The organism is Streptomyces sp. NPDC127038 (assembly GCF_042725875.1).
GTDB lineage: Bacteria > Actinomycetota > Actinomycetes > Streptomycetales > Streptomycetaceae > Streptomyces.
Genome location: NZ_JBHXDQ010000026.1, coordinates 32,078 through 75,629 on the forward strand (window position 1 = coordinate 32,078; position 43,552 = coordinate 75,629).

General features: G+C 72.8%; 39 protein-coding genes and 1 pseudogene. 13 read left to right on the forward strand and 27 right to left on the reverse strand.

Annotation, left to right across the window (positions count from 1 at the left end):
• A partial coding sequence (locus ACFWI4_RS19670) for a tetratricopeptide repeat protein (RefSeq protein WP_387197700.1) occupies positions 1-1,135 on the forward strand: 1,135 nt, incomplete at its 5' end.
• 457 nt (positions 1,136-1,592) lie between these two features.
• A complete protein-coding gene (locus ACFWI4_RS19675; RefSeq protein ID WP_387197703.1) occupies positions 1,593-2,327 on the forward strand; it encodes an NAD-dependent deacetylase in 735 nt (244 codons plus the stop codon).
• Positions 2,328-2,357: 30 nt separating this feature from the next.
• Here ACFWI4_RS19675 and ACFWI4_RS19680 read toward each other — a convergent pair whose 3' ends face one another.
• Entirely contained in the window at positions 2,358-3,698 is a 1,341-nt protein-coding gene (locus ACFWI4_RS19680) for a VanZ family protein (RefSeq protein ID WP_387197706.1), read from the reverse strand.
• A 74-nt stretch (positions 3,699-3,772) separates the two neighbouring features.
• Complete coding sequence (locus ACFWI4_RS19685; protein ID WP_387197709.1) at positions 3,773-4,192, reverse strand: hypothetical protein; 420 nt, start codon at positions 4,190-4,192, stop codon at positions 3,773-3,775.
• A 248-nt stretch (positions 4,193-4,440) separates the two neighbouring features.
• Here ACFWI4_RS19685 and ACFWI4_RS19690 point away from each other — a divergent pair, with 248 nt between their 5' ends.
• Complete coding sequence (locus ACFWI4_RS19690; protein WP_387197712.1) at positions 4,441-5,130, forward strand: NAD-dependent deacetylase; 690 nt, start codon at positions 4,441-4,443, stop codon at positions 5,128-5,130.
• Between the two features lie 32 nt (positions 5,131-5,162).
• Here the strand turns inward: ACFWI4_RS19690 and ACFWI4_RS19695 are convergent, their stop codons facing one another.
• The 8 genes and pseudogenes from ACFWI4_RS19695 to ACFWI4_RS19730 all read right to left on the reverse strand — a co-directional run bounded on the left by ACFWI4_RS19695 (position 5,163) and on the right by ACFWI4_RS19730 (position 12,641).
• A complete protein-coding gene (locus tag ACFWI4_RS19695) occupies positions 5,163-6,401 on the reverse strand; it encodes a cytochrome P450 (RefSeq protein WP_387197715.1) in 1,239 nt (412 codons plus the stop codon).
• 30 nt (positions 6,402-6,431) lie between these two features.
• On the reverse strand, positions 6,432-7,823 hold the full coding sequence (locus ACFWI4_RS19700; protein WP_387197718.1) for an NAD(P)/FAD-dependent oxidoreductase: 1,392 nt from the start codon (positions 7,821-7,823) through the stop codon (positions 6,432-6,434).
• Complete coding sequence (locus ACFWI4_RS19705) at positions 7,813-8,055, reverse strand: ferredoxin (protein WP_385407356.1); 243 nt, start codon at positions 8,053-8,055, stop codon at positions 7,813-7,815. The genes ACFWI4_RS19700 and ACFWI4_RS19705 overlap by 11 nt, the downstream gene beginning before the upstream one ends.
• Positions 8,056-8,163: 108 nt before the next feature.
• Positions 8,164-8,796 carry a hypothetical protein gene (locus ACFWI4_RS19710; RefSeq protein ID WP_387197721.1) on the reverse strand — a complete coding sequence of 211 codons (633 nt, stop codon included), beginning with the start codon at positions 8,794-8,796 and terminating at the stop codon, positions 8,164-8,166.
• 184 nt (positions 8,797-8,980) lie between these two features.
• On the reverse strand, positions 8,981-9,466 hold the full coding sequence (locus ACFWI4_RS19715) for a methylated-DNA--[protein]-cysteine S-methyltransferase (protein ID WP_387197724.1): 486 nt from the start codon (positions 9,464-9,466) through the stop codon (positions 8,981-8,983).
• 62 nt (positions 9,467-9,528) lie between these two features.
• Positions 9,529-11,022, reverse strand: a pseudogene (locus ACFWI4_RS19720) (AlkA N-terminal domain-containing protein); the annotation flags it as partial.
• 297 nt (positions 11,023-11,319) lie between these two features.
• A complete protein-coding gene (locus ACFWI4_RS19725; RefSeq protein WP_387197727.1) occupies positions 11,320-12,249 on the reverse strand; it encodes a M48 family metalloprotease in 930 nt (309 codons plus the stop codon).
• A complete protein-coding gene (locus ACFWI4_RS19730; RefSeq protein ID WP_387197730.1) occupies positions 12,246-12,641 on the reverse strand; it encodes a BlaI/MecI/CopY family transcriptional regulator in 396 nt (131 codons plus the stop codon). Before ACFWI4_RS19730 ends, ACFWI4_RS19725 begins: the two co-directional genes overlap by 4 nt.
• A gap of 118 nt (positions 12,642-12,759) precedes the next feature.
• On the opposite strand from ACFWI4_RS19730, the gene ACFWI4_RS19735 reads away from it, so the two are divergent.
• The 4 genes from ACFWI4_RS19735 to ACFWI4_RS19750 are packed head-to-tail and all read left to right on the forward strand — an operon-like array spanning position 12,760 to position 16,195.
• Entirely contained in the window at positions 12,760-13,470 is a 711-nt protein-coding gene (locus ACFWI4_RS19735; RefSeq protein ID WP_387197732.1) for a DedA family protein, read from the forward strand.
• Entirely contained in the window at positions 13,467-14,090 is a 624-nt protein-coding gene (locus ACFWI4_RS19740) for a phosphatase PAP2 family protein (protein ID WP_387197734.1), read from the forward strand. Before ACFWI4_RS19735 ends, ACFWI4_RS19740 begins: the two co-directional genes overlap by 4 nt.
• Before the next feature lie 9 nt (positions 14,091-14,099).
• Positions 14,100-14,762: a response regulator transcription factor gene (locus tag ACFWI4_RS19745; protein WP_387197737.1), complete on the forward strand. Its 663-nt coding sequence runs from the start codon at positions 14,100-14,102 to the stop codon at positions 14,760-14,762.
• Positions 14,759-16,195 carry a sensor histidine kinase gene (locus ACFWI4_RS19750; protein WP_387197740.1) on the forward strand — a complete coding sequence of 479 codons (1,437 nt, stop codon included), beginning with the start codon at positions 14,759-14,761 and terminating at the stop codon, positions 16,193-16,195. Before ACFWI4_RS19745 ends, ACFWI4_RS19750 begins: the two co-directional genes overlap by 4 nt.
• 473 nt (positions 16,196-16,668) lie before the next feature.
• On the opposite strand, the gene ACFWI4_RS19755 is transcribed toward ACFWI4_RS19750, so the two are convergent.
• On the reverse strand, positions 16,669-17,574 hold the full coding sequence (locus ACFWI4_RS19755) for a YbhN family protein (protein ID WP_387197852.1): 906 nt from the start codon (positions 17,572-17,574) through the stop codon (positions 16,669-16,671).
• A gap of 329 nt (positions 17,575-17,903) precedes the next feature.
• Positions 17,904-19,409 carry a hypothetical protein gene (locus ACFWI4_RS19760; protein WP_387197743.1) on the reverse strand — a complete coding sequence of 502 codons (1,506 nt, stop codon included), beginning with the start codon at positions 19,407-19,409 and terminating at the stop codon, positions 17,904-17,906.
• A gap of 244 nt (positions 19,410-19,653) precedes the next feature.
• On the opposite strand from ACFWI4_RS19760, the gene ACFWI4_RS19765 reads away from it, so the two are divergent.
• The 3 genes from ACFWI4_RS19765 (at position 19,654) to ACFWI4_RS19775 (ending at position 22,117) form a co-directional block, all read left to right on the forward strand.
• Complete coding sequence (locus tag ACFWI4_RS19765; protein WP_387197745.1) at positions 19,654-20,037, forward strand: BlaI/MecI/CopY family transcriptional regulator; 384 nt, start codon at positions 19,654-19,656, stop codon at positions 20,035-20,037.
• Positions 20,034-20,933 (forward strand): M48 family metalloprotease, encoded by a 900-nt coding sequence (locus tag ACFWI4_RS19770; protein WP_387197748.1) that lies wholly within the window; start codon positions 20,034-20,036, stop codon positions 20,931-20,933. Before ACFWI4_RS19765 ends, ACFWI4_RS19770 begins: the two co-directional genes overlap by 4 nt.
• Positions 20,934-21,124: 191 nt before the next feature.
• Positions 21,125-22,117, forward strand: coding sequence for an endonuclease/exonuclease/phosphatase family protein (locus ACFWI4_RS19775; RefSeq protein WP_387197751.1), 993 nt, complete (start codon positions 21,125-21,127; stop codon positions 22,115-22,117).
• Positions 22,118-22,218: 101 nt separating this feature from the next.
• Here the strand turns inward: ACFWI4_RS19775 and ACFWI4_RS19780 are convergent, their stop codons facing one another.
• The 5 genes from ACFWI4_RS19780 to ACFWI4_RS19800 all read right to left on the reverse strand — a co-directional run bounded on the left by ACFWI4_RS19780 (position 22,219) and on the right by ACFWI4_RS19800 (position 28,048).
• Positions 22,219-22,725 (reverse strand): O-acetyl-ADP-ribose deacetylase, encoded by a 507-nt coding sequence (locus tag ACFWI4_RS19780; protein WP_387197754.1) that lies wholly within the window; start codon positions 22,723-22,725, stop codon positions 22,219-22,221.
• Complete coding sequence (locus tag ACFWI4_RS19785) at positions 22,722-24,131, reverse strand: phytoene desaturase family protein (protein WP_387197757.1); 1,410 nt, start codon at positions 24,129-24,131, stop codon at positions 22,722-22,724. Before ACFWI4_RS19785 ends, ACFWI4_RS19780 begins: the two co-directional genes overlap by 4 nt.
• 95 nt (positions 24,132-24,226) lie before the next feature.
• Positions 24,227-25,093 (reverse strand): inositol monophosphatase family protein, encoded by an 867-nt coding sequence (locus ACFWI4_RS19790; protein WP_387197760.1) that lies wholly within the window; start codon positions 25,091-25,093, stop codon positions 24,227-24,229.
• A 174-nt stretch (positions 25,094-25,267) separates the two neighbouring features.
• On the reverse strand, positions 25,268-27,088 hold the full coding sequence (locus ACFWI4_RS19795; protein WP_387197763.1) for a gamma-glutamyltransferase family protein: 1,821 nt from the start codon (positions 27,086-27,088) through the stop codon (positions 25,268-25,270).
• Positions 27,089-27,250: 162 nt separating this feature from the next.
• Complete coding sequence (locus ACFWI4_RS19800) at positions 27,251-28,048, reverse strand: DUF4232 domain-containing protein (protein WP_387197766.1); 798 nt, start codon at positions 28,046-28,048, stop codon at positions 27,251-27,253.
• 393 nt (positions 28,049-28,441) lie between these two features.
• Between ACFWI4_RS19800 and ACFWI4_RS19805 the strand changes: the two genes are divergently transcribed.
• The gene (locus tag ACFWI4_RS19805) at positions 28,442-29,110 is read left to right on the forward strand and encodes a hypothetical protein (RefSeq protein ID WP_385407307.1); all 669 of its coding nucleotides are present in this window, start codon (positions 28,442-28,444) and stop codon (positions 29,108-29,110) included.
• A 24-nt stretch (positions 29,111-29,134) separates the two neighbouring features.
• Here the strand turns inward: ACFWI4_RS19805 and ACFWI4_RS19810 are convergent, their stop codons facing one another.
• From ACFWI4_RS19810 to ACFWI4_RS19845, 8 genes are all read right to left on the reverse strand, one after another.
• On the reverse strand, positions 29,135-30,661 hold the full coding sequence (locus ACFWI4_RS19810; protein ID WP_387197769.1) for an NCS1 family nucleobase:cation symporter-1: 1,527 nt from the start codon (positions 30,659-30,661) through the stop codon (positions 29,135-29,137).
• Positions 30,662-30,786: 125 nt separating this feature from the next.
• The gene (locus tag ACFWI4_RS19815; protein ID WP_385407300.1) at positions 30,787-31,809 is read right to left on the reverse strand and encodes a TIGR03842 family LLM class F420-dependent oxidoreductase; all 1,023 of its coding nucleotides are present in this window, start codon (positions 31,807-31,809) and stop codon (positions 30,787-30,789) included.
• A gap of 18 nt (positions 31,810-31,827) precedes the next feature.
• Positions 31,828-33,228 (reverse strand): dihydropyrimidinase, encoded by a 1,401-nt coding sequence (hydA, locus tag ACFWI4_RS19820; RefSeq protein ID WP_387197774.1) that lies wholly within the window; start codon positions 33,226-33,228, stop codon positions 31,828-31,830.
• A gap of 199 nt (positions 33,229-33,427) precedes the next feature.
• Complete coding sequence (locus ACFWI4_RS19825; protein ID WP_037621540.1) at positions 33,428-34,270, reverse strand: nitrilase-related carbon-nitrogen hydrolase; 843 nt, start codon at positions 34,268-34,270, stop codon at positions 33,428-33,430.
• A gap of 145 nt (positions 34,271-34,415) precedes the next feature.
• Positions 34,416-36,005, reverse strand: a complete 1,590-nt coding sequence (locus ACFWI4_RS19830; protein WP_387197777.1) for a PucR family transcriptional regulator — start codon at positions 36,003-36,005, stop codon at positions 34,416-34,418.
• 146 nt (positions 36,006-36,151) lie between these two features.
• Positions 36,152-37,435 (reverse strand): aspartate aminotransferase family protein, encoded by a 1,284-nt coding sequence (locus ACFWI4_RS19835; RefSeq protein WP_385394923.1) that lies wholly within the window; start codon positions 37,433-37,435, stop codon positions 36,152-36,154.
• Positions 37,432-38,274 (reverse strand): nitrilase-related carbon-nitrogen hydrolase, encoded by an 843-nt coding sequence (locus tag ACFWI4_RS19840; RefSeq protein ID WP_387197780.1) that lies wholly within the window; start codon positions 38,272-38,274, stop codon positions 37,432-37,434. The genes ACFWI4_RS19835 and ACFWI4_RS19840 overlap by 4 nt, the downstream gene beginning before the upstream one ends.
• 619 nt (positions 38,275-38,893) lie before the next feature.
• Positions 38,894-39,586: a hypothetical protein gene (locus ACFWI4_RS19845; protein WP_387197783.1), complete on the reverse strand. Its 693-nt coding sequence runs from the start codon at positions 39,584-39,586 to the stop codon at positions 38,894-38,896.
• 918 nt (positions 39,587-40,504) lie between these two features.
• On the opposite strand from ACFWI4_RS19845, the gene ACFWI4_RS19850 reads away from it, so the two are divergent.
• Positions 40,505-41,011, forward strand: a complete 507-nt coding sequence (locus ACFWI4_RS19850) for a hypothetical protein (RefSeq protein ID WP_387197786.1) — start codon at positions 40,505-40,507, stop codon at positions 41,009-41,011.
• Positions 41,012-41,236: 225 nt separating this feature from the next.
• Here the strand turns inward: ACFWI4_RS19850 and ACFWI4_RS19855 are convergent, their stop codons facing one another.
• Both ACFWI4_RS19855 and ACFWI4_RS19860 read right to left on the reverse strand, forming a co-directional pair.
• Positions 41,237-42,172, reverse strand: coding sequence for an HAD family hydrolase (locus ACFWI4_RS19855; RefSeq protein ID WP_387197789.1), 936 nt, complete (start codon positions 42,170-42,172; stop codon positions 41,237-41,239).
• A 182-nt stretch (positions 42,173-42,354) separates the two neighbouring features.
• The gene (locus tag ACFWI4_RS19860; protein WP_387197792.1) at positions 42,355-42,609 is read right to left on the reverse strand and encodes a helix-turn-helix domain-containing protein; all 255 of its coding nucleotides are present in this window, start codon (positions 42,607-42,609) and stop codon (positions 42,355-42,357) included.
• Positions 42,610-42,641: 32 nt separating this feature from the next.
• Here ACFWI4_RS19860 and map point away from each other — a divergent pair, with 32 nt between their 5' ends.
• Positions 42,642-43,409, forward strand: a complete 768-nt coding sequence (map, locus tag ACFWI4_RS19865) for a type I methionyl aminopeptidase (protein WP_387197795.1) — start codon at positions 42,642-42,644, stop codon at positions 43,407-43,409.
• Positions 43,410-43,552 lie beyond the last annotated feature (143 nt).

The window sequence follows — 43,552 nt, forward strand, 5'->3', positions numbered from 1 at the left end:
GGGCAACCTCGCCAGGACGTACAGCGCTCTGGGGCGGCACGCCGATGCCCTGCCGTTGGACGAGCGGGCGCTGGCCATCACCGAAGCAACCCTGGGCTCCGACCACCCCGATACCGTCCTTCGCCTGGGCAACCTCGCCAGGACGTACAGCGCTCTGGGGCGGCACGCCGATGCCCTGCCGTTGGACGAGCGGGCGCTGGCCATCACCGAAGCAACCCTGGGCCCCGACCACCGCGACACCGCCCTCCGACTGGACAACCTCGCCGTCACGTTGAGCGCTCTGGGGCGGCACGCCGATGCCCTGCCGTTGGACGAGCGGGCGCTGGCCATCGCCGAGGCGGCCCTGGGCCCCGACCACCCCGACACCGCCCACCGACTGGACAACCTCGCCACCACGTTGAGCGCTCTGGGGCGGCACGCCGAAGCCCTGGCGTTGAAGGAGCGGGCGCTGGCCATCGCCGAGGCAGTCCTGGGCCCCGACCACCCCGACACCGCCCTCCGACTGGGCAACCTCGCCAGGACGTACAGCGCTCTGGGGCGGCACGCCGAAGCCGTGCCGTTGGAGGAGCGGGCGCTGGCCATCGCCGAGGCGGCCCTGGGCCCCGACCACCCCGACACCGCCCACCGACTGGGCAACCTCGCCGTCACGTTGAGCGCTCTGGGGCGGCACGCCGAAGCCCTGCCGTTGGAGGAGCGGGCGCTGGTCATCACCGAGGCAGTCCTGGGCCCCGAGCACCGCGACACCGCCCTCCGACTGGGCAACCTCGCCACCACGTTGAGAGCTCTGGGGCGGCACTCCGAAGCCCTGCCACTGAAGGAGCGGGCGCTGGCCATCATCGAGGCAGTTTTGGGCCCTGACCACCCCGACGCCGCCCTCTACCTGAACAACCTCGCCGTCACGTTGAGCGATCTGGGGCGGTACGCCGATGTCCTGCCGTTGGAGGAGCGGGCGCTGGCCATCGCCGAGGCAGCCCTGGGCCCTGACCACCCCGACACCGCCCTCTACCTGAACAACCTCGCCGGCGCGTTGAGCGGTCTGGGGCGGTACGCCGATGCCCTGCCGTTGGAGGAGCGGGCGCTGGCCATCGCCGAGGCAGCCCTGGACCCCGACCACCCCGACACCGCCTCCGCCTGAACAGCCTCAGGGCGATCCGTGCAACGATGGAAGACCGGGCAAGGGACGAACCCTAAGGCACCAATCTGCGCGTCAAAGGTCGGCGACGAGAGCTTAGAAGGTTGCATTCGCCGAGGTGTTGCGCGCAGCGCCAAGAGATCCCAAAAATCTTGGCTTGTGGCTGTGACCAGCTTGAGATCCGCGTTATGGACTATCAGACGCGGGAGCTTCCTGCTGGTCGGGCCGATGGATAAGGGCGTCCACTTAAGGTCAGAAATACCACCGAAGTCCGAGCTCAGATCGCGTTCATGGTTTCCTTGGACACAGGCTGGTGCACGATTGAGACGCATTGGTCGCTCTGGCAGCCCGACGTCAGTCGACCGCAAATACCTTGTGAACCGGGATTGACCCACGTCATCCTGTCCCGTCCCCAGATATCCGGTCGCTCCGAGCAGACCAGCGCCGTACCTTCATGTCCATGAACAGGCCACTCGTCGCCATCCTCAGCGGGGCAGGCGTCTCCACCGATTCCGGCATCCCTGATTACCGCGGGCCCAAGGGTCTGTGGCGTAAGGATCCCGAGGCCGAGAAGCTCGTGACGTACGAGTACTACATGGCGGACCCCGAGATCAGGCGCCGGTCCTGGCTGATGCGGCGGGAGAGCGGTGCGCTCGGGGCCGAGCCCAACACCGCGCACCGGGCCGTCGCCGAGCTGGAGCGGTCCGGCGTGCCCGTGCGGGTCCTCACCCAGAACGTCGACGGACTCCACCAGCTCGCCGGCATGCCCGACCGCAAGGTCCTCGAACTCCACGGCACCGCACGGACCGTGGAGTGCACCCGGTGCCACGCCAGGACACCCATGGACGACGCCCTCGCCCGCGTCGACGACGGCGAGGACGACCCCGCCTGCCTCACCTGCGGCGGAATCCTCAAACCGGCCACCGTCATGTTCGGCGAACACCTCGACCCCGTCGTCCTCGGCCAGGCCGCCGACATCGCCAAGGCCTGCCAGATCTTCATCGCAGTCGGCACCAGCCTCCAGGTCCACCCGGCAGCGGGCCTCGCGGGCGTGGCCGCCGACCACGGCGCACGGCTCGTCATCGTCAACGCGGAACCGACCCCGTACGACGAACGCGCCGACGAGGTCCTACGCGAACCGATCGGCACCGCCCTGCCGGAACTCCTGCGCCGACTGCACACGACGAACCCGTAGCCGCGCATGCCCCGTCGGGCCGCGACAGTTCTACCTGAGCCGTATCGCGGCGGGGCTTGCGTTGGGTCGCGGGTACAGGGACTGGGACAGCGTCGATCCCGTGCGGGCATCCACCGTGATGACGCCCTCGCGGTCGCCGCACAGGACTGCGACCCTCCAGGCGGCGATCCATTGGCTGCCGTGACGCAAGGCCAGGAGTTCACCCGGGACGGCCTTGCTGCATCGGGGGGTTGATTGCATGACGCCCATGGCCGCCTGGCGGCCACTGAGCGTGGGGGGAGGAACGGACACGTCGGGAAGGTGCCGGCTGATGAGCTGTTCGATCCGGCCCTCGCGGTCGATCTCGATGTCCAGGCGCATCGGCATCAGGACGTTGTGCACGTGGCGCCGCCAGCTGATCATCCATCCGATGTGGGGAACCGGGGTCGCGGTGGGGTGTACGCCGGGCAGAGCCCAGGGGGTGTGGGCGCGTGCGTACACGGTCGCGACGGCAATGGCCTGTTCGGGAGTCGATGCCGGGTGAAGGGCCCCGGGAACGCGATAGCCGTGGTTCTCGCCCTGGGCCGCGATCTCCAGGCTGTACTCGGCACGGGTGGCGTCCGGCCATGAGATCTGCATGCTGGAGTCGGGTCCGATGGAGGCGCTGATGTTTCCCGTATCCGATCCCGTCTGTATGAAGGTGATCAGGTCCGGGGTGTACTGGCTGCCGAAGGCGCGATGGAGTTCGGTACGCAGCGCCTGCTTCTGGGCGGCGCTGGCGATCCGCACCGGAGTCGCGGTGGTGATGGACCGTGGGGTGATTTTCGTGCCCCAGAGGGTGCCGAGGCACGCGGCAAACACAGCGACTCCTATCAGCGCGGGACGCTTCCGGAAGTGCCAGGGTTCAGCGTTGCGGGTGTCGATTCTGACGAGGGCCCAGCCGACTGCGGCTCCGAAGAGCGCGCCGCAGGAATTGGCGAGCAGGTCACCGGTATCGCACGCGCGGCCCAATGCGGGAAAGGCGCCTTGCAGAGTCTCGATCGTTCCGGTCAGCGCGAGGCCGGTCACCGCGGCAGGCAGGAACCGGCGGGTGGCCAGGACACCCAGAACTCCGGTCGGGATGAACATCGCCAGGTTGAGCAGGCCTTGCTCGGTGCCGAACGAGTCCCACAGATCGGCGTCGATGACACATTCCCCCGGACCACGTGATCCACCCGTGCTCCAGAGGGTCAGCGCCAGGACACCAGCGATCGACGCGGCCCACGCGGCGGAGACGAACGCGCGGGACGCGGGCTGGGACGATGCGCGAAGAGTCGCAGCCCCTACAGCAACCATGATCAGGATCGCTATCACGACGAACGGGCCATGACCGCGGAAAACTGCTTCGAGCACGAACGAACTCCCAAAGATGCAGCGGGGGATGAACTTGCCGAAGCGGGCCGTCCGAGGGACGACCCGCCATCATGTCAGCAGCCCGGCGCGGCGGGGGTAGTGAAGACGTCCGACCCGGAAATGAGCTCACCGGTCGTCGAAGCGCAGCTCGCCCCGACACTCCAGTCGTACTCCTGAATCTTGCTCGTCGAGAACGTCAGGGTGGGGCTGCTGTGGACAGTGTCGCTACGAACGTAGGCGAGCTTCCCCGTGACACTCGACCCACCGGTCTTGGTGTAACTGACGCTGATGCTGCTGCCGTCGCTGGTCTCGCTGAGCAGGAGTATGCCGTTGGTGAGGGTGGTGCAGACATCCCAGTCAGTGATACGCCCGCTGCTGGGGCATGAAGTGGCCTGCGGGGTAACCGTGTCCGCCGACGCAGCGGTCGAGCCGACCAAGGGGAGAGCTGCCACGCAGGCCACGAGAACGGCGCCACTGAGGTGCTTACGCATCATTCCACATCCTTCTTGTCATGATCACGACTTCTGGCAGCGGAGACGATACAAGATCAACAACGGCCGATGGCGACATCGGGTTCAGTGCGACCCGTGGCGAAGATCACAAAAATGATCAAGGTTCGACCTCGGGTTTTCACCAGGTCAGGAAGCCTTCGAAAGGCATCGGCGAGAACTCGTCTGTGCTTGGACACGGCCGACAACATCGCTGACGCTGCTGCGTCGATGGCGGCCTGTTACATCTGCCGATGCCTTGCGACTCCGGAATCCCCGACTACCGTGGCCCGAACGGCCTGTGGCGGAAGGACCCCGAGGCCGAGAAGCTCGTGACGTACGAGTACTACATGGCGGACCCCGAGATCAGGCGCCGGTCCTGGCTGATGCGGCGGGAGAGCGGTGCGGCCGGGGCCGAGCCCAACACCGCGCACCGTGCCGTCGCCGAGCTGGAGCGGTCCGGGGTGCCCGTGCGGGTCCTGACCCAGAACGTCGACGGACTCCACCAGCTCGCCGGCATGCCCGACCGCAAGGTCCTCGAACTCCACGGCACCGCACGGACCGTGGAGTGCACCCGGTGCCACGCCAGGACACCCATGGACGACGCCCTCGCCCGCGTCGACGACGGCGAGGACGACCCCGCCTGCCTCACCTGCGGCGGAATCCTCAAGCCCGCGACCGTCATGTTCGGCGAACACCTCGACCCCGTCGTCCTCGGCCAGGCCGCCGACATCGCCAAGGCCTGCCAGATCTTCATCGCAGTCGGCACCAGCCTCCAGGTCCACCCGGCGGCGGGCCTCGCGGGCGTGGCCGCCGACCACGGCGCACGGCTCGTCATCGTCAACGCCGAGCCGACCCCGTACGACGAACGCGCCGACGAGGTCGTACGCGAACCGATCGGCACCGCCCTGCCGGAACTCCTGCGGCGGCTCGGCGAGGGGTGACGGCGGCCCGGTGCCCCGGTCCGGAGCGGCCGCTAGGGCCGGATTCCGTCGCAGGTCAGGTGGAGGTGGCGGGGGCCTCGGAGTACGGCGTTGCGGCGGTAGGGGGGCGGGTCGTCCAGGAGGCGGGGGTTCTCCAGTCTGCGGGCCAGTTCCGCGAGGGCGAACTGGGCCTCCAGGCGGGCCAGGGGCGCGCCGAAGCAGCTGTGGATGCCGCTGCCCAGGCCGAGATGCTGGATGTCCCTGCGGTCCGGGTCGAAGCGGTCCGGGTTCTCGAAGCGCTGGGGGTCGCGGTTGCCCGACGCCAGGACCAGCCAGACGGTGGCGCCCTTGGGGATGGTGACCCCGCGGACCTCGATGTCGGCGAGGGTGGTGCGCTGCGGCACCAGCTGCACCGGCGGTTCGTAGCGCAGCAGTTCCTCGACGACGGGCACGGCCAGCCGCGGATCGGCGCGCAGCCGCTGGAGGACGTCGGGATGGCGCAGCAGGGTGAGCATTCCGTTGGTGATCAGGTTGACGGTGGTCTCGTGTCCCGCGATCAGCAGCAGGGCCGCGGTGCTGAGCAGCTCCATCGTGGTCATCGGGCCGTCCTGGCCCTCGGCCGTGGCCAGTCGGGAGAGCATGTCGTCGCCCGGGTTCTTGCGGCGTTCCTCGATCAGGCCGGCCAGGTACATGCCCAGCTGCATACGGGCGTCCTGCGCGCCCTTGCCGTGCTCGGCGGGATCGGCGTCCGGGTCGGGGTCCAGACTCGCGGCGATGGCGTCCGCCCAGGTGTGGAAGCGTGCCTCGTCCTCGCGCGGCACCCCGAGCAGCCGGCAGATCACGGTCACCGGAAAGGGATACGAGAACTGTTCCACCAGGTCGATCCGGTCCGGGTCGCCGATGCCGTCGATGAGGCCGGTGACGATGTCGTGGAGTTCCCCGCGCATCCCGTCGACCCGGTGCGGGGAGTGCGGCGGCCCGAAGGGACGGTTGGTCATGCGCCGCAGCCGGTCGTGTTCCGGCGGGTCGAGCCGCAGGAAGCTCGGCGGCAGCGTGCTCTCCTCCGCGGGCGCCCCGGAGGCCAGCGGATCGGCCGCGTTCGAGGCCAGGTTGCGGGCGTCGGAGCTGATCCGGGGATCGTGCAGCAGACTGCGGATCTCGTAGTACGTGCTGATCACGTACGGTCCGCCGTCCTCGTGGTGGACCGGCGTCCCGCGCAGCTCCTTGTAGATCGGGTACGGGTCGGCCCGGTTGGCGTAGTCCAGGATCTGGTGCAGCAGGGATTGCGTCATGGCGAGTCCTAGCGTCCTCGGGGCCTTCGGTCAGCGCGCGGGGGTGAACGTCATCCGGCGGTCGGCCGGCGCGTACCCGCTGAGGGTGACGGTCGGGCCGTGGGTGGGGACCGAGGGGTCCGGGAAGTCCGCGTCCAGCGGCCGCCGTCCTTCCGGACGCCGGTCGACCGTGGCGAACGGCGGCGGGAACGGCGCGGTGGTCTCGATCAGCTGCTGGTAGAACGGCAGCCAGCGTCCCTGGTCGAAGGCGACGGCGCCGATGACGCGCCCCTGGTACCCGTATACCCCGAGGAAGCGGTGGTCCGCGAGCGAGCCCTGGGAGATGAGGATCTCCGTCCCCATCGACGGGATCCCGACGGACTTGATGTTGACCCCGAACTGCGAGGACCAGAACGCGGGGACCTCCATGTGCGGCAGGCGGTCGGTGCTCTCGCTGAGCATGTTGTGCGCCGCGATCCGTGCCTGCGAGACGGCGTTGCCCCAGTGTTCCAGGGAGAGGAACTGGTAGCCGAACAGGGCGTTGGGGCAGCGGGCGACGTCGCCGGCTGCGTAGATGTCGTCGGTGACGATCCCCCTGATGTCGAAGGCGCGGCATCCGGCGTCGCAGGCGATGCCGCGGGGGCCGGCGCCGAGTCCGGACCCGGCGAGCCATTCGGTGTTGCGCTGGGCACCCAGCGAGACGATCACCACGTCGGTCTCCACGGTGGAGCCGTCGGAGAGCTGGGCGGCGCGCACCCGTCCCGCAGCGTCGCCCTCCAGGGCGGTCACCATCACGCCGGTCCTCAGGTCCACCCCGTTCTCGCGCTGCATCTCGGCGGCGACCGCGCCGACCACCCCGCCGAGCGCGCCGACCAGCGGTGCGGCGCCGCGTTCGGCGACGGTGACGGGCAGGCCGCGTTCGCGGCACGCGGAGGCGATCTCCGAGCCGGTGAACCCGGCCCCGATGACCAGGACCCGCTTGGGACCCGCGTCGAGCCGGCGCGCGAGCGCCGCGCTGTCCTCGCGGGTGCGCAGCACGAACACGCCGTCGAGTTCGGCCTCGGCCTCGTTCGGCCAGGGACGCGCCCGTACGCCGGTGGCGATCAGGAGCCGGTCGTACGGCACCTCCTCGCCGTCGGCCAGCCGCACCCGCCGGGCGGCCATGTCCAGACCGGTGGCCGGGGTGCCGAGGCGCCAGGTCGCGACGAGCGAGCGGAGCCTGGGCAGCGCGGTGCGCTCGGCGCTCGCCCTGCCCAGGAGCACCTGCTTGGACAGCGGCGGGCGGTCGTACGGTTCACCGGGCTCGTCGCCGATCATGGTCAGCGACCCCGCGAAGCCCTTCTCCCGCAGGGTCTCGGCGCCCCGCAGACCGGCCAGTGAGGCACCGACGACCACGATCCGGCCCTCGCGTTTGAACCGCTCCAGGGATCCGTCACCGAGCACGGGACACCGCCTCGGCCGACGCGTCCGCCGTGCCGGGTGCCACGGCGTCCACGATGACGGCGCCGACCGGACAGGCCGCCGCGGCCCGCTCCAGTTTTTCGCGGTGGGCCTCGTCGGCGTCCGGGTCGTACAGCAGCGCCTCCTCGCCGTGCATGGCGAAGATCTCGGGGGCGAGGAACGCGCACTGGGCGTAGCCCTGGCAGCGGTTCAGATCGACGGCAATCCGTACCACGGGATCGGTCCTCTCCAAGGGCCCGGTCAACCCTCCTGCGACCACCTTCGACGGGCCCGGCGGGTGGCGCGACGAGAGGAGCACCGTTCGAGTGAGCGGCGGGGTGGATCAGGCCGGGGCCGCCGGCGGTGCCGGGTCGGGACGCCGGCCGGCCAGGATGTTCACGCTGAGGACGAGTGCCCAGGCGGGGAAGACGAGTTCGGACCAGGGCACGGACGATCCGGCCACGAGCAGGGTCAGACCCGCCAGGTAGCCGATGACGACGAGCGGGCGCGGGAGGACGCCGAGGCGGCGGCCGATGGTCGAGGTCGCGATGACGAACACCGCCGCCATCCGCATGGCGTACGTGGTGAGCAGCGCGTAGGCGAAGCGGCTGCCGAAGGACGGGCCCCCTCCGCCCTGGGCGAGCACGGTCCCGGCCGCCGCCGCCGCGCCGAACAGCGTGGCGACGAAGACCAGACCGCTGCCGAGGAACACGGTGGCGACGAACCGGTCCTCGGCCCGGCCCGCCTGCTCGCGCAGGGCGCCCATGAACCAGAGGAACGCGATCCCGGCGAACGGCACCAGCTCCAGCGCCGTCCGGACGCCTTTGCGCTGTCCGGCGTCGAGGGTCACACCGTCGCCGCCGCCGGGCAGGGCGATACGCACCAGCACGATCGCCGCGGCCGTCAGGACGGCGAACGCCACCCCGGCGGCCCCGGCGGCCCGGGGTGTCGCGAGGTGCTTGTACTTCCGCTCCATGGTCTCCCGCTCTCTGCCCGCTCCCCCTTCGTACAGGGACCGGTGAATCGCGGGAGCGCGCCACCGGGGTCACTCGGGAGAAGAGCGCGGTGCGCCATACGGGTCATGGCGCTGGTCCGGCCGTGTCGCGGGAGCGGGAGCGGAGGGAGGGAGGGAGGGAGGGAGAGCGGGAGCGGGAGGGCGGTCAGAAGAGTGCCGACCCGCTCTCGAAGTCCAGAAGCTGCCGCTTGCGGTCGAGGCCGCCGCCGTAGCCGGTGAGTCCGCCGCTCGCGCCGATCACGCGGTGACACGGCACGATGATCCCGATCGGGTTCTTGCCGTTGGCCAGGCCGACGGCCCGGGAGGCGCCCAAGTTGCCAAGGGCATCGGCGAGTTCGCCGTACGAGCGGGTCTCGCCGTAGGGAATCCGCTGCAGCTGGTCCCAGACGCTGCGCTGGAACGGCGTTCCGATCAGGCGGAGTTCGACGGTGAACTCCTTCAACTCGCCTTCGAAGTAGGCGTTCAGCTGCTCCGTGACCTCGTCGAAGAGGGTGTCGTCGCGCTCGCCGAAGCTCTCCTCGGGCGGGCGGTGGCGCTGTCCGACCATGTGGAGTCCGCACAGGACGCCGTCGTCGTCGGCGACCAGGGTGAGGGGGTCGTAGGGGCTGTCGATGACGGTGTGCCGTTTCACTGGGCGTCCTTGCCGCGCGAGGTGGTGGGGGTGTCCGAGGGGTTCGGGGCGCCGGTCGGTGCCGGCAGGAAGTTGATCGGATGGCTGTCGGTGGCCCACAGGTACTGGACCGCGTAGGCCCTCCAGGGGCGCCAGGCCGCGGCCCGGGCCGTCAGGGCGGCCGGGGTGGGGGGAAGCCCCAACTCCCGTGCGGCGCGCCGGATCCCGAGGTCGGTGGGCAGGAAGGCGTCGGGGTCCCCGAGGGCGCGCATCGCGATCACGTCGGCGGTCCAGGGGCCGAAGCCGGGAAGCGCGAGAAGCCTGTCCCTGGCCTCGGCCCAGTCGCTCTCCACTCCCAGATTGAGTGTTCCCGAGGCGAGTTGGCCGACCAGCGTGGTGAAGGTCGTCCGCCGGGTGCGGGGCATCGCGAGGGTCTCGGGGTCGAGTGCGGCGAGCGACTCAGGCGAGGGGAAGAGATGGGTGAGGCCGCCCTCGGGGTCGTCCACCGGATCGCCGTGCGCGGTGACCAGTCGCGCGGCGTGGGTACGGGCGGCGGCCGTGGACACCTGCTGCCCGAGCACGGCCCGTACGGCGAACTCGGCCTCGTCGACCGTGCGCGGCACCCGGCGGCCGGGGGCCTTGTCGACGAGCGGCGCCAGCAGCGGATCCGTGCGCAGCTGGTCGTCGACCGCCACCGGGTCGGCGTCGAGGTCCAGCAGACGGCGGCAGCGGCTGATCGCGACGGACAGGTCGCGCAGGTCGCTGAGGGTCAGCCGGCACGCGATGTGGTCGGGCATCGGTGTCAGGGCGGCGACGCCGTGCCCGTACGGCAGCCGCAGGGTCCGCCGGTACGCGCCGTCGCGCCATTCCTCCACTCCGGGTACGGCGGTCGCCGCGAGGTGTCCGAAGAGGTTGTCGGGGTTGAGCGGGGCGCGGAAGGGGAGCCGGAGGTTCAGCACGCCCGGCAGGCCCGGGACGGCGGCCGTGGCTCCGGCCCGGTTCCGTGGCAGGCGGGCGCGCAGCTCGCTGGGGGACAGCGCGAAGACCTCGCGGACCGTGTCGTTGAAGGTGCGGATGGAGGAGAAGCCTGCGGCGAAGGCGATCTCGGCCATGGGGAGGGGGCTCGTCTCGATCAGCAGCCGGGCCGTCTGGGCGCGCTGGGCCCGGGCGAGCGCCAGGGGTCCGGCGCCCAGCTCGGCCAGGAGCTGCCGTTCGATCTGGCGGGTGCTGTAGCCGAGGCGGGCGGCCAGGCCCGGTACGCCGTCGCGGTCGACGACCCCGTCGCCGATCAGCCGCATCGCGCGGGCCACCAGGTCGGCGCGGTGGTTCCATTCGGGTGAACCGGGGCTGGTGTCAGGGCGGCACCGCTTGCAGGCGCGGAATCCGGCCTGCTGGCAGGCGGCGGCGCTCGGGTAGAAGGTCATGTTCCGGGGCTTCGGCGGCACGACCGGGCAGCTGGGCCGGCAGTAGATCCTCGTCGTGGTCACCGCGGTGAAGAACCATCCGTCGAAACGCGCGTCCTTCGACTGGACGGCACGTACGCAGCGCTCCGTGTCCGTGTGCATCCCGTTCTGCATCCCTCAAGCATCGGGCACCCCGGAGACCGGGGCTGGCGAGAATCCGACATCAACCTCGCGGACCGACGCCTCGCGCGGAACCACCGGCGACAGGGCCCCGCGCCCCCGCGCAGGGCGACCGACGGCACCACGGCCTGACGGCTCCGACAGCCGTACGGACCCGCCGACCACGCAGGACGACCGCTCGCCGTACGGACCCGGCAACCACCGCAGGACGACGACCACTCGTCGTACGCACCCGGCGACCGCGCGCGCCGACCACCCGCGCGCGTCGCACCGGACGGAAGCCCGGCCCCGTCAGCGGTTCTCCTCGCCCTGTGCCACCTCCACCTGGTGGTGGAAGGCCATGACGCCCGCCCCGGACGCGCCCGCCGAGACGGCGGCGCAGGCGGCGAGCAGGACGGCGATCCAGACGGCGGCGCGGGGGCGGTGCCGGGGGGCGGAGAGGAGGGCCGCGACCCGCTGGGGTACGGGCCCGGCGGTGGCCGCGGGCGCGAAGTCGGGGCGTTCGGAGCGGGCCTCGCCGGTGGCCAGGGCGGCGCGGGCGATGGCGCGGGCGATCAGCCTGCGGTCCCCCACGGTGACGGCCGCGGCCTCGTCCGCGGCCCGCTCCGCGGCGAGCGCGACGGTCGCGCGGACGCTGCGCAGCCCCGGGTGGCAGTGGGCCGCGAGTTCCGCCACGACCAGGAAGTGGTGGTGGCCGCCCGCGTTGTGGGCCCGCTCATGGGCGAAGAGGGCCTCGCGCTCGTCGGCGCAGAGGCTGCGCAGCATCGCGGTGGTGACGACGATGCGGTGCGGGCGGCCCGGGAGCGCGTACGCGTCGGGGTGCGGTGACTCGATGACGCACAGGTCGCCCGCGGCGGGCCTGCGGTCCGCCTGGCTGCGGGCGGAGCGGAAGGCGCGCAGCTGGCGCAGGGCCGAGCGGACGACGGTCCAGACGCCGACGGTGAGGACCCCGGTCGCGGCGGCGGCGGTGGGCAGCACGACGAGGTCGGAGGCCGTGCGCAGCGGGTGGACGAGGTTGCCGAGGCCGGCGAGCAGCGGCACCTTGAGCAGGCCCGTCAGGACGAGCGCGCCGAGCGAGGCCACGGAGGCCCCGGCCAGCACGACGAGCGCGAGGGTCACGGACCACAGCGCGGCCACCGGGGTGAGCCGGTCCAGGCAGCGGCGGGCCAGCGGTCCCAGCGCGAAGGGGACCAGCAGCGGCACCAGCAGGAGAAGGATCATCCCTCACCCGGTTCCGGGCGCGCGCCGAGATCCGGCTCCAGCAGGTCCCGCAGGAGCCGCTCGTCGTCGGGGCTGAGCTGGGCCACGAAGCGGGCCAGCGCGGTCTCGCGGTCGTCGTCCCGGTCGAGCTCGGTGTGCATGCGGCGCGCGGTGAGACCGTGCATGTCCTGGACGGGGAAGTACGCGTAGCCGCGGCCGAGCCTCTCGCGGCCGACGATTCCCTTCTCGTGCAAACGGGAAAGGATCGTGGTCACCGTCGTGCGGGCCAGACCGGAGTCCAGCTCGCTCTGCACCCGGCCCGGCGTGAGCGGCACGCCCGCGGCCCAGAGAGCCGCCATCACGCTGGCCTCCAGCTCTCCCGCCGGCCGGCGTTCGTCCTTGTCACTGCTCATCGGAACGATCCTCACCCCACCATCGTCTACAGTTCAGTAGACCGTCTACAGAATTGTAGTCAGTCGGGTCCGGGTTTCGACCGGGCCCGCCCCCACCAGTATGAGAGGGTCCGCGACGATGGCCGCACCATTGTTCACAGCGTCCGACCTCGCCGTGAATATTCTCAGCGCGCAGTCCCTGCTCGCCGCCTTCGGTGTGCTCGGGGTCGGCGTGGTGATGTTCGCGGAGACCGGTCTGCTGATCGGCTTCTTCCTGCCGGGTGACTCACTGCTGTTCACGGCGGGCCTGCTCTGCACGGGTTCCGGGCAGAACGGCCTGAAGCTGTCGCTCCCCCCGCTGCTGATCGCGGCGGCCCTGGGCGCCCTGATCGGCGCCCAGACGGGTTATCTGATCGGGCGGAAGGCGGGCGGCGCACTGCTCGCCCGCGGCTCCTCCCCCCGTCTCCAGGCGGGCGCCGAACGTGCCGAGGATCTCCTCCAGCGGTACGGCTACGCCAAGGCGATCGTGCTGGCCCGCTTCGTCCCCGTCGTGCGTACGGTGCTGAACCCGATGGCGGGTGCGCTGGGCGTGCCGGTACGGACGTTCACCGTCTGGCAGGTGGTCGGCGGCCTCGTCTGGAGCATCGGCCTGACCCTCGCCGGGTACGCGCTGGGCTCGTCCATCCCGAACGTGGACAAGTATCTGCTCCCGATCGTCGCGCTCATCGTCCTCGTGTCCCTGGCCCCCCTCGGCGTGGAGCTGTACCGCTCGCGCCGCCGTGGCGCCCCCGGCGAGGAAAGCGCTCCCGGCAAGGAAGGCGCCTCCGGCAAGGAAGAGGTGCGGGGATGATCCTGGCCTTCGACGGATCGACCATCGACGGCTCCGCCTACCGGTACGTGACCGGGCTGGCGGACTCCTCCCCCTCGTGGCTCGACAGCGTGGTGTCCACCTGGTCGACGTACGGGCTCGGCCTGTTCGCCGTGCTGATGGTCCTGACCTGGTGGCGCGCCCGGCGCGAGAGCCCCGGCGCGGCGCTGCTCGCGCTCAGTGTGCCCGTCGTCGTGGTCATGGCGTACGTGGTGGATCTCGGACTGAAGCTACTGGTGCGCGAGGACCGCCCCTGCCAGAGCCTGAAGGTGACCACGCTGGAGGCGTGCCCGGCCCACGGCGACTGGTCGTTCCCGAGCAATCACGCGGCGATCGCGGCCGCGGCGGCCGTCGCGCTGTTCCTCGTCTCGCGCCGCGTCGGCACGGTGGCCCTCGTGGCCGCCGGCGCCATGGCCGCCTCCCGGGTCTGGGTGGGGGTGCACTATCCGCACGACGTGGCGGCCGGTCTGCTCGTCGGCACGCTGGTCGCGATGACGATGGTGGCGGCCGTACGAAGGCTGCCCGACGTGTCGGGACACCCGCTGGCCGCCTCGCGGCTCGGGGTCCTGCTCCTCGCGCCCCGGCTCGCGAAGAGCGGGTGAGCGGGGGGCATGCGCCGGCGGATCCTGGTCGTCGAGGACGACCACGCGCTGCGTGACGTCCTGCGGCGCGGGCTGCGGGACGAGGGCTTCGACACCGTGCCGGCGCCGGACGGCGCCACCGCGCTGCGGCTGGCCGGGGACGGCATCGACGCGGCCGTCCTCGACGTCGGCCTGCCCGACGCCGACGGACGGGACGTGTGCCAGGCGATCCGCGCCAACGGCTTCCTCTCGCCCGTGATCTTCCTGACGGCCCACCACCGGCTCACCGACCGGCTGGCCGGCTTCTCGGCCGGCGGCGACGACTATCTGCCAAAGCCGTTCCATCTGACGGAGCTCGCGGCCCGGCTGCGGGCGGCCCTCAAGCGCGCCGGACCGGGGCCGTCCGACACCGCCGGCGACCTGGTCCTCGACCCCGTCGCCCACACCCTGACCGTGCGCGGCCGGCGCCTCGCGCTGACGCCCACCGAGTTCCGGCTGCTGGCGGCGCTGATGGCGGCCTCCGGAGCGATCGTCGGCCGTCGGGAGCTGACCCGGGCCGGCTGGCCCGAGGGCGCCCAGGTCAGCGACAACACGCTAGACCAGTATCTGACCCGGCTGCGCCGCAAGCTCAGGGACGGCGGCAGCGAGCTGACGGTCACGACCGCGCGGGGCATCGGACACCGGCTGTCATGAGGCCGGATCCCGTACGCCCGCGGCCCGCCGCCGCGGGCGTCTCCCGGGCCAGGACCGTACTCCGGAGAGCGTTCGCCCCCTGGCGTCCCGGCACGCTGCGGGGCCGGCTCTCGCTGGTCGCGCTGACCACCGCCACCCTGCTGATGGTGATCCTCACCGTCGCGTTCAACACCGTCGTACGGCGCCACCTCCAGCACCAGGCGGACGACGAGCTGCGCACCCGGGGCACCGCCGTCGCAGCGACGGTCGACACCAGCGGCCCCCGGCCGCGCGTCCTGGAGACCCCGGGCGAGGAACTGCTCGACGCGAACGTGTGGATCTACGCGGGCGGCCGGCTCCTGGAGAAGCCGCCGTCGGCCATGGCCAGGGGGCCGCTGACCCGTGCGGCCGACGCCCTCGCCGCCCGGGGCCTGACCCGCTGTGTCACCGCGGGCGGACACGACCCCGTCCGGCTGTGCGCGCGGCAGGTGCCGGGGGACGGCACCGGCGCGACCGTCGTCACCGCCCTCGACCTGTCCCCCTACCTCGGTTCGGCGGACACCCTGCTGTTCGCGTCGCTCGCCCTGGACGCGTTCATGCTCGCCTGCACGTACGCGCTGACGCGCCTCGCGGTGGGGCGCGCCCTGCGTCCCGTACGCACCATGACCGACCAGGCCACCCGCTGGAGCGCCGTGGCCTCCGAGGAACGCTTCGGGAGCATCGCCCGGCCCGACGAGCTCGCCCGGCTCGGCGGGTCCCTGGACGCCCTCCTGGACCGCATCCGGGCGCTGCTGCGTCATGAACGGCAGCTCACCCAGGAGCTGTCGCACGAATTGCGCAATCCGCTCGCCCGGATCATCGCCGAGCTCGACTGGTGGCAGTCCCGGCCGCGCTCCGCCGAGGAGACCCGGATCACGCAGGAGGCCATCTCGGACGCCGCGCGGTCCATGCGCACGATCTGCGACACGCTGCTCGACGACGCCCGCGACGACGCGTCCGCCTCGCCCGGCACCACCGAGGTCGTGCCGGTGCTTCGCCGGCTCGCGGACCGTGCCGTCCCGACGCGGCCGGAGGTGGAGATCGGCGTCACCGGCCCCGAGGCGGGTCTGATCGCGGGGGTGCCGGACGCCCTGCTGGAGCGCATCGTCAGCCCGCTGCTCGACAACGCGGTGCGGCACGCCTCGACCCGGGTCGAGATCCGGGCCTGCGCGGCCCCCGGCAGTGTCCGTGTCGAGGTCGGGGACGACGGGGAGGGCGTACCGGCGTCGTTCACGGCACAGCTCTTCCAGCCGGGCCGGCGCGCCGATCCGGGGGACGGACACGGCGGTGCGGGCCTCGGTCTGCCGCTCGCGCGACGGCTGGCCCGCTCGGCGGGCGGCGAGGTCCACCACGAGGAGGCCCGCGACCAGGGTGCGGTCTTCGTGGTCGGCCTTCCTTCGTGGTCGGCCGGCTGAGGCGTCGGCGGGCCCGTGCGGAGGGCCGGCCGCCGTCCCGAGAAACCGGACGGGCCGGAAGGTCGTAGCGCCCGGAGGGCCGGAACGCCGGGAGGTCAGCGAGTCCGAAGGGTTCGACCGCCCGGAGGGTCAGCGAGTCGGGAGGGTCGGACCGCCCGGAGGGTCAGCAAATCCGGAGGCTCGGACCGCCCGGAGGGTCAGCAAATCCGGAGGCTCGGACCGCCCAGAGGGTCAGGCGGTCTTGAGGGTCAGGCGGCTGGAGGGGCGGTCGGCCTGGAGGGTGGGTCGGCCTGGAGGGTGGGTCGGGTGGCGGCCGTGGCGTCGCGGCGGGTGATCGCGAGGTGGGCGACCGGTCCGAGGACGACCCTCGGAAACAGCACGCCGGCGGCGACCGTGCCGAAGCCCGGGCCAGCGTCACCGGTGGGCCGCGAGACGCGTCCTGACCGCCGTAGGCCCCCGCCGGCTCTCCCGGTTCACAGCACCCGGCGGCGGATCAGCAGGCCGAGCGCCACCAGGCCGGGGATCAGCGGCAGCCACACGGTGAGCATGCGGTAGCCGATGACCGTGGACGCCGCCGCGTCCCCGGGCGCCCCCGCGAGGGTGAGGGCCAGCACCAGCGCGGCGTCCAGCGAGCCGAGGCCGCCCGGGGTGGGCAGCAGGACGGCGGCGCTGCTGGCGGCGAGATAGGCGAGGGCCACCCGGGCCGGTGACTGCGGCAGGCCGACGGCCTGGGCGACGGCGACGACCACGGTGGTGTGCAGCGCGGCGAAGGCGAACGAGCCGCCCCAGAGCGCGGCGGCCCGCGCGGGCAGTTCGTGCACGGCCCGGACGTCCACGAGCACCCGGCGCACGGCCCGCCGCAGCGGCCCCGCGAAGAGGGCGACGGCGACGGCGACCGTCACGGTGCCCGCCGTCCATGCGGCCACGGTCCAGGCGCCCGGCGTCAGTCTCGGGAGCCGGAGCGCGCCGGGGCAGGCCAGGGCGAGGGCGCCGATCAGACAGCCGCGTACGACGGTTCCGGCGCAGGCCTTGACGGCGAGGGCGGTGGCGGAACGGGCCAGGGGCAGTCCGCACCGGGTCAGGAAGCGCAGGTTGACGGCACCCGCGCCGAGTCCCGAGGGCAGCAGGTGGTTGGCGGACGCGGCCGCGAACTGCACGGTCACCAGCCGTCCGGCGGGCAGGGGTTCCGGCACCGCGCCCTGCTGGGCGAGCGCGGAGCATCCCCAGGTGGCCAGGGTGGCGACGGCCGCCACCAGGAGCCAGCCCCGGTCCGCGTGGGTGAGCCGGGCGACGCCCGCCTCCAGCACCGGCCAGTGCCTGCGGGCGAGAAACGCGGCGCACACCAGCACGAGCAGCGACAGCCCGGCGTGCCGGCCCACCCGCCCGTCCCGCCCGCCGCTCCCCCACCGTCCGACGGCCACCACGGGGGCACCCGCCCCGCCCGGCCCGGGCCGGGAGACACCCGAACCGTCGGCGGTCGGCACGGGGGACGCATCGACGACGGCGGCCGCACCGGACCGGGCCGGGCCGCCAGGTGGGGTGGACGGATCGGGTGCCCGTGCGTCGCCGGGTGTCCTGGTCTCGGCCGGGGCCCGGGCCGCGGCGCCGGGCGCGGGCTCGCCGTGGGGCGTTCGGGCGGGGCCCCGTCCGCGCCCGTGGACGGTCGGCCGCGCCCGGTCCGCCGGTGGGGGCGGCTTCGGCGGAAGGGTCACGGCGTACCGCTCCCCGCGCCGGGCGAGACGTAGATGTCGACGTCACCGGCGCGGTGCGCTGCCCAGGCGCGGGCGTACGCGGGCGGTTCGCCTCCGGGAGACGTGACGACGGCGACGGGCATGTGCAGGGCGGACCGCGTGATGCTCGCGGCGGTGGCGTTGGCGTTGTGCCCGCCGGTCGCCAGGGAGGAGCAGCCGGCGTAGAAGGCGATGGGGACCGTATCGGGGCCGCTCAGCGCGCACGGCGGCCGGACACCGAGCCGGTGCAGCTCCGCCGCGGTCACCGCCCAGCCGTGGTGGCTGTCGGTGGTGCGCCGCACGACGGCGTCCAGCACCGCGAACTGCACCGCCAGGTGCCCGGCGAGACCGACGGCCACCGCGGTCACGATCGCCGGGCGCCATCGCCCGGCGGGGACGGTGAGCAGCTGGACCAGGGCGTCGGCGACGGGGATGGCGGCGAGGGCGTAGAGGGGCAGGAGGAAGCGCGGAGCCGCGTACCCGATCATGAAGAGGTACGGGATCCCGGCCGTCGCGGCGCAGGCCAGGAGCAGCAGGGTGGGCGTCCGGCGACGGGCCCGGACGGCGATCACCAGGCCGAGCAGGGCGATCAGCGGCAGCACGAACCACCACGCCATCACCACCGGGTTCGGCATCCCGCCGTTGCAGGGCCGGCACAGCACACGGCCGCCGAGGCTGCGCATCTGGTCGCCGACCGCGATGTTCCAGCCGAGGCCGCCCTGGATCCGGGAACCGTCGGAGAGCCGTTGCGTCAGGCCGCCGTAGCTGACGTACGCCTCGATGATCCACTCGGCCGCTCCGGCCAGCAGGCCCGCGACGAGCGCGAGCAGCGGCCGGGCCCGCCGCCACCGCGGGACCGCGACGGCGAGGACGAGCAGCGGCAGGGTCACCCAGACCGCGTCGGGGGGCCGCATCCACGCCATCAGCGCGGCACCCAGTCCGGTCCCCCACAGTGCCGCCCGGTCACGGCCGCCGGCCTGGGCGCGCAGGAAGCAGCCGACGCAGACCAGGGCGCCGATCGCGACCCAGTAGTTGGGCATGGCCTGGGGCCCGTAGAAGAGGGTGACCCACAGGGAGGCGAACAGGGCGCCGGCCACGGCCAGGACCCGCACCGGGAACACTCCGCGCCAGACGCGCAGGGCCACGAAGAGGCCGAGTCCGGAGAGCACGGAGAGGTAGATCCGCAGCAGGGCGGTGGAGGACGACCAGGAGGCGACCGGCGCGACGAGCAGGGAGACCCCGCGGGCCCGGGGCGCGCTGAAGAACGCCGCCGGGGCGTGTGGGGAGACCTGGCTGATGTACACGGTCTCGTCCCAGCCGAGGCCCATCCAGGGGTGCACGAGGAGCAGCTGGGCCAGGACGAAGCAGGCCGCGACCAGGGCGAGGGGGCCCAGATCGCTGCGGCGCCAGGCCTCGCGGGCCGTCCGGTCCGACGGTCGGGGCCGCCGGGTGCCGATGAGCGGCACGTTCAGGGTCTTGGCCATCGTCCACCCTTCAGCCCTACACACTGTAGGGTTTCATCACCCTACAAGACGTAGAGTGAGGCCGGGAGCCGTGGAATCATGGACAAACTACCGCTCACCGGAAGAAGGCGCCGAACAGGACGGGCATTCGAGGAGATACCCGGGGGCGGTATCAGGGGCGATGTCCGGCTCCCGAGGCGCCCTCGGGCACACACACCCGGACGGCGCCGCTCCGGGCTCGACTACGCGCTGTAAGGTGACGGGCATGGCTGGCACAGGTCCCCACGGAAGGGCGGAACGGCGCAACGCGGGCGAACTCGAGAGTGAAGTCCTCGCCGCCCTGTGGGCCACCGACGACGCACTGACGCCCGCCGAGATCCAGGCCGAGATCGGCGGCGGACTCGCCTACAACACGGTGCACACCATTCTCAAACGTCTGTACGACAAGGGCCTCGTGCTCCGGGACGTTGACGGCCGGCGCGGCGCGTACCGCCCCGCGAAGAACGCGGCCCAGCTCACCGCCGAGGCCATGCACGAAGCACTCGACCGCGGACCCGATCCGATCGCGGCCCTCCAGCAGTTCGTCACCGGGCTCAGCCGCCAGGAGGAGGAAGCCCTGCGCGATCTCCTCGGAGGGAACGGGCCATGAGGATCGACGTCTACATCCCGCTGGTGCTGGCACTGCTGCTGACCGCGGTCGCCCCGCTCGTCGGCAGGCGGGTGTCGCCCGCCCTGGCGGCCCGTGTGCTCGTCACGGCCGCCGCGCTGACCGCGGCCGCTTCCACCTGGGCGCTGCTGCTGCTCGGGACCACGTTGATCGACCACGCCCCGCCGGTGATCGCCGAGGCCGGAGAGGACGGGCGGTCCCTGCCCGAGCCGGTTCCGGAGACCGTCGCCGTCCTGGCGGTGGCCGGCCTCGCCATGATCACCCACCGGATTGTTCGTGTGGTACGAGCACATATGGCGACCCGTCGCGTCCTGCTCAAGCTGTGCGAAGGGCACCCGCCGGACAGCGAGCTCGTCGTCGCGGCCTCGTCGACCCCGCGCGCCTTCGCGATCCCCGGCAAGCCGGGCCGGATCCTGGTCACGGCCGCCATGCTGGGCGCGCTCGAACCCGTCGAGCGGCGGGTGCTGCTCGCCCACGAGCGCGCCCATCTGGCGCACCGGCACGCGGCGCTGTCCACCGTCGTGGCCCTGGCCGCGGCCGCGAACCCGCTGCTCGTGCCGGTCCGCGACACCGTCGCGTTCCTGCTGGAGCGGTGGGCCGACGAGGAGGCCGCCGGCAGCGTCGGCGACCGGCGCACCACGGCCCGCGCCCTGGCCCGCGCCGCTCTGGTCTCCCAGCGCGCCCGCCCCGGATGCGCGCTGCACTTCTCCGAACACGCCGTCACCCGCCGGATCGCGGCCCTCCAGACCGCTCCCCCGCCGGTCATGAGGTCCGTCGCGGCGGCGGTGCTCGCCCTCGGCGCCATCCCGGCCCTCGGCGCGGCCGACGCCACGAGCGATCTGCTCCGGCTGCTGGCGGAGACACTGCCCGGCTTCTGACCCGGCCGGGGCCAGGGCGGGTCACAGGCCGGGGCGCGGGTCGGGTCGCGGCGGGCCCCACGTCCGGGCCCCACGTCACGGCCGCCCCCGCCCTCGATCCTCATCGCGCCCCCTCGTCACACCCCCACGGGAATCCTGAACCTCAGGAGTCCCGGCCGTCTCTCGCGTCCCCGCCGGGTACCGTCGCGCTCATGACACCCCCCGAGGCGGCTCGTCCCGGTTCCCCGCGTTCCGCGCGTGTGCGGTTCGCGACGTTCAACGTGCTGCACGGACGGACCCTGGTGGACGGCAGACCCGTTTCCGTCCGGCCCGCGGGCGGCCCCGCGGAACCGCTCGTCCGGGCCGTGGCCTCGCTGGACGCCGACGTGGTGGCGCTCCAGGAGGTCGACCGGCTCCAGGAACGCTCGGGCGGGGTGGACCAGGCGTCCGCCGCGGCCGAAGGGTCCGGCGCACACCACTGGCGGTACGCGTCCGCGTTCCACGGCACGGCGACGGCGGACGGCGGCTGGATCCCGGAGCCGTCCGTGCCGGGCCTGCGGGTCTACGGGCCGCGCGAGACCGGGGCTGGCGACGCCGGGACGGACGCGGCCGGGGCGAGCAACAGCCTCCCCTCGCACGGCATCGCCCTGCTGTCCCGGCTGCCCGTACGGCACTGGAGGGCACGGCGGCTGGCCCCGGCGCCCGTCCCCATGCCGCTGCGGACGCCCGGCAACCCCGGCCTCACCGTGTCCAGGGACCAGCCACGGGCCGCTCTCGCCGCCGTCCTGGAGGGAAGCCGCGGGCCGTTCACCGTGGTCGCGGTGCACCTGTCGTTCGTGCCCGGCTGGAACCTCCTCCAGTTGCGCGCCGTCCGCGCCTGGATCGCCGACCTGCCCGGCCCCCGGGTGCTCCTCGGCGACTTCAACCTGCCCGGCGCGCTCCCCCGCGCGGTCCTCGGCCCCGCCGGACCGGCCGGCGGCATCCGGCCCCGGCCCGGTGGAACCGGAACCAGGCCCGGTGGCGGGCCGGAGCCGCGCGGCTGGCGGGACATGGCCCGCACGCCCACCTATCCCGCGCACCGCCCGCTCGTCCAGCTCGACCACGTCCTGGCGAGCGGGATCGGGGCGGGCGCGGCCTGCGGAGCGCACGCCCCGAGCACGCCCGTCTCGGACCACCGGCCGCTGGTGGTCGAACTGCCCCTGTGACCGGGACGGGCCGAGCCGGGCCGGGCCAACCGGCCGGGGGCTCGCACGTGCGGACACACGCCGACGGCCCCCGTGCTCCGCTCAGGCGGCCCCGCCCGGCGTCACAGCCGCGCGGCGAACGCGTCGTACGCCCGTTCGTCGAAGAGCACGAAGCGGACCTCCTCGACCTGCGTCCCCGCCGCGCGGACCGTCTCCACCGCGATGCGTGCCGCGTCGTCCATCGGCCAGCCGTAGATGCCCGCGGAGACGGCGGGGAAGGCGACCGTACGGGCGCCGAGCTCGTCGGCGACCCGCAGGGACTCCCGGTAGCAGGAGGCGAGCAGCTCCGACCGGTCCTCCTCCCGCGCGTAACGGGGACCCACGGTGTGGATCACCCAGCGGGCGTCGAGGTCGCCCGCGGTCGTGGCGATCGCGCGGCCGGTCGGCAGGCCCTTGCCGTAGTGCCCGGCGCGCAGTTTCCGGCAGTCGGCCAGGATGGCCGGGCCGCCGCGGCGGTGGATGGCCCCGTCGACGCCTCCGCCGCCGAGCAGCGAGGAGTTCGCCGCGTTGACGACGGCGTCGACGCTCTGGCGGGTGATGTCGCCCCGCACCAGCGTGATCGTGGTCATGACTGTCTCAGCCTCCTCCACACGGCCTTCGCCGCGTTGTGCCCCGACATCCCGTGCACCCCGGGTCCCGGCGGAGTGGCCGAGGAACAGAGGAAGACAGCGGGGTGAGGGGTGCCGTACGGCGACAGGGACAGCCGGGGGCGGAGCATGAGCTGGAGTCCGGATGCTGCCCCGCAGGCGATGTCCCCGCCCACGTAGTTGGCGTTGCGGGCCGCCAGGACGGGCGGTCCGGCGGTCGCGCGGGCCAGCACCCGGTCGCGGAAGCCCGGCGCGAACCGCTCCAGCTGGCGCTCGATCGCGTCGGTGAGGTCTCCGGTCCAGCCGTTCGGGACATGGCCGTAGGCCCAGAACACCTGCTTGCCCTCGGGAGCTCGGGACGGGTCGACGACGCTCGGCTGCACGGTGATCAGGAACGGCGCGTCCGGTGCCCGGCCCTCGCGCGAGGCCGCCCGCAGCGCGGTGCCGATCTCCGCCCGGCTGGCCCCGACCTGGACCGTCCCGGCGACGCGGGCACGCTCCGCGGTCCACGGCACGGGCCCGTCGAGGGCGTAGTCGATCTTGAAGGCGCCCGCTCCGTACCGGTAGCCCTCGTAGTACCGCCCGAAGCCCGCGATCCGGGCCAGGGCCGTCGGCGAGGTGTCGAAGACGTAGGCCCGCGCCGGAGGCAGGTCGTCCAGGCGCTTGACCTCGTAGTCGGTGTGGACCGTGCCGCCCAGGTCCTCGAGGTACGCGGTGAGCGCGTCCGCGATGGACTGGGAGCCGCCGCGCGCGACGGGCCAGCCCCGGGCGTGCGCGGCCAGCGCGAAGACCAGGCCGACCGCGCCCGTGCCGACGCCCTCCAGCGGCGCCATGACGTGCGCCACCAGGCCCGCGAACAGGGCTCGGGCCCGCTCGTCGCGGAAGCGGCGCATCAGCCAGGTCGAGGGCGGCAGCCCGGCCAGGCCGAACCGGGCGAGGGTGACGGGGTCCCGGGGCAGCGAGGTCAGCGGCAGCGACATGAAGTCGTGCGCCAGGGTGTCCCACTTGCTCAGGAACGGCGCGACGAGCCTGCGGTACGCGCCCGCGTCCCGGGGCCCGAAGGAGGCGGCCGTCTCGGCCACGGACCGGGCGAGCACCGCGGCCGAGCCGTCCGGGAACGGGTGCGCCATGGGGAGCTCCGCGTGCAGCCACTCCAGGCCGTACCGCTCCAGGGGCATCGCACGGAACGCGGGTGAGTTGATTCCGAGCGGATGCGCCGCCGCACAGGGGTCGTGCCGGAAACCGGGCAGGGTCAGTTCCTCGGTGCGCGATCCCCCGCCCACCGTGTCACGGGCCTCGAACACGGCCACCGAGAAACCCCGGCGGGCCAGCTCCACGGCAGCCGTCAGTCCGTTCGGCCCCGCACCCACCACGACCGCATCGAACATCGACGGCACCTTCGGACTCCTTCGTCAGCCGACGGCCACTGGGGATCAGGATATGCCGGGCCACCGACAGCCCTGCCGGCACGGGGTGTTGGAGCTCAGGCGCCGGTGGCCACCCACTCCGGCTGTGCCGTCAGCAGGGCGGTCACGCGGCGGGCCGTGGCCTCGTCCCGGGCGGCCGTGAACGGCAGCGCGTTGCCCCCGGTGACGCGGAAGGGCTCGCCGTCGAGCGTCAGATGCGCACCGCCCGCCTCCTCGACCAGCAGAAGTCCCGCCGCGTGATCCCAGGCCGCCTCCCAACTGAAGGCGGTTCCGTCCAACTCGCCGCGCGCGATGGCCAGATACTCCAGGCCCGCCGAACCGCACGGGCGCGGGGCGACACCCTCGACCCACAGTCCGAGGAGGGCGCGCTTCTGCTCGTCGGTGGTGTAGTCCGGGTGGGAGGTCGCTATGACGAGGTCGCGGCCGGGTTCGGGCGAACCGGAGCGCAGCGGAACCCCGTCGAGCACGGCCCCCCGGCCCCGTATCGCGGTGGCGAACTGGTCACGCGCCGGGGCGTACGTCCACGAGGCCCGCACCACGCCGTCCAGGACGAGCGCGACGAGCGTGCAGAACCCGGGGTCGCCGTGCACGAACTGCCGGGTGCCGTCGACCGGGTCGACGATCCACACGGGCGCCGTGCCGTGGATCGCCTCGTAGACGGCCGGGTCGGCGTGCACGGCCTCCTCGCCGACCACGACCGAGCCGGGCAGCAGTTCGGTGAGGACGGCGGTGAGGTACTTCTCGGCCAGGCGGTCGGCGTCCGTCACCAGGTCGTGCGGGCCGGACTTCTGGTCGATCTCGTCGGCGGAGAGCTGCCGGAACCGGGGCATGATCTCCGCGGCGGCCGCTGCGCGGACGGCCCGTTCCACGTCGGACGCACGGTGTGCGAGAAACTCGTCGATGGTTTCGATGTCTTGGATCATGGCTCCATGACAGCACGCGTCACTGACAATCCCCACCCCTCCGGGGTACTCGGGGTGGAATCGCCATGAATTCCCGGGGCGGAACGATCACCGGCACCGGCACCGCCGCCAGGACCGGCACCGTCGTCAGCACCGGCACCAGCGCCAACGCCGGCACCGACGGCGGAACAGCCCTCACCGCCCGACCGCGTACCCCTGCATCCCGCGCGGATTGGCTCCCGCCGACAGGACGCCGGTCGCGGGGTCACGGGCCACCGCGCACAGCCGCCCCTCGGACCAGGCCTCGGCGACGGTGACGTCGTGGCCCCGTCGGCGCAGTTCCTCCACCACCTCCGCGTCCGTGCGGGACTCGACGGTGAGGCTGCCGGGCCGCATGCCACGCGGGTGGAAGGAACCGGGAAAGCTGTCGTTGTGCCAGTTGGGGGCGTCGATCGCGCCCTGGAGGTCGAGTCCGCCGCGCACCCGCGGGCGCAGCGCCACGGACAGGAAGAAGTGCGTCTGCCACTGGTCCTGCTGGTCGCCGCCGGGGGTGCCGAACGCCATGACCGGGACGCCGTCGAACAGGGCCACGGAGGGGGTCAGCGTGGTGCGCGGCCTGCGGCCCGGGGTCAGGGAGTTGGGCAGCCCCTCCTCCAGCCAGGCCATCTGGAGCCGGGTGCCGAGCGGGAAGCCGAGCTCCGGGACGACCGGGTTGGACTGGAGCCAGCCCCCGCTGGGGGTGGCGGCGACCATGTTGCCCCAGCGGTCGACGACGTCCAGGTGGCAGGTGTCGCCCCGGGTGCCGCCGTCGGACGCCGGCCGGGGCTCCCCGGCCGTGCGGGCCATGGTGGGCTCGCCGGCGCCCGGTACCGCGAGGGCGTCGAAGCCGGGCTCACCCGCGGCCACCGCGCAGGCGTAGGCGCTCAGCCGCGGCTCCCGGCCGCCGGGACTGCCGGGGCGCAGTTCGTACGACGCCTTGTCCCCGACGAGTGCCCGCCGGGCCGCGTTGTAGGGCTCCGACAGCAGGTCGGCGAGCGGCACCTCGGCCGCGTCCCCGTACCAGGCCTCCCGGTCGGCCATGGCGAGCTTGCAGCCCTCGACCAGCAGGTGGACGTAGTCGGCGGAACCGGGGCGGGGCAGTTCGGGCGGGAGCAGCGCGAGTTGCTGGAGGAGGACGGGGCCCTGGCTCCAGGGGCCCGCCTTGCACAGGGTCCAGCCCCGCCAGTCGTACGTCGCCGGTGCCTCGTAGGACGCGGACCAGCCGGCCAGGTCGGCGGCCGTCAGGGTGCCGGTGTGGCGCTCGCCGCTGGTGTCCATGGTGGGCCGCGCGGCCTGCCTCACCAGGGCCTCGGCGATGAATCCGGTGCGCCACACCTCCCGGGCCGCCTCGATCTCGGCCACCCGGTCGCCCGCGCCGGAGACCTCGTCGAGCAGCCTGCGCCAGGTCGCGGCGAGGGCCGGGTTGCGGAACAGCTCTCCGGGGCGCGGCGGCCTGCCGTCCGGGAGGTACACCCGGGCGGACGAGGTCCACTCCGTCTCGAAGAGCGCGCGTACGGCGTCCACGGTCTCGCCGACGCGTTCCACGGGCGCGTGGCCGTCCTCGGCGTAGCCGATGGCGTACCGGAGGACGTCGGCGAGCGTTTTGGTGCCGTGGTCGCGCAGGAGCAGCATCCAGGCGTCGAAGGCGCCCGGCACGGCGGCGGCGAGCGGGCCCGTACCGGGCACGAGGTCCAGGCCGAGGCCCTTGTAGTGGGCGACCGTGGCTCCGGCGGGCGCGACGCCCTGCCCGCACAGCACCCTCACGGGTCCGTCGGCGGGGGCCAGGACGATGGGGACCTCGCCCGCGGGTCCGTTGAGGTGGGGTTCCACGACGTGCAGGACGAAACCGGCGGCGACGGCGGCGTCGTAGGCGTTGCCGCCGCTCTCCAGGACGGCCATCGCGGACTGCGAGGCGAGCCAGTGCGTGGAGGACACCATGCCGAAGGTGCCCTGGAGGGTGGGTCGGGTCGTGAACATGCCTGCCACCTCACGGTTCGGAGCGATCGGGCTCGGGTCCGACTATGGCATCCGCCGGGACCGGGGCGGCGGGGCGGGTGTTCCGGCCGGGGACGTCGGAGGTACGGGCCGGTCGGCCCCGGCCGGGCCCCTCGGGTGAGGGCCGGGCGGCCGTGTTCCGGTTCAGCGGACGGGTGTCCAGGCCGTGGCTCCGAGGGTGTTCTCGGGGCCGATGTCGAGCGGCTCGGTCAGCCGCAGATTGACGGCGGGCTGCCCGCGCCGGGGTGCGATCCGCAGGTAGACCCCCGCCTGGGCCGCCATCCGCCAGTACACGGTCGCCCGTGCGCTCTCGCCCGGGTGGAGCGTGAAGGGCTTGGGGCCGGGGTCGGCGGGGGCCATGAAGACCTTGTCCGTCCCGTCGACGGCGTGCACGTCCGGGAACGGGGTGCCGTCCTGGTCGAGCACGTGGAGGACGGCCGGGTAGCCGTTCACCTCGTACGAGCGTGCGCCGCAGTAGGTGAGGGTCAGGGTCAGACCGCGCAGGCCCATGGCCCCGTCGACGGATCCGGTGCCCAGACGCAGGCCGGACGGCGGGCAGCCGCTGCCCGCCTGGGTCGGCACGGCCTCGGGCGTCGCCGTTCCCGACGGCTCGGGCACCTCGATGACGAGGTGCCCGTCCGTGGAGGTGGCGGACGGGTCCGGGAGGTGAGCGGCGTCGGTCCCGACGACGCTCGGGACCGGGCCGGGGACGGCGGTCCGTCCGGGGTCGCGCTCGCGGTCGATCTCGGCGGAGAGGCCGCACCCGCTGGTGGCCGTGGCGACCAGGCACAGGAGCAGGACGGGGCGCGTCCACGCCCTCCGGAGGGCGGCGGCACGGGACGGAGCACCGCGCGCGGGTAAGGAGACGGTGCGGACTTCGGGCCGGGCCGGTGGTCCGGCGGGGGCCGTCGCGCCCGCGCGTCGCCGGTTCGTCGCGAACATGCGCCGATCATGGCACGTGAGCACCGCGGAAGGCATGGCCCCGCCTTCCCTCGAACCCGTCCTTCGACCCCGAATCCCTTGTTTTCAGGGCCAGTTGAGGGTGAAGGTGATCACGCGGCCGTTCCGTCGCGAAACCGGGGCACGGCGACCGGCACCGCCGGATCTCGGAATGGAACGGCCGCGATGCGCCGCGATACGGAGAAAGCGGCGATCATCGAGCCGAACAAAACAGACATCCTGTCGCAGCTTCAGTCAATCGCCGCCAAGGTGAGTCGCTGTCATCACACGGGCATGCCGCCCGTCGGCCCTTCCGCGCCACCGCGTCTCATGTGACACTGGCGTCCCGTCCGCAGTGCGGACCACCTCCGCACCATCCCCCACGAGAAGTGCGCTTTGGGTTCTCTTCCTCTGCCGCTCGCGCTCGCCGCGCGCCTTTTGCCGGTCGCTCTGCTCGCCTCCGCGGGCTGGGCCCTGGCGACGGGCCCGTCCGAAGCGACCCCCAACGCCGAGGACAAATCGACACAGAAACAGACATCCGACTCGCCGTCAGCTCCTTCGGCCTCGGCCGCCGTCAAGACGTTCGCCGCCTCGCCGGCCCCCTGTGGCGGCATCCAGGTCGCGACGATCAAGTCCCTGGTCCCCGGCGCCAAGACGGCCGGCCAGGAGATCGCGTCGACCGACAAGGCGGTGCGCCGCACCTGCTCGTGGAACGCCCTGAAGGGATTCGACTACCGCTGGCTCGACGTCTCGTACGAGATCAAGGAGTCGGACGCGGCGGCGGAGAAGGCCTACAAGGAGCGTGTCGCCGACAAGACCGGCGGCGGCGCGGTGCCGGGCGTGGGCGACGAGGCCTACTCGGTGGTCAACCTCACCACGGAGGACAAGCAGGACACCCGTGAGGGCGTGGTGATCGTCCGGGCGTCGAACGCGCTGGTGGTCGTCACCTACAACGGCAGCAACTTCGAGACGAAGAAGGCGCCCGGCACCGACGAGATCAACAAGGGTGCCATCAAGGCCGCCAAGGACGCGACGGCGGCACTGAAGGGCGGCCAGAAGAGCTGACCTGACCGCCCTCCGCCCGAGCGGTCAGCCCGTGGTCGCGTCCTTTCCGCGGGTCAGCATCAGGACCAGGTACAGCAGCATGGACGTGGCGAGGCCGACCGCCCATCCGTAGTCGGCGAGCGACTTCAGCGCCGGGATCGGCCGTCCGTCGACCAGGGGGTGGAAGTCCGCCCCGCCGACGGCGAGGACGCCGCCGGTGACGAAGGCGACCACGGCCCGCCAGTTCCAGCCGCCGTCGTACCAGTAGCGGCCGCCCGTACGGTAGAGATCGGCGAGGTCGAGCCTGGTGCGGCGCAGGATCCAGTAGTCGGCGATGAGGATGCCGGCGACCGTCCCCAGCAGACCGCCGACCAGGCCCAGCCAGGTGAAGATGTAGCCCTGGGGGTCGGAGTACAGCTTCCAGGGGAAGATCAGCACGCCGATGACGCAGGTGGCCAGCGCGCCGGCCCGGAAATTGATCTTCCGCGGGGCGATGTTGGAGAAGTCGAAGGCCGGGGAGACCAGGTTCGCCGCGATGTTCACGGACAGCGTGGCGACCAGCACGGTGACCAGCGCGAACACGATGCCGACGACGTTGTCGGTCTTCGCCGCCAGCTGGACCGGGTCCCAGATCGCCTGACCGTAGACGGCCTGCGAACCCGAGGTGACCATGACGGACAGGAACGCGAAGAGGGTCATGGTGGTGGGGAGCCCGAGTGCCTGCCCGAGCGTCTGCGCCCGCTGGCTCCTGCCGTAGCGGGTGAAGTCCGGGATGTTCAGGGACAGGGTGGACCAGAAGCCGATCATGCCCATGAGCGAGGGCCAGAACAGCTTCCAGAAGTCGCCGCCCCAGCCGAGCTTCGACGGCTGGTCGAGCAGCGGTCCGAAGCCGCCGGCCTTGCTGCTCATCCACCACAGCATCACGCCGGCACCGACGAGGACGAAGGGCGCGGCCCAGTTCTCGAACCGGCGGATCATCTCCATCCCGCGGTAGATGATGGCGACCTGGAGCACCCAGAAGACGGCGAACGACAGCCACATCGTCCAGGCGTGTCCGCCGATCTCGGAGGCGTTGGCCCAGCTGTCGCCGAAGAGCTTGCCCGCGAGGAAGTAGATCGCCTCGCCGCCGATCCAGGTCTGGATGCCGAACCAGCCGCACGCCACCAACGCCCTGACGACAGCGGGGAGGTTGGCGCCGCGGACGCCGAAGGAGGCCCGGGCGAAGACGGGGAAGGGGATGCCGTACTTGGGGCCCGCGTGCCCGGTGAGCAGCATCGGGACCAGCACGATCAGGTTGGCGAGCGCGATGGTGAGGACGGCCTGCTTCCAGTCCATCCCGACGGCGATCAGGCCCGATGCCAGCGTCCAGGAGGCGGTGTTGTGGGCCATGCCGACCCAGAGGGCGGAGAAGTTGTACGTGGTCCAGGTGCGCTTCTCGACCGGAACCGGGAGCAGGTCGTCGTTGGCGTAGGGACCGGTGGGCGCGGGTGCGTCGGGCGCGATCTCCACCCGGCCGTCGGGGAGCGTGACTTGTCCGGCGGGCGGGACGCCCGGAGAGACTATTTCTGTCATGAGCAGGCCAATCAATGAGGAGTGACGGGAAAGGCCGTGCGGGGACGACTGGGGGGTGCGCACACTGCGCCCTGATCCCCTTCCCGGGACGGCGGGAAGGGGAGACTGAGGGGATCGGCCTTCGGTTAACGCCCGTTGACTCCGGGGATGACCTGCGCGCCGTACGCGTCGATCGTGGCCTCCTGCGCGTCGTGCATGTCGTAGACCGCGAACTGGTCGACGCCCAGCGCGCGCAGCGCGTTCAGCTTCTCGATGTGCCGCTCGGCGGGGCCGATCAGGCAGAACCGTTCGACGATCTCGTCGGGCACGAACGCGGTGTCGGGGTTGTCGGCCCGTCCGTGGTGGGAGTAGTCGTAGCCCTCACGGGCCTTGATGTAGTCGGTGAGTTCGTCGGGTACGGCCGCCGAGTGCTCGCCGTACTTGGACACCAGGTCGGCCACGTGGTTGCCCACCATGCCGCCGAACCAGCGGCACTGCTCGCGCGCGTGGGCGAGCGCCTCGGGCGAGTCGTCCTCGGTGATGTACGCGGGCGCGGCCACGCAGATCTTCACCTCGGCGGGGTCGCGCCCGGCCTCGGCCGCCGCGTCCTTCACGGCCTTGACCATGTACTCGGTGAGATAGAGGTCGGCGAGCTGGAGGATGAAGCCGTCGGCCTCCTCGCCCGTCATCTTCAGCGCCTTCGGACCGTACGCGGCCATCCAGACCGGCAGTTCGGCGCCCGGCCTGACCCAGGGGAACTTGACGACGGTGCCGCCGAGGTCGGCCTCCTCACCGCGGGCGAGGGCGCGGATGACCTTCATCGCGCCGCTGATCCGGGCCAGCGTGTTGGGCTTGCGGCCGGCGACCCGCATCGCCGAGTCGCCGCGCCCGATCCCGCACACCGTGCGGTTGCCGTACATGTCGTTGAGCGTCGCGAAGGTGGAGGCGGTGACCTCCCAGGTGCGGGTGCCCGGGTTGGTGACCATCGGGCCCACCGTCAACTTCTCGGTGTTGGCCAGGATCTGACTGTAGATCACGAAGGGTTCCTGCCACAGCACGGCCGAGTCGAAGGTCCAGCCGTACGTGAAGCCGTTGCCCTCGGCCCGCTTCATCAGGTCGATGACACGGGAGGCCGGGGGGTCTGTCTGAAGGACGAGTCCGAAGTCCATGGCGCCACTCCTGGTCGCTCAGAGAAGGTACTGACAGGTGGAACGGGGGGTGTAGACGCCGTGGCCCGCGCGTCCGGTGAACTCGCGGTCGGAGATGACCGTTTCGCCGCGCGACAGCACGGTCTCGACCCGTCCGGTGATGCGCCTGCCCTCGTACGCCGAGTAGTCGACGTTCATGTGGTGGGTCTCGGCCGACAGGATCTGCTCGGCGTGCGGGTCGTAGATGACGATGTCGGCGTCGGCGCCGGGGGCGATGGTCCCCTTCTTCGGGTACAGGCCGAACATCCGGGCCGGCGTGGCGCAGGCGATCTCGATCCAGCGGCGCCGGGAGATGTGCCCGTCGACGACCGCCTGGTGCAGGAGGTCCATGCGGTTCTCCACGCCGGGAAGGCCGTTGGGGATCTTCGAGAAGTCCCCGCGGCCGAGCTCCTTCTGGCCCACGAAGCAGAACGGGCAGTGGTCCGTCGAGACGACCTGGAGGTCGTTGGTGCGCAGGCCGCGCCACAGGGCCGCCTGGTGCTCCTTGGGCCGGAGAGGCGTGCTGCACACGTACTTGGCGCCCTCGAAGTCCGGCTCCGCGAGGTTGTCGGTCGACAGGAAGAGGTACTGGGGGCAGGTCTCGCCGAAGACGTTCAGGCCCTCGTCGCGCGCGCGGGCGATCTCGGCGACCGCCTCCGTCGCCGAGACGTGCACGACGTAGAGCGGGGCGCCCGCGACCTGGGCGAGCTTGATGGCCCGGTGGGTGGCCTCGGCCTCCAGGAGCGCCTTGCGCACCTCTCCGTGGTAGCGCGGGTCGGTCTCGCCGCGGGCCAGGGCCTGTTCGACGAGCACGTCGATGGCGATGCCGTTCTCGGCGTGCATCATGATGAGCCCGCCGTTCTCGGCGGAGCGCTGCATGGCGCGCAGGATCTGGCCGTCGTCGCTGTAGAAGACGCCCGGGTAGGCCATGAACTGCTTGAAGGAGGTGACCCCTTCCTCGACGAGCAGGTCCATCTCCTTGAGCGTCTCCTGGTTCACGTCGGAGACGATCATGTGGAAGCCGTAGTCGATGGCGCAGTTGCCGTCGGCCTTGGCGTTCCAGGCGTCGAGTCCCTCGCGCAGCGAGCGGCCGACGCTCTGCACGGCGAAGTCGATGATGGTGGTCGTGCCGCCCCAGGCGGCGGCCCGGGTGCCGGTCTCGAAGGTGTCGGAGGCGAAGGTGCCGCCGAAGGGCAGTTCCATGTGGGTGTGGGCGTCGACGCCGCCCGGGATCACGTACTTGCCGGTGGCGTCTATGGCGCGCTCGGCCGTCCACGACCGGGCCGCGGGCGTGCCTGTCGCGGCGAGGGCGGCGATCCGGCCGTCCTCGATCAGGACGTCGGCGTGGATCTCGTCGGACGCGGTGATGACGAGACCACCCCGGATGACGGTACGGCTCATGCTCCCTCTCCTTCCGGTCGTGCGTGCACTGAGGACGTTGCGGGCCTGTCGGTGGCCGGGGCGGGCGCCGCGTTCCGGCGGCGGGGCCCGTGCGGCGGTTCGCGGGACGGGCCGTGAGGCCGGGTGCCGTGCCGGGGGCCGGGCGCTCGGATCGCCGGGCCCCCGGCACGGACGTGAGGTGCGTGCCGTGTCCGGACGGTCAGGGCGCGGTCAGCGGCCCGTACGCGCCCGGGGCGCGGTCGCGGTAGAACTGCCAGCGGTCGCGGACCTCGCGGAGCCTGGCCATGTCCAGGTCGCGGACGACGAGTTCGCTCTCCTTGTCGCTCGCCACCTCGCCGACGAACTGCGCCTCGGGGTCCACGAAGTAGGAGGTCCCGTAGAAGTCGTTGTCGCCGTACTCCTCCTGCCCGACCCGGTTGATCGCCCCCACGAAGTACTCGTTGGCGACGGCCGCGGCCGGCTGCTCCAGCTGCCAGAGGTAGCCGGACAGTCCGCGGGAGGTGGCCGACGGGTTGAAGACGATCTCCGCGCCCGCCAGGCCGAGTGCCCGCCAGCCCTCCGGGAAGTGCCGGTCGTAGCAGATGTAGACGCCGATCCGGCCGACGGCCGTGTCGAAGACGGGCCAGCCGGAGTTGCCCGGACGGAAGTAGAACTTCTCCCAGAATCCCGGCACTTGGGGAATGTGGGTCTTGCGGTACTTGCCCAGGTAGGAGCCGTCGGCGTCGATCACGGCCGCCGTGTTGTACAGGACGCCGGGCTGTTCCTCCTCGTACATCGGCAGCACGAGGACGAGGCCCAGTTCCTTGGCCAGCGCCTGGAAGCGCCGGACGATGGGGCCTTCGGGAATCTGCTCGGCGTACGCGTAGAACTCCTTGTCCTGCACCTGGCAGAAGTAGGGTCCGTAGAACAGCTCCTGGAAGCACAGGACCTGGGCGCCCTGCGCGGCCGCGTCGCGGGCCGCCTGCTCGTGGACCTGGATCATCGATTCCTTGTCGCCGGTCCATGCGGTCTGGAAGACGGCGGCGCGGATCACTCTGCTCATCGGGACCTCCGGTCGCTCGGTGTGCGAGGAGACTAGAAAGCCCGGGCGCGTTCTTTGAGTTGCACCGTGTCACGTCCGAAGTGCCGTGCCGTTCCACGGTGTCACCTCCGCGCTCTTTCGTGTTGCGTCCGAGTGGTCGTGTGTTTCACCGCTGTTGCGCGTCGTGCGCGAGCAGGGCGATGTGGACGGAGGCGGCCTGTTCGAAGTCGTCCAGGTCGACGCCGAGGCGGGCCTGTATGACCTCCAGGCGGCGGTAGAGCGCGGGCCGGCTGACGTGGTGGAGCTCCGCGGTGCGCGACTTGTTGCGGCCGGTGGCGAGATAGGTCCGCAGGACGGGCAGCAGCCGCGGGTCGGCCCCGGGTCCGCACAGCAGCCCGTCGAGTTCCCGTTCCGCGAAGGACTGGACGTGCGGGTCGTCCCGCAGCAGCCGGACCAGACCGCGCAGATGGACGTCCCTGAGCCGGACCAGCGCGGGCCGGTCCTCGTCGGCGGGGGTGTCGGCGGCGGCCTCGGCGACATGGAGGGCCTCGCGCAGTCCGAAGGGCACGTCGTCCCAGGCGGTACGGGGTGCGGCGGCGGCCACGGTCGCCGGCACCCCCGTCTCGTGCCGCAGCCGCAGGGCGAAGTGCTCGGCGAGCGCCTCCGCGTCCTGGTCGCGCGGGAGGCTGAGCAGCAGGGCGGTGGCTCCGTCGGACAGTTCGGCGACGAGCCCGGGCAGGCCGAGGAGACGGAGCACCTTGCCGAGCTGGTTGGGGTCGCCGCCCCGTACGACGAGCGGTACGAAGGTGCGGCGGTTGACCGGGAGTCCCGCGGCGCGCGCCCGCGGCAGCAGCTGGCGGGCCGGTACGACACCGCTCACCAGGTCGGTCAGCAGGCCCTGTGCCGACTCCTCCTCCCAGGAGTGGGCGGGTCCCGCGAGCATGCGGTGCAGGATCAGGGCCTCGGCGGCACGGTCGGCGAGCAGCCGCCCGGTCGCCGCGTCGCCCCGGTGGCCGCAGAGCACGACGCGGCCCCATCGCTCGCCCCGGCCGCCCAGTTCGGCGCGGATCCAGCCGTCGCCCTCGCCGACTCCCCCGGTGCCTGAAGGGCCTGCGTGGTACCCCCATGCCTGCCGGGCGATGCGGTCCCAGTCGCGCAGGACGTCGTCGACGGCGGAGCGCTCGCCGCCGGTGGCGAGGACCCGGTGGGCGAGGTTGGTGACGACGACGGGGCAGGCGGTGTGAACGGCGATCTCGTCCAGGAGGCGCTGGAGCGGGGCGCCGGTGGTGATCAGCCCGGTGAGCGCGGTGCGCACGGCCTCGGAGAGGCTCACGGCCGCGAACTTCTGCCGTACCAGCCGGGACTGGACCTCCTCCGTCAACTCGGCGAAGGGGAAGGGGCGGTGGAGCACGACCATCGGCAGGCCGCAGCGTTCGGCGGCCCGGCGCATCACGTCCGGGGGCGCCGGGAAGGCCCGGCCGAGTCCGAGGACGACGGCCGCGGCCTCGGCGCGGTGCAGCGAACGGATGTACTCGGCCTGGGCGTCGGGGTCGCCGGCGAGCAGCACCCCGGTGGTCAGGACCATCTCACCGCCGCTGAGCATGACGCCCACGTCGGCGGCCTCGGCGACGTGCACCCAGCGGACGGAGCGGTCGAGGTGGCCGGCGCCGGCCACCACCTCCGGCTCTCCGGCGAGCACCCGGTCCAGGGCGAGGACCTGACGTACGGAGAGGGCGGGTTCCAAGGCGGTGGTCATGGCGGCGTTCCCCTTTGTCCGTGGCTCGGTTCGCCTCCGGAGTCGCGGGCGGCCTCGGGGACCCGGCACGGCGGGGACCCTGCGGTCCGCTCGCGCCGGGCCTTCGAGGCCCGCGCCCCTTCGGCTCACCCGCCCTTGCTCATCCGTTACTGGGCCCGCCTCAGGGCGCGTTCGAGGATCTTGGCGCCCTCCTCCGCCTCCGCGACGGTGAGGGAGAGCGGCGGGGCGATGCGCAGCACACTGGTGTCGTGGCCGCCGCCCTTGCCGATCAACAGGCCTTCCTCGCGGGCCGCTTCGAGCACCGCCGCGGCCGCCTCGGGGTTCGCGCGGTCGGTGCCCGGCACCACCAGCTCGATGCCGATCATCAGCCCGCGCCCGCGCACCTCGCGTACGCCGCCGAACTGCGCGGCGACCGCGCGGAGCCGTTCGATGAGCAGGCCGCCGACGCGCCGGGCGTTGCCCTGGAGGTCGTGTTCGAGGAGGTAGGTGAGGTTCGCGAGCCCGGCCGCCATCGTGACCGGTGAACCACCGAACGTGGAGATCGAGTTGGAGTCGAGGCTGTTCATGATCTCGGCGCGGGCGACGACTCCGCCGATGGACATGCCGTTGCCGATGCCCTTGGCGAAGGTGAGCATGTCGGGCGGGCCGGAGGCGGCGTGGGCCTGCCAGCCCCAGAAGTGCTCGCCCGTACGGCCCCAGCCCGTCTGCACCTCGTCGGAGATCCACAGGATGCCGTGCTCGTCCAGGACCTCGCGGAAGGCCGCGTAGAGGCCGTCGGGCGGTGCGGTGAACCCTCCGACGCCCTGCACCGGTTCGGCGATCAGCGCGGCCGGCGGCCGGACGTGGCCGAGCAGGTCCTTCAGGTCCTCGACGCAGGCGCGGACGAACGCCGCGTCGTCGAGGCCGGCGTAGGGGCCGCGGGTGCGGACGCCGCCGTGCACGTACAGCGTCTGGAGCGGTGACAGCGAGGTGGGCGACCAGCCCTTGTTGCCGGTGATCCCGACCGCGCTGAACGACCGCCCGTGGTAGCTGTTGCGCATGGCGAGGATCTGGTTGCTGCGCCGGTGGGCGGTGGCGAGCAGCAGGGCCGTGTCGTTGGCCTCGGTCCCTGAGGTGGTGAAGAAGACGCGTGCGTCGGGGATGCCGGACAACTGGGCGACGCGCTCGGCGAGTTCGACCATCGGCCGGTTGAGGTAGAGCGTCGAGGAGTGGATGATCCGGCCGGCCTGCTCGCTGATCGCCTTCGTCACCTCGGGCAGGGCGTGCGCGGTCATCGTGGTGAGGATGCCGCCGAAGAAGTCGAGGTACTTGTTGCCCTTGGAGTCCCAGACGTGGCGGCCCTCGCCGTGGGTGATCTCGATCGGGTCCTTGTAGTAGAGGGCGAGCCAGTCGGGCAGGACGGCCTGGTGGCGGGTGTACAGGTCGGTCATGGCTGCACCAGCCCTTCGTAGGCGTCGGGGCGCCGGTCACGGTAGAACGCCCACTGCTGGCGTACTTCCTCGATGAGGCCGAAGTCCAGGTCCCGGACGAGGAGTTCCTCGGTCTTGTCGTTCGCCGGGGTCCCGACGAACTGTCCGCGGGGGTCGACGAAGTACGAGGTCCCGTAGAAGTCGTTCTCGCCGTACTCCTCCTGGCCGACCCGGTTGATCGCGGCGATGAAGTACTCGTTGGCGACGGCCGCGGCGGGCTGTTCCAGCTGCCAGAGGTAGGCGGAGAGGCCTCGGGAGGTGGCGGAGGGGTTGTAGACGAGCTGGGCGCCGTTGAGGCCGAGCTGGCGCCAGCCCTCGGGGAAGTGCCGGTCGTAGCAGATGTAGACGCCGATCCGGCCGACCGCCGTGTCGAAGACGGGCCAGCCGAGGTTGCCGGGCTTGAAGTAGTACTTCTCCCAGAACCCCTTCACCTGCGGGATGTGGTGCTTGCGGTACTTGCCGAGGTAGGTGCCGTCGGCGTCGATCACGGCCGCGGTGTTGTAGTAGAAGCCGGACTGCTCGACCTCGAACACGGGCACGACGATCACCATGCCGGTCTCGCGCGCGAGCTCACACATCCGGGTGACGGTCGGCCCGTCGGGGACCGGCTCCGCCCAGGCGTAGTGCTCCGGCTCCTGGACCTGGCAGAAGTAGGGGGCGTTGAAGACTTCCTGGAACCCGATGACCTTCGCACCCTGGCGGGCCGCCTCACGGGCGTGTTCCTCGTGCTTGGCGACCATGGATGCGGTGTCGCCGGTCCAGGTGGCCTGGACCAGGGCGGCACGTACGACGTTGCCCATGAGCTGCTCCTTCGACGGGACGTCAGAGAGCCTCTACGCCCGTAGACAAGGGCTGTAGAGGCTCGAAAGTAAGCCCCCCGGACAGCCTTGCCAAGACCATCGTCGTTAACCCGCTGAGTCGATCACGTTTCTGACCCTCACGGGTGAGTGACGTGGCCGGTGGAGCCGGAGGTACGGCCGATCGGGGGAACGCGCGGGCGGGCGCGGGCGCGCGTCCGCGGGCGCGAGGGCGGGGCGTCCGCGGGCGGTCGCGCGTGGGCGTGGGTGGACGTGGGCGGGCCGTGGGTGGGCCGTGGGTGGGTGGGGGCGCGGCCTTGGCCGGCCCCCGGCGGAGGTCTCGGGCTTGGCCGGCCCAGGCCGGCCAAGGGCAGGGGTTTCGGCCTTAACCGGGCGCGGGACGGGGGTCACGGCCTTCGCCGGCCCGGGGCGGGGTCTCGACCTTAGCCGGGCACGGGGCGGGGCTCGCGGCCTTCGCCGGGCACGGACGGGGGCGGGGCTCGCGGCCTTCGCCGGGCACGGGACAGGGCTCGCGGCCTTCGCCAGCCGCGGAGCGGGGCTCGCGGCCTTCGCCGGGCGCGGACGGGGGCGGCCGCGGCTCGTCCCCGTACCGGGCCGGGCGTCAGGCCGTGAACCCCGCGACGCGCAAGGCATGGATCAGGTCCCACTGGCACTCCTCGGAGACGGCCCGCGCCGCCCGCAGCAGGAGCGGCACAAGCCGTTCCGGGTCCGTCTCGACGCTGCGGGCGGCCTCCTCGGGGGCGCGCACGCGGACGTACGCGTCGAGGAGGGCGCCGATCTCGCGTCCGCGGCCCTCGTCGGCGAGGCCGAGGACGGCGGCGCCGATCTCGGACGCGGGCCTGACGGCGCCCTGGCGCAGCAGCTGGTGGCCGTCGCCGGTGCGGCCGGCCGCGGTGAGCGCGTCCGCCGCAGCGACCAGGCGGCCCGCCGGCAGCGAGGCCGCCTCCCAGAGCAGGGTGGCCCAGTCCGCGTCGAGGCCGGCGCGGTGCAGTTCGGCGGCGAGCAGGGGGAAGCGGGCGGGCGGCCAGTACGCCGCTTCCACCAGCAGGGCGTGCGCCTCGCCGCTGCGGCCCTCGCCGCGCAGCCGCGTGAGCGCCGCGACGGTCTCCGCGGTGAGCCGCCGGGCGTCCTCGTCCTGCGGCTCCGGGGCGGCCGCCGGGCGCCGGTTCGCGGGTTCCTCCGCGGCCCCGGCGAACCGCGCACCGCGGGGCGTGCTCCGGCCCTGCGCGGGCGCGGCGGACGGCAGGGGCGCCGTCTGCGGTACGACCACGGGCGCCACGTCGGTCTCCGCCATCCCGGCGAACCGCGCGCCCCCTCGCCGGCGCCGTTTGGCCCGTTTCACCGGGGACGGGTGGAGGTCGGGTGGGGTCCCGTCATCCGCCGGGGCGGGCACGGCGGCCGGACCGCGGCCCCGCGCGCCGCCCGGCAGGGGGTCCACCGGCGGAGGACCCGTGGGCGGGAGACCTGTCGGCGGCGGCTCTGGCCACGGGTCCCGGGCCGGCGCGTGGGACGCGGGGCCGGACAGGGGGCGGGAAGCGTCGCCCGGCACGAGGCCCGTGGGACGGGGGCCGGGATCACCGTGGCCGCCCGGAACCTGGGCCGCCGAGAACGGCCCGGGCCCGGCCTGCCCGGCGGCCGGCCCGACGTACGACGCACGAGAGCCGCCGCCCGGGACACGGCCATGGCCGGAGCCGGGGGCCGGGCCGAGGTCGGGGTTGGAGCCGGGACCGAGACCGGCCCCAGGGCCAGGCCCGGCTGCGAATCCGGGGCCGGGGCTGGAACCGGGGCCATGGCCGGGGCCGGAGTCAAAGCCAGAGCCAGGACCGAGACCGGCGCCAGGACCGAGACCGGAACTGGGACCGGACCCGAGACCGGAGCCAGGGCCAGCGCCAGGACTGGAACCGGGGCCAGGGCGGGAGTCGAAGCCGGGGCCGGCTCCGAGTCCGGGGCCAAGGCCAGAGCCAGGACCCAGTCCGGGGTCAGAACCGACACCGGAGCCAGGGCCAGGGCTGGAACCAGGACCGGCGCCAGGACCCGCTCCGAGTCCGGGGCCAAGACCTGACCCGGGACCAGAGCCAGGACCGCGACCGGCGCCAGGACCCGCTCCAAAACCGAGCCCGGCTCCAGGGCCGGGCCCCGTTTCCGTGGGTGGGAAGCCCTGTGTGCCCTGTGCGCGGGCGTGCCGGGTGCGGCGGTCGACGTTGTCCATGCGGTGGCGCAGCTCGGCGCAGCGGGCGACGGCCCGTTCGTGATCGTCCTCGGCCCAGGCGAGGTCCACACCGATCGCCTCGGCCTCTTCGCGGGAGGCCGCCTCCGCGATCCGCCCGTCCAGTTCCACCCGGCGCTCGGCGGCGTACCGCTGTTCGCGGAGCATGACGTCCAGCCGGTCGCCGAGGGCGTCCCGGGCGCCGGGCCCGACGTCGTACGCGGCCAGCGAGGCCTCGTACAGCGTCCGGGCCCGTACCGTCTCCTGGGCCGCGGCACGCTCCCCGTAGCGCGCGAAGACGTCCTGGAGGAGCGCCTCCACGACGTCCCACGGCGGCACCTCCCGGCCTTCGAGGCAGGCGAGCATCCCCTCGGGGTCACGGCGCCAGAAGACTCCGCACCAGCCGCCGCCCCGGTCGAGCCGCCCCACCAGCCCGTTCAGGTACCGCGCGAACTCCAGTACCTGTACCGGGAGTTGTCCTACGTTCATTACCCAACTCCCTGCCCGACGTGAGCACTTCGACCCGACAGGAAACACGAGCCGTGTTACGGGACGACTACGGGGAGTTTTCGGCGCGCCCCCGGGGCACTCGTCCAGGGGGCGCGTCGAGGTACCGCTCCGGCGCACGCCCGCACGGCAAGGGGCGCACGAACGGAGCCCTCGGGCGCCCGCCCGGACGGCACTCCGGCTCCCGCCCGGAAGGCACCTCGCTCCCCGCCCGGACGGGCCCCCGCCCCCTCAGATGCGGCACGCCTCCACCGCCGCCGCGCGGGGCAGCACGAGCCGGATGAGGGCGGCGACACCCTCGTCGTCGTTGCTGGGCAGCACGATGTCGGCCGCCCTCAGGGTGTCCTCGTGGGCGTTGGCGACGGCGGCCGCGAGCCCGGCGGCGCGCAGCATCGGGATGTCGTTGGGCATGTCGCCGACCGCGGCGGTGTGTTCCAGCGGAAGCCCGTTCCGCTCGGCGAGCGACCGCAGGGCCTCGCCCTTGTCCACGCCGGGGGCGGACAGTTCGACGAAGTCACCGGTGGACCGCGTGACCACCGCACCCTCGTCGACGACCGAGCCGATCACTGCGGCCAGTTCGTCCACGAGGAGCATCGGATGGGCGGCGAGGATCTTGACCACCGGGTCCGCCTCCACCGGCGCGGACACGTGCTCCGGCGTCGTGTGCCGCCAGGCGTTCGGCACCAGCCGCACGAAGGCCGTCTCCAGCCGGAGCCCGGACACGGAGTCGACCCCGAGCGCGACCCCGGGCACCGCGTCACGGACCGCGCGCAGGATCCGCGTCGCGTCGCCCGGACCGAATCCACGGCAGTCCAGCAGCCGCCCCGACCCGGCGTCCACGGTCACCGCGCCGTTGCTGCACACCACCGGTCCGGTGAGGCCGTAGCGCCGGGCCAGGTCCAGGGTGTCGCGGACGGGCCGTCCGGTCACCCCCACCACGGCGACCTCGGCACGCCCCGCCTCGGCGAGCGTGCTCAGGGTGCGTTCACGGATCGTTCCGGCCGAGTCGAGCAGGGTTCCGTCGAGATCGGTGCAGACGAGCCGTACGACCCTGCGCGCTCGGCGTCCGCGTCCGACCGTGGGTTCTGCCGGGAGGGAGGGACGCGCCTCGCGGAGCGCCTGCTGCTTCGAAGTCGCCACGCCGGAGCGGGCGTTGGTGTTCGACATGGCCGGAGGTTAGTGACTACGCGCGTAGACGACAAGGGAATGGGCAATGAATTCAACATTTCCTGAACACCGTCCGACCGGTCGACCATCCGACGCGCCCACTCGCGGTCGACCGCGGTCGACATAGCGACCGAATGCCGATGAAAACGGGTGGCGAGCGCCGAGCCGAGCCCGGCACCCGCTCAGAGCACCGGCACCAGCGCGCACCGCACGACGAGCTCGTCCATCGAGAGCCCGAGGGCCCGCGCCAGTGCCGCGACCGTGAAGAAGGCCGGTGTGGGCGCCCGCCCGGTCTCGATCTTGCGCAGGGTCTCCGCGGAGATCCCGGCCACCCCGGCGATGTCCGCCATGCTGCGGCCACCGCGGGCCTCGCGCAGCAGCCGGCCGAGCCGCTCGCCGCGTTCGCGCTCTTCGGGGGTCAGGGGGGTTCGCACCATGAGGCCATTCTAATACCGGTATAGTAATTGGCATGGTGGAACTGAAGACGGACACATCGATCGACGAGATGCACGCGGCCGGCCAGGTCGTGGGCAGGGCCCTGACGGCGGTACGGGAGGCCGCCGACGTGGGCGTCTCCCTGCTGGAGCTGGACGAGATCGCGCATCAGGTGCTGCGTGACGCGGGCGCGACGTCACCTTTCCTCGGCTATCACCCCTCCTTCGCGCCCACGCCCTTCCCCGCGGTCGTCTGCGCCTCCGTGAACGAGGCGATCGTGCACGGCATCCCGACGGACCAGCGGTTGCGCGACGGCGACCTGGTCTCCATCGACTTCGGCGCCGAACTCGGCGGCTGGGTGGGCGACTCGGCGATCAGCTTCATCGTGGGCAGGCCGCGCGCGGCGGACGCCCGGCTCGTGGAGACCGCCGAGCGGGCGCTGGCCGCGGGCATCGAGGCGGCCGTCGTCGGCAACCGCATCGGGGACATCGCGCACGCGATCGGCACGGTGTGCCGGACGGCCGGGTACGGGATCCCGGACGGGTTCGGCGGCCACGGCATCGGGCGCCGGATGCACGAGGACCCGGGCGTCCCGAACGAGGGCCGCCCCGGGCGCGGAATGCCGTTGCGGCACGGGATGGTGCTCGCCATCGAGCCGATGCTCATCGGCGGCGGCACGGACGGCTACCACGCTGCTCCCGACGGCTGGACGCTGCGTACGAACGACGGCTCGCGGGCGGCGCACGCCGAGCACACCGTGGCCATCACGGACTCGGGTCCGCGCATCCTGACGGCACGCTGACCCCGTAGGTCACGAACCGCGGGGCGCCGGGGGCGACTTCACGCGCGACAAGCCCTCGGACCCACGTGTCCCCGGGGCGGGGGGGGCGCCGCGCCCCGGGGGCCCCCGCCCCGGGCGCCCCCACGAGCCGCCCCCCCCCGGGG

Coding starts and splice junctions, on each gene's coding strand:
- ACFWI4_RS19675 (WP_387197703.1), top strand. CDS start 1,593: ATGAACAGGCCACTCGTCGCCATCCTCAGCGGGGCAGGCGTCTCCACC.
- ACFWI4_RS19685 (WP_387197709.1), bottom strand. CDS start 4,192: ATGATGCGTAAGCACCTCAGTGGCGCCGTTCTCGTGGCCTGCGTGGCA.
- ACFWI4_RS19690 (WP_387197712.1), top strand. CDS start 4,441: ATGCCTTGCGACTCCGGAATCCCCGACTACCGTGGCCCGAACGGCCTG.
- ACFWI4_RS19695 (WP_387197715.1), bottom strand. CDS start 6,401: ATGACGCAATCCCTGCTGCACCAGATCCTGGACTACGCCAACCGGGCC.
- ACFWI4_RS19710 (WP_387197721.1), bottom strand. CDS start 8,796: ATGGAGCGGAAGTACAAGCACCTCGCGACACCCCGGGCCGCCGGGGCC.
- ACFWI4_RS19725 (WP_387197727.1), bottom strand. CDS start 12,249: ATGATCCTTCTCCTGCTGGTGCCGCTGCTGGTCCCCTTCGCGCTGGGA.
- ACFWI4_RS19730 (WP_387197730.1), bottom strand. CDS start 12,641: ATGAGCAGTGACAAGGACGAACGCCGGCCGGCGGGAGAGCTGGAGGCC.
- ACFWI4_RS19735 (WP_387197732.1), top strand. CDS start 12,760: ATGGCCGCACCATTGTTCACAGCGTCCGACCTCGCCGTGAATATTCTC.
- ACFWI4_RS19740 (WP_387197734.1), top strand. CDS start 13,467: ATGATCCTGGCCTTCGACGGATCGACCATCGACGGCTCCGCCTACCGG.
- ACFWI4_RS19745 (WP_387197737.1), top strand. CDS start 14,100: ATGCGCCGGCGGATCCTGGTCGTCGAGGACGACCACGCGCTGCGTGAC.
- ACFWI4_RS19750 (WP_387197740.1), top strand. CDS start 14,759: ATGAGGCCGGATCCCGTACGCCCGCGGCCCGCCGCCGCGGGCGTCTCC.
- ACFWI4_RS19760 (WP_387197743.1), bottom strand. CDS start 19,409: ATGGCCAAGACCCTGAACGTGCCGCTCATCGGCACCCGGCGGCCCCGA.
- ACFWI4_RS19765 (WP_387197745.1), top strand. CDS start 19,654: ATGGCTGGCACAGGTCCCCACGGAAGGGCGGAACGGCGCAACGCGGGC.
- ACFWI4_RS19770 (WP_387197748.1), top strand. CDS start 20,034: ATGAGGATCGACGTCTACATCCCGCTGGTGCTGGCACTGCTGCTGACC.
- ACFWI4_RS19775 (WP_387197751.1), top strand. CDS start 21,125: ATGACACCCCCCGAGGCGGCTCGTCCCGGTTCCCCGCGTTCCGCGCGT.
- ACFWI4_RS19780 (WP_387197754.1), bottom strand. CDS start 22,725: ATGACCACGATCACGCTGGTGCGGGGCGACATCACCCGCCAGAGCGTC.
- ACFWI4_RS19785 (WP_387197757.1), bottom strand. CDS start 24,131: ATGTTCGATGCGGTCGTGGTGGGTGCGGGGCCGAACGGACTGACGGCT.
- ACFWI4_RS19790 (WP_387197760.1), bottom strand. CDS start 25,093: ATGATCCAAGACATCGAAACCATCGACGAGTTTCTCGCACACCGTGCG.
- ACFWI4_RS19795 (WP_387197763.1), bottom strand. CDS start 27,088: ATGTTCACGACCCGACCCACCCTCCAGGGCACCTTCGGCATGGTGTCC.
- ACFWI4_RS19800 (WP_387197766.1), bottom strand. CDS start 28,048: ATGTTCGCGACGAACCGGCGACGCGCGGGCGCGACGGCCCCCGCCGGA.
- ACFWI4_RS19810 (WP_387197769.1), bottom strand. CDS start 30,661: ATGACAGAAATAGTCTCTCCGGGCGTCCCGCCCGCCGGACAAGTCACG.
- ACFWI4_RS19815 (WP_385407300.1), bottom strand. CDS start 31,809: ATGGACTTCGGACTCGTCCTTCAGACAGACCCCCCGGCCTCCCGTGTC.
- hydA (WP_387197774.1), bottom strand. CDS start 33,228: ATGAGCCGTACCGTCATCCGGGGTGGTCTCGTCATCACCGCGTCCGAC.
- ACFWI4_RS19825 (WP_037621540.1), bottom strand. CDS start 34,270: ATGAGCAGAGTGATCCGCGCCGCCGTCTTCCAGACCGCATGGACCGGC.
- ACFWI4_RS19830 (WP_387197777.1), bottom strand. CDS start 36,005: ATGACCACCGCCTTGGAACCCGCCCTCTCCGTACGTCAGGTCCTCGCC.
- ACFWI4_RS19835 (WP_385394923.1), bottom strand. CDS start 37,435: ATGACCGACCTGTACACCCGCCACCAGGCCGTCCTGCCCGACTGGCTC.
- ACFWI4_RS19840 (WP_387197780.1), bottom strand. CDS start 38,274: ATGGGCAACGTCGTACGTGCCGCCCTGGTCCAGGCCACCTGGACCGGC.
- ACFWI4_RS19845 (WP_387197783.1), bottom strand. CDS start 39,586: ATGGCGGAGACCGACGTGGCGCCCGTGGTCGTACCGCAGACGGCGCCC.
- ACFWI4_RS19855 (WP_387197789.1), bottom strand. CDS start 42,172: ATGTCGAACACCAACGCCCGCTCCGGCGTGGCGACTTCGAAGCAGCAG.
- ACFWI4_RS19860 (WP_387197792.1), bottom strand. CDS start 42,609: ATGGTGCGAACCCCCCTGACCCCCGAAGAGCGCGAACGCGGCGAGCGG.
- map (WP_387197795.1), top strand. CDS start 42,642: ATGGTGGAACTGAAGACGGACACATCGATCGACGAGATGCACGCGGCC.